Origin of the sequence: Bacillus sp. C28GYM-DRY-1 (assembly GCF_030519405.1) — a bacterium.
GTDB classification, from domain to species: Bacteria; Bacillota; Bacilli; order Bacillales; family Bacillaceae; genus Bacillus; species Bacillus spizizenii_A.
Map to the genome: position 1 here is coordinate 226,956 of NZ_JAUMKF010000003.1, position 56,473 is coordinate 283,428.

Annotated in this window: 61 protein-coding genes and 5 pseudogenes (2 of these 66 only partly in view); 47 read left to right on the forward strand and 19 right to left on the reverse strand. The window is 45.3% G+C overall.

The genetic code is table 11. From position 1 onward, the window contains the following. On the forward strand, positions 1-293 hold the final stretch of the coding sequence (locus Q3W56_RS05040; protein WP_302894713.1) for a uroporphyrinogen-III synthase. It extends 520 nt beyond the left edge of the window; 293 of the gene's 813 nt are visible here — the last part of the coding sequence; its start codon lies off the left edge, out of view; it ends in the stop codon at positions 291-293. A 45-nt stretch (positions 294-338) separates the two neighbouring features. Here Q3W56_RS05040 and Q3W56_RS05045 read toward each other — a convergent pair whose 3' ends face one another. The 3 genes from Q3W56_RS05045 to Q3W56_RS05055 all read right to left on the reverse strand — a co-directional run bounded on the left by Q3W56_RS05045 (position 339) and on the right by Q3W56_RS05055 (position 2,948). After that, complete coding sequence (locus Q3W56_RS05045) at positions 339-1,091, reverse strand: ABC transporter permease (RefSeq protein WP_302894714.1); 753 nt, start codon at positions 1,089-1,091, stop codon at positions 339-341. After that, complete coding sequence (locus tag Q3W56_RS05050) at positions 1,091-1,843, reverse strand: ABC transporter ATP-binding protein (RefSeq protein ID WP_302894715.1); 753 nt, start codon at positions 1,841-1,843, stop codon at positions 1,091-1,093. Before Q3W56_RS05050 ends, Q3W56_RS05045 begins: the two co-directional genes overlap by 1 nt. A gap of 130 nt (positions 1,844-1,973) precedes the next feature. Further along, positions 1,974-2,948 carry a DMT family transporter gene (locus Q3W56_RS05055; protein ID WP_302894716.1) on the reverse strand — a complete coding sequence of 325 codons (975 nt, stop codon included), beginning with the start codon at positions 2,946-2,948 and terminating at the stop codon, positions 1,974-1,976. A gap of 129 nt (positions 2,949-3,077) precedes the next feature. On the opposite strand from Q3W56_RS05055, the gene Q3W56_RS05060 reads away from it, so the two are divergent. The 13 genes from Q3W56_RS05060 (at position 3,078) to Q3W56_RS05120 (ending at position 18,183) form a co-directional block, all read left to right on the forward strand. After that, the gene (locus Q3W56_RS05060; protein WP_302894717.1) at positions 3,078-3,575 is read left to right on the forward strand and encodes a cupin domain-containing protein; all 498 of its coding nucleotides are present in this window, start codon (positions 3,078-3,080) and stop codon (positions 3,573-3,575) included. 392 nt (positions 3,576-3,967) lie between these two features. Beyond that, a complete protein-coding gene (locus Q3W56_RS05065; protein ID WP_268398100.1) occupies positions 3,968-4,384 on the forward strand; it encodes a helical membrane plugin domain-containing protein in 417 nt (138 codons plus the stop codon). A 39-nt stretch (positions 4,385-4,423) separates the two neighbouring features. Beyond that, positions 4,424-5,602 carry an NAD(P)/FAD-dependent oxidoreductase gene (locus tag Q3W56_RS05070; protein ID WP_003220513.1) on the forward strand — a complete coding sequence of 393 codons (1,179 nt, stop codon included), beginning with the start codon at positions 4,424-4,426 and terminating at the stop codon, positions 5,600-5,602. A gap of 199 nt (positions 5,603-5,801) precedes the next feature. Further along, positions 5,802-7,223: a glucuronate isomerase gene (gene uxaC, locus Q3W56_RS05075; protein ID WP_302894718.1), complete on the forward strand. Its 1,422-nt coding sequence runs from the start codon at positions 5,802-5,804 to the stop codon at positions 7,221-7,223. Between the two features lie 82 nt (positions 7,224-7,305). Further along, positions 7,306-8,685 carry an MFS transporter gene (locus tag Q3W56_RS05080; protein ID WP_302894719.1) on the forward strand — a complete coding sequence of 460 codons (1,380 nt, stop codon included), beginning with the start codon at positions 7,306-7,308 and terminating at the stop codon, positions 8,683-8,685. A gap of 104 nt (positions 8,686-8,789) precedes the next feature. Next, positions 8,790-9,803, forward strand: a complete 1,014-nt coding sequence (gene allD, locus Q3W56_RS05085; protein ID WP_302894720.1) for an ureidoglycolate dehydrogenase — start codon at positions 8,790-8,792, stop codon at positions 9,801-9,803. 5 nt (positions 9,804-9,808) lie between these two features. Next, entirely contained in the window at positions 9,809-10,828 is a 1,020-nt protein-coding gene (locus Q3W56_RS05090; protein WP_302894721.1) for a zinc-binding alcohol dehydrogenase family protein, read from the forward strand. 24 nt (positions 10,829-10,852) lie between these two features. Continuing rightward, positions 10,853-11,932 (forward strand): mannonate dehydratase, encoded by a 1,080-nt coding sequence (gene uxuA, locus Q3W56_RS05095; RefSeq protein ID WP_302894722.1) that lies wholly within the window; start codon positions 10,853-10,855, stop codon positions 11,930-11,932. Then, the gene (locus Q3W56_RS05100; RefSeq protein WP_302894723.1) at positions 11,929-12,765 is read left to right on the forward strand and encodes an SDR family oxidoreductase; all 837 of its coding nucleotides are present in this window, start codon (positions 11,929-11,931) and stop codon (positions 12,763-12,765) included. Before uxuA ends, Q3W56_RS05100 begins: the two co-directional genes overlap by 4 nt. Positions 12,766-12,815: 50 nt before the next feature. Beyond that, the gene (locus Q3W56_RS05105; protein WP_368045752.1) at positions 12,816-14,084 is read left to right on the forward strand and encodes an MFS transporter; all 1,269 of its coding nucleotides are present in this window, start codon (positions 12,816-12,818) and stop codon (positions 14,082-14,084) included. A gap of 87 nt (positions 14,085-14,171) precedes the next feature. After that, on the forward strand, positions 14,172-15,173 hold the full coding sequence (locus Q3W56_RS05110) for a LacI family DNA-binding transcriptional regulator (protein ID WP_019714064.1): 1,002 nt from the start codon (positions 14,172-14,174) through the stop codon (positions 15,171-15,173). 77 nt (positions 15,174-15,250) lie between these two features. Continuing rightward, positions 15,251-16,693 carry a tagaturonate reductase gene (locus Q3W56_RS05115; RefSeq protein ID WP_302894724.1) on the forward strand — a complete coding sequence of 481 codons (1,443 nt, stop codon included), beginning with the start codon at positions 15,251-15,253 and terminating at the stop codon, positions 16,691-16,693. After that, the gene (locus tag Q3W56_RS05120; RefSeq protein WP_302894725.1) at positions 16,690-18,183 is read left to right on the forward strand and encodes a UxaA family hydrolase; all 1,494 of its coding nucleotides are present in this window, start codon (positions 16,690-16,692) and stop codon (positions 18,181-18,183) included. The genes Q3W56_RS05115 and Q3W56_RS05120 overlap by 4 nt, the downstream gene beginning before the upstream one ends. A 36-nt stretch (positions 18,184-18,219) precedes the next feature. Here the strand turns inward: Q3W56_RS05120 and Q3W56_RS05125 are convergent, their stop codons facing one another. Together Q3W56_RS05125 and Q3W56_RS05130 are read right to left on the reverse strand one after the other, a co-directional pair. Further along, positions 18,220-18,984, reverse strand: a complete 765-nt coding sequence (locus Q3W56_RS05125) for a sulfite exporter TauE/SafE family protein (protein ID WP_003245643.1) — start codon at positions 18,982-18,984, stop codon at positions 18,220-18,222. Between the two features lie 226 nt (positions 18,985-19,210). Next, complete coding sequence (locus Q3W56_RS05130; protein WP_268398113.1) at positions 19,211-19,675, reverse strand: DinB family protein; 465 nt, start codon at positions 19,673-19,675, stop codon at positions 19,211-19,213. 190 nt (positions 19,676-19,865) lie between these two features. Between Q3W56_RS05130 and Q3W56_RS05135 the strand changes: the two are divergent. The 3 genes and pseudogenes from Q3W56_RS05135 to phrA form a co-directional block, all read left to right on the forward strand. Beyond that, a pseudogene (locus Q3W56_RS05135) lies at positions 19,866-20,073 on the forward strand (ATPase); the annotation flags it as partial. Positions 20,074-20,252: 179 nt separating this feature from the next. Continuing rightward, complete coding sequence (rapA, locus tag Q3W56_RS05140) at positions 20,253-21,389, forward strand: response regulator aspartate phosphatase RapA (RefSeq protein WP_302894726.1); 1,137 nt, start codon at positions 20,253-20,255, stop codon at positions 21,387-21,389. After that, the gene (gene phrA / locus Q3W56_RS05145; protein WP_019714072.1) at positions 21,379-21,513 is read left to right on the forward strand and encodes a phosphatase RapA inhibitor PhrA; all 135 of its coding nucleotides are present in this window, start codon (positions 21,379-21,381) and stop codon (positions 21,511-21,513) included. The genes rapA and phrA overlap by 11 nt, the downstream gene beginning before the upstream one ends. 31 nt (positions 21,514-21,544) lie before the next feature. Here the strand turns inward: phrA and Q3W56_RS05150 are convergent, their stop codons facing one another. Then, positions 21,545-21,799: a YciI family protein gene (locus tag Q3W56_RS05150; protein WP_302894727.1), complete on the reverse strand. Its 255-nt coding sequence runs from the start codon at positions 21,797-21,799 to the stop codon at positions 21,545-21,547. Positions 21,800-21,921: 122 nt separating this feature from the next. Between Q3W56_RS05150 and Q3W56_RS05155 the strand changes: the two genes are divergently transcribed. After that, positions 21,922-22,875 (forward strand): N-acetylmuramoyl-L-alanine amidase, encoded by a 954-nt coding sequence (locus Q3W56_RS05155; protein ID WP_302894728.1) that lies wholly within the window; start codon positions 21,922-21,924, stop codon positions 22,873-22,875. 36 nt (positions 22,876-22,911) lie between these two features. Here the strand turns inward: Q3W56_RS05155 and Q3W56_RS05160 are convergent, their stop codons facing one another. Then, complete coding sequence (locus tag Q3W56_RS05160) at positions 22,912-23,289, reverse strand: PH domain-containing protein (protein ID WP_302894729.1); 378 nt, start codon at positions 23,287-23,289, stop codon at positions 22,912-22,914. 106 nt (positions 23,290-23,395) lie between these two features. On the opposite strand from Q3W56_RS05160, the gene Q3W56_RS05165 reads away from it, so the two are divergent. Both Q3W56_RS05165 and Q3W56_RS05170 read left to right on the forward strand, forming a co-directional pair. Continuing rightward, the gene (locus tag Q3W56_RS05165) at positions 23,396-23,998 is read left to right on the forward strand and encodes a poly-gamma-glutamate hydrolase family protein (RefSeq protein ID WP_302894730.1); all 603 of its coding nucleotides are present in this window, start codon (positions 23,396-23,398) and stop codon (positions 23,996-23,998) included. Positions 23,999-24,072: 74 nt separating this feature from the next. Further along, entirely contained in the window at positions 24,073-24,909 is an 837-nt protein-coding gene (locus tag Q3W56_RS05170; RefSeq protein WP_019714077.1) for a manganese catalase, read from the forward strand. A gap of 43 nt (positions 24,910-24,952) precedes the next feature. Here the strand turns inward: Q3W56_RS05170 and Q3W56_RS05175 are convergent, their stop codons facing one another. Together Q3W56_RS05175 and xre are read right to left on the reverse strand one after the other, a co-directional pair. Continuing rightward, on the reverse strand, positions 24,953-25,549 hold the full coding sequence (locus Q3W56_RS05175; RefSeq protein WP_019714078.1) for an ImmA/IrrE family metallo-endopeptidase: 597 nt from the start codon (positions 25,547-25,549) through the stop codon (positions 24,953-24,955). Between the two features lie 161 nt (positions 25,550-25,710). Then, positions 25,711-26,052, reverse strand: a complete 342-nt coding sequence (gene xre / locus Q3W56_RS05180) for an HTH-type transcriptional regulator Xre (RefSeq protein WP_019714079.1) — start codon at positions 26,050-26,052, stop codon at positions 25,711-25,713. Positions 26,053-26,232: 180 nt separating this feature from the next. On the opposite strand from xre, the gene Q3W56_RS05185 reads away from it, so the two are divergent. The 9 genes and pseudogenes from Q3W56_RS05185 to Q3W56_RS05225 all read left to right on the forward strand — a co-directional run. Then, a complete protein-coding gene (locus Q3W56_RS05185; RefSeq protein WP_268398135.1) occupies positions 26,233-26,412 on the forward strand; it encodes a hypothetical protein in 180 nt (59 codons plus the stop codon). Beyond that, the gene (locus Q3W56_RS05190) at positions 26,399-27,235 is read left to right on the forward strand and encodes a DeoR family transcriptional regulator (protein ID WP_302894731.1); all 837 of its coding nucleotides are present in this window, start codon (positions 26,399-26,401) and stop codon (positions 27,233-27,235) included. Before Q3W56_RS05185 ends, Q3W56_RS05190 begins: the two co-directional genes overlap by 14 nt. Then, positions 27,135-27,935, forward strand: a complete 801-nt coding sequence (locus Q3W56_RS05195) for an ATP-binding protein (protein ID WP_302894732.1) — start codon at positions 27,135-27,137, stop codon at positions 27,933-27,935. Before Q3W56_RS05190 ends, Q3W56_RS05195 begins: the two co-directional genes overlap by 101 nt. Beyond that, the gene (locus tag Q3W56_RS05200; protein ID WP_019714083.1) at positions 27,935-28,102 is read left to right on the forward strand and encodes a hypothetical protein; all 168 of its coding nucleotides are present in this window, start codon (positions 27,935-27,937) and stop codon (positions 28,100-28,102) included. The genes Q3W56_RS05195 and Q3W56_RS05200 overlap by 1 nt, the downstream gene beginning before the upstream one ends. Before the next feature lie 84 nt (positions 28,103-28,186). Then, positions 28,187-28,546, forward strand: coding sequence for a phage portal protein (locus tag Q3W56_RS05205; protein ID WP_302894733.1), 360 nt, complete (start codon positions 28,187-28,189; stop codon positions 28,544-28,546). Beyond that, the gene (gene xtrA / locus Q3W56_RS05210; protein WP_019714085.1) at positions 28,533-28,739 is read left to right on the forward strand and encodes a phage-like element PBSX protein XtrA; all 207 of its coding nucleotides are present in this window, start codon (positions 28,533-28,535) and stop codon (positions 28,737-28,739) included. Before Q3W56_RS05205 ends, xtrA begins: the two co-directional genes overlap by 14 nt. 114 nt (positions 28,740-28,853) lie before the next feature. Beyond that, positions 28,854-29,363 carry a sigma-70 family RNA polymerase sigma factor gene (locus Q3W56_RS05215; protein WP_268398139.1) on the forward strand — a complete coding sequence of 170 codons (510 nt, stop codon included), beginning with the start codon at positions 28,854-28,856 and terminating at the stop codon, positions 29,361-29,363. A gap of 117 nt (positions 29,364-29,480) precedes the next feature. Then, the gene (gene xtmA / locus Q3W56_RS05220; RefSeq protein WP_302894734.1) at positions 29,481-30,278 is read left to right on the forward strand and encodes a phage terminase small subunit; all 798 of its coding nucleotides are present in this window, start codon (positions 29,481-29,483) and stop codon (positions 30,276-30,278) included. Further along, a pseudogene (locus tag Q3W56_RS05225) lies at positions 30,275-30,674 on the forward strand (PBSX family phage terminase large subunit); the annotation flags it as partial. The gene xtmA and the pseudogene Q3W56_RS05225, both read left to right, overlap by 4 nt. Here the strand turns inward: Q3W56_RS05225 and Q3W56_RS05230 are convergent. Beyond that, a pseudogene (locus tag Q3W56_RS05230) lies at positions 30,675-30,836 on the reverse strand (PBSX family phage terminase large subunit); the annotation flags it as partial. Position 30,837: 1 nt separating this feature from the next. Between Q3W56_RS05230 and Q3W56_RS05235 the strand changes: the two are divergent. The 4 genes and pseudogenes from Q3W56_RS05235 to Q3W56_RS05250 all read left to right on the forward strand — a co-directional run. Further along, positions 30,838-31,467: pseudogene (locus Q3W56_RS05235) on the forward strand (phage portal protein); the annotation flags it as partial. A gap of 52 nt (positions 31,468-31,519) precedes the next feature. Beyond that, positions 31,520-31,789: a hemolysin XhlA family protein gene (locus Q3W56_RS05240; RefSeq protein WP_019714106.1), complete on the forward strand. Its 270-nt coding sequence runs from the start codon at positions 31,520-31,522 to the stop codon at positions 31,787-31,789. 12 nt (positions 31,790-31,801) lie between these two features. Further along, a complete protein-coding gene (locus Q3W56_RS05245; protein WP_302894735.1) occupies positions 31,802-32,065 on the forward strand; it encodes a phage holin in 264 nt (87 codons plus the stop codon). A gap of 12 nt (positions 32,066-32,077) precedes the next feature. Next, positions 32,078-32,971 carry an N-acetylmuramoyl-L-alanine amidase gene (locus Q3W56_RS05250; protein ID WP_302894736.1) on the forward strand — a complete coding sequence of 298 codons (894 nt, stop codon included), beginning with the start codon at positions 32,078-32,080 and terminating at the stop codon, positions 32,969-32,971. 38 nt (positions 32,972-33,009) lie between these two features. Here Q3W56_RS05250 and spoIISC read toward each other — a convergent pair whose 3' ends face one another. The 6 genes from spoIISC to steT form a co-directional block, all read right to left on the reverse strand. Beyond that, the gene (gene spoIISC / locus Q3W56_RS05255) at positions 33,010-33,147 is read right to left on the reverse strand and encodes a three component toxin-antitoxin-antitoxin system antitoxin SpoIISC (RefSeq protein WP_019714109.1); all 138 of its coding nucleotides are present in this window, start codon (positions 33,145-33,147) and stop codon (positions 33,010-33,012) included. An 85-nt stretch (positions 33,148-33,232) separates the two neighbouring features. Beyond that, positions 33,233-33,403 (reverse strand): three component toxin-antitoxin-antitoxin system antitoxin SpoIISB, encoded by a 171-nt coding sequence (gene spoIISB / locus Q3W56_RS05260; RefSeq protein ID WP_268398169.1) that lies wholly within the window; start codon positions 33,401-33,403, stop codon positions 33,233-33,235. Continuing rightward, on the reverse strand, positions 33,403-34,149 hold the full coding sequence (gene spoIISA / locus Q3W56_RS05265; protein ID WP_302894737.1) for a toxin-antitoxin-antitoxin system toxin SpoIISA: 747 nt from the start codon (positions 34,147-34,149) through the stop codon (positions 33,403-33,405). Before spoIISA ends, spoIISB begins: the two co-directional genes overlap by 1 nt. 109 nt (positions 34,150-34,258) lie before the next feature. After that, positions 34,259-35,260: an inorganic phosphate transporter gene (locus tag Q3W56_RS05270; RefSeq protein ID WP_302894738.1), complete on the reverse strand. Its 1,002-nt coding sequence runs from the start codon at positions 35,258-35,260 to the stop codon at positions 34,259-34,261. 12 nt (positions 35,261-35,272) lie between these two features. Continuing rightward, a complete protein-coding gene (locus Q3W56_RS05275) occupies positions 35,273-35,890 on the reverse strand; it encodes a DUF47 domain-containing protein (protein WP_003218470.1) in 618 nt (205 codons plus the stop codon). 280 nt (positions 35,891-36,170) lie between these two features. Further along, positions 36,171-37,481: a serine/threonine exchanger gene (gene steT, locus Q3W56_RS05280; protein ID WP_302894739.1), complete on the reverse strand. Its 1,311-nt coding sequence runs from the start codon at positions 37,479-37,481 to the stop codon at positions 36,171-36,173. Between the two features lie 383 nt (positions 37,482-37,864). On the opposite strand from steT, the gene Q3W56_RS05285 reads away from it, so the two are divergent. From Q3W56_RS05285 to Q3W56_RS05300, 4 genes and pseudogenes are all read left to right on the forward strand, one after another. Further along, positions 37,865-38,815 (forward strand): ring-cleaving dioxygenase, encoded by a 951-nt coding sequence (locus Q3W56_RS05285; protein ID WP_302894740.1) that lies wholly within the window; start codon positions 37,865-37,867, stop codon positions 38,813-38,815. 140 nt (positions 38,816-38,955) lie between these two features. Next, a pseudogene (locus Q3W56_RS05290) lies at positions 38,956-39,057 on the forward strand (hypothetical protein); the annotation flags it as partial. Between the two features lie 7 nt (positions 39,058-39,064). Next, positions 39,065-41,251 (forward strand): glycosyltransferase family 39 protein, encoded by a 2,187-nt coding sequence (locus tag Q3W56_RS05295; RefSeq protein WP_302894741.1) that lies wholly within the window; start codon positions 39,065-39,067, stop codon positions 41,249-41,251. 11 nt (positions 41,252-41,262) lie between these two features. Then, positions 41,263-42,234 carry a glycosyltransferase family 2 protein gene (locus tag Q3W56_RS05300; RefSeq protein ID WP_302894742.1) on the forward strand — a complete coding sequence of 324 codons (972 nt, stop codon included), beginning with the start codon at positions 41,263-41,265 and terminating at the stop codon, positions 42,232-42,234. Positions 42,235-42,706: 472 nt separating this feature from the next. On the opposite strand, the gene htrA is transcribed toward Q3W56_RS05300, so the two are convergent. Continuing rightward, positions 42,707-44,062, reverse strand: a complete 1,356-nt coding sequence (gene htrA, locus Q3W56_RS05305; RefSeq protein WP_302894743.1) for a serine protease HtrA — start codon at positions 44,060-44,062, stop codon at positions 42,707-42,709. 170 nt (positions 44,063-44,232) lie between these two features. Between htrA and proG the strand changes: the two genes are divergently transcribed. From proG to Q3W56_RS05355, 10 genes are all read left to right on the forward strand, one after another. Next, positions 44,233-45,051, forward strand: coding sequence for a pyrroline-5-carboxylate reductase ProG (proG, locus tag Q3W56_RS05310; protein WP_302894744.1), 819 nt, complete (start codon positions 44,233-44,235; stop codon positions 45,049-45,051). Positions 45,052-45,177: 126 nt separating this feature from the next. Continuing rightward, a complete protein-coding gene (dppA, locus tag Q3W56_RS05315) occupies positions 45,178-46,002 on the forward strand; it encodes a D-aminopeptidase DppA (protein ID WP_019714120.1) in 825 nt (274 codons plus the stop codon). A 16-nt stretch (positions 46,003-46,018) separates the two neighbouring features. After that, entirely contained in the window at positions 46,019-46,945 is a 927-nt protein-coding gene (gene dppB / locus Q3W56_RS05320) for a dipeptide ABC transporter permease DppB (protein ID WP_014663677.1), read from the forward strand. Positions 46,946-46,950: 5 nt separating this feature from the next. Continuing rightward, the gene (dppC, locus tag Q3W56_RS05325) at positions 46,951-47,913 is read left to right on the forward strand and encodes a dipeptide ABC transporter permease DppC (RefSeq protein ID WP_019714121.1); all 963 of its coding nucleotides are present in this window, start codon (positions 46,951-46,953) and stop codon (positions 47,911-47,913) included. Between the two features lie 4 nt (positions 47,914-47,917). Then, entirely contained in the window at positions 47,918-48,925 is a 1,008-nt protein-coding gene (dppD, locus tag Q3W56_RS05330; protein ID WP_019714122.1) for a dipeptide ABC transporter ATP-binding subunit DppD, read from the forward strand. 18 nt (positions 48,926-48,943) lie between these two features. Further along, on the forward strand, positions 48,944-50,575 hold the full coding sequence (gene dppE / locus Q3W56_RS05335) for a dipeptide ABC transporter substrate-binding protein DppE (protein WP_302894745.1): 1,632 nt from the start codon (positions 48,944-48,946) through the stop codon (positions 50,573-50,575). Positions 50,576-50,663: 88 nt separating this feature from the next. Next, the gene (locus Q3W56_RS05340; protein ID WP_302894746.1) at positions 50,664-51,623 is read left to right on the forward strand and encodes a S66 peptidase family protein; all 960 of its coding nucleotides are present in this window, start codon (positions 50,664-50,666) and stop codon (positions 51,621-51,623) included. Beyond that, entirely contained in the window at positions 51,620-52,720 is a 1,101-nt protein-coding gene (gene ykfB, locus Q3W56_RS05345; RefSeq protein ID WP_302894747.1) for an L-Ala-D/L-Glu epimerase, read from the forward strand. The genes Q3W56_RS05340 and ykfB overlap by 4 nt, the downstream gene beginning before the upstream one ends. Then, positions 52,717-53,607: a gamma-D-glutamyl-L-lysine dipeptidyl-peptidase gene (gene eepC, locus Q3W56_RS05350; RefSeq protein ID WP_302894748.1), complete on the forward strand. Its 891-nt coding sequence runs from the start codon at positions 52,717-52,719 to the stop codon at positions 53,605-53,607. Before ykfB ends, eepC begins: the two co-directional genes overlap by 4 nt. Positions 53,608-53,619: 12 nt before the next feature. After that, complete coding sequence (locus Q3W56_RS05355) at positions 53,620-54,609, forward strand: ABC transporter ATP-binding protein (RefSeq protein ID WP_268398190.1); 990 nt, start codon at positions 53,620-53,622, stop codon at positions 54,607-54,609. A gap of 36 nt (positions 54,610-54,645) precedes the next feature. On the opposite strand, the gene pgl is transcribed toward Q3W56_RS05355, so the two are convergent. Beyond that, positions 54,646-55,695 carry a 6-phosphogluconolactonase gene (pgl, locus tag Q3W56_RS05360; protein WP_302894749.1) on the reverse strand — a complete coding sequence of 350 codons (1,050 nt, stop codon included), beginning with the start codon at positions 55,693-55,695 and terminating at the stop codon, positions 54,646-54,648. Positions 55,696-55,782: 87 nt separating this feature from the next. Further along, positions 55,783-56,473: the 3' portion of a dimethylarginine dimethylaminohydrolase family protein gene (locus Q3W56_RS05365; RefSeq protein WP_302894750.1), read on the reverse strand. The gene runs 170 nt beyond the window's last position; only the last 691 of its 861 coding nucleotides appear in the window; its start codon lies off the right edge, out of view — the gene reads right to left on this strand; its stop codon occupies positions 55,783-55,785.

A 56,473-nucleotide genomic window follows, 5' to 3' on the forward strand; every position in this document is an offset into this window, starting at 1 on the left:
CAGAGGAGGAAACGGTGGAGCGGTTATGCCGAGAACTGATGAACGGTGAGGTCGACGCCGTATGTTTTACAACGGCAATTCAGGTCCGTTCCCTATTTGATTTTGCCAGGGAGCGCGGCTATATCAATGAGGTGAAGGCGGTATTCGAAGAGCGCGCCATCGCTGCGGCTGTCGGAAAAGTGACTGCTGAAGCGCTGCGGGAAGAAGGAATCACGAGACTGCTTGCGCCGGAGATTGAGCGGATGGGCGCGATGATTGTTGAACTGTCCAAGTATTATGAAGAAACGGTATAACGAGTACAAAAAGCCGCTTTTCTCTTGGAAAGCGGCTTTTGTCTGTCAGCCATTCTGCTCCAGCTGCTGATGCGAGGTGAATAATGACGGGTATGTCAGCACGCTTAAAATCACACATGTCAGCGCCGCTGACGCCATCGTTGTAAACACGATTAAGAGCTGAAAACGGACCGCCTGAATCGGATCCGCGCCCGCTAAAATCTGGCCTGTCATCATGCCTGGAAGCTGAACAAGCCCCAGTGTTTTCTGGCTTTCCAGCGTCGGGATCATACTCATTTTCATCGCAGAAGTAAGAATACGCTGTATGGATTGCTTCGGTGTGCCTCCAAGAGACAATATTAATTGGATTTCTTCTTTGCGAACTTCGACTTCTGAGCTGAGCCGGTTTAAAAATAGACTGGAAAGCACCATCGAATTTCCGATGACCATTCCGCTGATCGGAATGACATAACGGGCCGTAAGCGGGATGATATGAAGAGACAAGAGAATTCCCTGCGTCACAATTTCTACAATTGCTAACGCCGCAAACACTCTCCAAAACGAACCGATTGTATTTTTCTTTCGTTTGATCACATTTTGCGCTGCCACTGCCAGCATTAACAGCACCATCAGAAGGATAAAAACAGGATGGTCTCCGCGGAAAATCAGCGACAGTACATAACCGATGATAAGCAGCTGTACAGCCGCCCGGATGGTGGCAATGATCATGTCTTTTTCTACGCCGGCTTTAAAGGAATTTGATAAAAACAAGGCGATCAAAACAAAGATCATCGTTAAAGAGAGAGAAAGGTAATCCATTAGCGGGTTCCTCCCTTCAAGAAATCTTTAGCTGCTTTATGCTGTGGATTGGAGAAAAATGTATCCGTTTCTGCAATTTCCAGCAGACGGCCATCCGCCATAAACCAAATGGTATCGGCAACTCGTTTTGCTTGCTCCATATTATGAGTGACCCACATGACTGTCCATTTTTTCTCTTGATGCTGACGTTTGATCAGTTCTTCAATCTCAAGAGCAGACACAGGGTCCAAGGCCGACGTGATCTCGTCCAGCAATAAAATAGAGGAAGGATTTGCGAGTGTTCTGGCCAGTGACAGTCTTTGCCGCTGTCCGCCCGATAAGTCCTTGGCGCTTCTATCTAACAGCTCTGGGGGCAGCCCTATAAGAGAAGCGAGCTTTTCAGGGGAGTACAGCTGGGATTGATGCAGCCTTTGTACGAGACTAAGGTTGTCACGTACTGTTCCGTCAAGAACGGGAGCCGATTGAAACGCGAGAGCTGCCGTTCGCCTCAGCTCATTGACATTCCAATCCCTGATTTCCTTTCCGTATATGTTCACTTCGCCGTGATCCGGCGTGTTCATTAAATTGCACATGGACAGAAGGGTGCTTTTACCTGAACCGGAAGGGCCTAAAACAGCAACGATTGCGCCCTGTTGAATGTCTCCGGTGACATCCTGCAGTACATCATAAGCTTGTCCATCTTGTTCATAGCTTTTTCTGACTGATCTGAAGGAGATGGCTGGTATGTTTTGTGTTTGATCATTTGCTTCCATTACAATAATCACCTTTCAGTATAAGTAGGCTGATACTCTATTTAATATAACGTGAAACCAATGCCTTGTGGTAGTAAAAATAAAGGAGAACAGGCTTAGAACAGGCTTTCACCCATTCTCCGGCAGATGCCTACGCGGTCAGATTTGACTGTGTTTTCTTTTTCCTTTTTCTCGGCTGTGAAGCAAAGGTATGTAATACCATCCCCGCAATAATGATGAACAAACCGGCAAATGATAAAAGGGATGGAAAAACGCCTGACAGCAGAACAATTTCACCAAGCAGCGCGAAAATCACTTCACCGGATTGAGTGGCTTCAACGGCTGCGAGTTTTTGCGGATTGTCTCTTACCATATCAGTGGCCCAGAAAAATAAAACGGTCGCAATGATGCCTGAGCTGACGGCCACGATAAAGGATTGAACAGTTTGTCCTGCTGTCGGAAGGCCATCTGACCACCAGCCGTAAGCTGCTACGATAAGCCAGAATGGAAGGCTTGCCAAGGTCATCCCCAGCACACGCTGAAATGTATCAAGCTGGCCCCCATATTCTTCGAGCATTCTCCGGTTTCCTAGCGGATAGGCAAAAGCCGCAATGACAACCGGCAGCACACTTAAAAGCAGCATCTTCCCAGAAAGCGATTCTGCATGCTGAAGCTGTATCAGTGCCGCTCCGATCAGGATGATTACGGAAGTGCCAAGTGAAACAAGGGGAATCTTTTGCCGAACGAGCTGCGGCCCACCCGGCATGTCTTTTTTGACATAGAAAAATGGAGATAACAGAACGCCGGCTACAATTGTGATTTGCCAGGTCCCGGCTACGAGCCAACCTGGACCGTATGCAGCTGCAAATGTGATCGGGGCGTAAAAAAGCACAAAGCCGACAAAGCTCCATTTGATCCAAAAGAACGGCTTTTTCCGCATCTCTTGTAAGAGAGGGGTGAATGTCCCTTTCATGATGACGATCAAACATAAAAACGGAACCATAAAAATAAAGCGCAGCGAAGAGCTCCAAAGCCAGCTGCCTCCGGATAACTCCATCGCTCTGTTTAAAATAAAGGTAACGGCGAAAAAGAGTGAAGCCAATATTCCGATAACGATTGCTTTCATGATATCCCTCATTCTGGCATGTTTTTTTTACTATACTATTCGGTACCGCACAGATCAATGGAGTCGTCAGAAAATAAACATGTTTTGCGAACCGATTTATGTGGAAGACAAAAAATGGAGGTGACATTGATGGTACCAAGGACACAGACTTACTTTTTTCAGGATGATGGCAGGATTCCGAATCACCCTGATTTTCCGCTCGTTGTGTATCAAAACGCACTCAAGGACACCGGTCAGGCAGAGCGGATCGTCAATCGGCATGGCTGGTCTAACAGCTGGTCAGGGAGTGTTTTTCCATACCATCATTATCACAGCAATACGCATGAAGTCCTGATTGCAGTCTGGGGAGAGGCTGTGATTCAATTTGGGGGAGAAAAAGGGGCCGCTATTCCTTTCAAATCCGGTGACGCAGTCGTGATTCCAGCTGGAGTCGGCCATAAAAAGCTAAGCGCGAGTTCCAATTTTACCGTCATTGGCGCTTATCCGGGAGGCGTTCATTATGATATGAAGACGGGAGAGCCGAGTGAACGGAAGGAAGCGAGGGAACAGATCAAGAGGGTGTCATTGCCAGCGAAAGATCCGATTACAGGAAAAAGAGAACCTCTATTGGAGATATGGGTAAAGTGAAGGGGAGAAAATTGGTAGATTGTCAATAACTGGTGCCGGAGAAATGTTATGACATGAGCTCCATATAAATTAATTTCATAATCGAAGCAATTCACGTTCAAATTTTGTTCAAAAAGTGTTATCATATAGAAGGTAATCGAATTGGAGTTTTTTGTGTTTGCTATTTTCAGAGAGAGTAAAAGATTTTTGACTTATTCAATTGTTTATTTTTGAGATAAAAATAATACTGAATATGGCAAGATGAAAAACTGGGTAGTAAACATTTATTTTTGTAAATGATTGTGCATGAATTCACAATCCTTATTCTTATGCTTTCAAGCATGAGACCAGGGAGAGGCACTACCCTTTCCACAAAAAATCTGCAAACTGCTTATAGTAAAGGAGAATTGGATATGCCAGAAACAATCGATCAAACAAATGCGTCTGTCAGCCAAAGCCAGCAAGATCTAATCGATCAGCTGTTAAAGCCGGAAGTTCAAGAATCACTGACCGTTTTAGTTGACCAGCTTCCAAAGCTGACTGAGTTAGTGAATATTTTAACGAAGTCTTATGATTTCGCTCAGTCTGTAGCAACTGACGAAGTGCTAAAAAGCGACACTGTCGGTGCGATCACTGAAATGCTTGAGCCTGTAAAAGAAACAGCGAAAGAAGTAGCTGCGACTGCAATCGAAGCGAAAGACCGCGCGGATGCAAGCAACGAAACGATTGGTCTTTTCGGCCTGTTGCGCATGCTGAAAGATCCTCAAGCTCAAAAGCTGTTCCGTTTTGCTAACAGCTACCTTGAAATCATGAACGAAAAACAAAAATAATCTCAGATTCAAATTGATATAAAGGACGGAGGATATACGATGTCAAAACATATTGTCATTCTAGGCGCTGGTTATGGCGGAGTTCTTTCTGCTCTAACAGTTCGCAAACATTACACAAAAGAACAAGCACGCGTGACTGTGGTAAACAAATACCCAACTCACCAAATCATTACGGAGTTACACCGTCTTGCAGCAGGCAACGTGTCTGAAAAAGCGGTTGCAATGCCATTAGAAAAACTTTTCAAAGGCAAAGACATTGATCTTAAAATCGCGGAAGTAAGCTCTTTCTCTGTTGATAAAAAAGAAGTTGCGCTTGCTGACGGTTCTACATTAACTTATGATGCGCTTGTTGTAGGTCTTGGTTCTGTAACAGCTTACTTCGGCATCCCAGGTCTTGAAGAAAACAGCATGGTATTGAAATCTGCTGCTGATGCGAACAAAGTCTTCCAACATGTTGAAGATCGTGTGCGCGAGTACTCTCAAACGAAAAACGAAGCTGATGCAACAATCCTTATCGGCGGAGGCGGCTTAACAGGTGTTGAGCTTGTCGGTGAGCTTGCTGATATCATGCCGAACCTTGCGAAAAAATACGGCGTAGACCATAAAGAAATCAAATTAAAGCTGGTTGAAGCAGGTCCGAAAATCCTTCCTGTCCTTCCGGATGATCTAATCGAGCGTGCGACTGCAAGCCTTGAAAAACGCGGCGTTGAGTTCTTAACAGGTCTTCCTGTTACAAATGTAGAAGGAAACGTGATTGATCTGAAAGACGGATCTAAAGTTGTTGCCAACACATTTGTTTGGACTGGCGGCGTACAAGGTAACCCATTAGTCGGTGAATCAGGTCTTGAAGTGAATCGCGGACGCGCGACAGTAAATGACTTCCTGCAATCTACATCTCATGAAGATGTATTCGTTGCTGGAGACAGCGCAGTTTACTTTGCTCCAGACGGCCGTCCATACCCGCCGACTGCACAAATCGCATGGCAAATGGGTGAGCTGATCGGTTACAACCTATTTGCTTACTTAGAAGGCAAAACGCTTGAAACATTCAAACCAGTAAACTCTGGTACACTTGCAAGCCTCGGACGCAAAGACGCGGTTGCCATCATTGGTGCAAATTCTACACCGCTTAAAGGTCTTCCTGCTTCCTTGATGAAAGAAGCAAGTAACGTACGCTACTTAACTCACATTAAAGGACTTTTCAGCCTGGCTTACTAATCCTTTTTTGTGAACTAGGACATTGCCAAAAGTGTTCCTTTCGGGATGCTTTCCGGCAATGTCTTTTTTTGTTTTGATTGCTAACGTTAACATTTTATTTTCAAAAAAGAGATTGATCCCAGAGTTATATAACGGTAAAATAAAGTAAATCAAAATGTTAACGTTAACATTTTGAAATAGAATGAAAGACGGTGAGGACATGGAACCCTTTATGGGCGAAAATTTTTTATTGAAAAATGAAACCGCTGTCAGCCTCTATCACCAGTATGCAAAAGACATGCCGATTATTGATTACCACTGCCATTTAAGCCCGAAAGAAATCTATGAAAATAAGACCTTTCAAAACATCACAGAAGCCTGGCTGTATGGAGACCATTACAAATGGCGCATCATGAGAGCCAATGGGATTGAAGAGACATACATTACCGGCGATGCGCCTGATGAGGGGAAATTCATGGCTTGGGCGAAAACCGTACCGATGGCGATCGGCAATCCGCTCTACAATTGGACTCACTTAGAACTGCAGCGTTTTTTTGGCATTTATGAGATATTAAATGAGCAATCCGCGCCGGCTATATGGAAACGGACGAATGAACTGCTTCAAGGAGAAGGCTTTGGGGCAAGGGATCTAATCGTAAAATCAAATGTAAAGGTCGTTTGCACAACTGATGATCCTGTCGATTCTCTTGAATACCATCTATTATTAAAAGAAGACAAAGATTTTCCTGTCAGCGTGCTGCCTGGATTTCGGCCGGATAAGGGACTTGAGATCAATCGTGAAGGCTTCCCAGATTGGGTGCAGGCACTTGAAGATGCCGCAGCGATTTCAATTACAACCTACGATGAGTTTCTAAAGGCGTTAGAAAAACGGGTGCGATTCTTCCATTCAGCCGGCGGCAGAGTGTCAGATCACGCCATAGATTCGATGGTATTTGCTGAGACGACAAAAGAGGAAGCGGGACGGATTTTTTCTGATAGATTACAAGGAACAGAGGTTTCCTATGAAGATGAGAAGAAATTTAAGACGTATACGCTTCAGTTTCTTTGCGGTTTGTATGCGGAGCTCGATTGGGCGATGCAGTTTCATATCAACGCTTTAAGAAACACGAATACAAAAATGATGAAGAGACTTGGGCCTGATACAGGCTATGATTCTATGAATGATGAAGAAATTGCTAAGCCTTTATACAAGCTGTTGAACTCAGTTGAGATGGAGAACAAGCTGCCAAAAACAATTTTATATTCACTTAATCCAAACGATAACTATGTCATCGCCAGCATGATCAACAGTTTTCAGGACGGTGTTACCCCGGGAAAAATACAATTCGGCACAGCCTGGTGGTTTAACGATACAAAAGACGGGATGCTTGATCAAATGAAAGCGTTGTCAAACGTCGGGCTACTCAGCCGCTTTATCGGTATGCTCACAGATTCCAGAAGTTTTCTTTCCTATACGCGCCACGAGTATTTCAGGCGGATCGTCTGCAATTTGATCGGGGAATGGGTGGAAAACGGCGAAGTGCCGCGAGATATGGAGCTTCTGGGAAGCATTGTGCAGGGGATTTGCTATGACAATGCGAAACACTACTTTCAATTTCAAGAAGAGAAAGCAAACGTGTAACCAAATGTCCGCTCAGTATCGCGATTATGCGTCAGCCTGAGCGGATCACTACCCGAAAATTCTTAAGACACAGAGGTGTAAGATGCGAACTGAACTGGCAAATAAGGTTGTGTCGATCGAACCGGAGAAGAAGCTTTCATTGAAAGAGAAAATTTCGTATGGATTTGGTGATTTTGGCAACGGTTTTATGTTTGATCTCGGCCAGATTTATTTATTAAAGTATTTTACTGATGTAGCGGGAATCCCGGCTGCGATGGCCGGCGGGATTTTTTTAGTCAGCAAGCTGTTCGCGGCGATAACAGATCCAATTGTGGGCTCATCTATTGATTATCGCAAACATATCGGCAAACGGGGGAAATTCAGGCCTTATCTATTAATCGGCAGCATCGTGCTTGCGGTGCTTACTGTTCTTATTTTTCTGTCTCCAAATGTATCAACAACTGGAAAACTTATTTATGCATATGCTTCCTATATGATTTGGGGCATCGGCTATTCATTTGTGAATATTCCGTATGGCTCATTAGGGGCAGCGATGACTCAAAATTCTGAGGATCGGACCTCTATTTCGACTTTCCGCCAAATCGGGTCACTTGGGGCTTTGTTTATCACAAGTGTGGCCGTAATGCCGCTGCTCGTCAAGTTTGATAATCCGAAGGTCGGCTACCCGGTGGTCATGGGCCTGTTTGCCGCACTCGGCGTAATTTGGTTTTATATTTGCTACCGCAACTGCAAAGAGCGCATTGTCATATCGGAAGCGCCAAAAGAAAAATTAACATTCTCATCTGTCATCAAAACATTTATTACGAATAAACCGCTGTTAACCCTAGTCCTGATGACGATTTTTTCAATTTCCGCATACAACATTAAATCCGCCATGCTAGTCTATTTCGCACAATATAACCTGGGCAATGTTGAATTAATGGCTTATATGAACTTTATTATTATCGGTTCTTCCTTTTTGGGCGTCGTATTTCTGCCAAAGCTTGTCAAGGTGTTTGGAAAGAAACAAACGGCAATGATCGGCTTCGGCATCAGTGTAGCAGCGGATCTAATCAACTTTATGCTGCCATCTAACGTTTATGTGTTTACGATTCTAGCCAGTATCGCCTTTATTGGTATCAGTATCCCAAATGGTATTACGTGGGCGCTTGTCTCCGATATTATTGACTATGGCGAATGGAAATCCGGTGAACGGAAAGAAGCAACGACATATTCACTTTTCAATTTCTCCAGAAAGCTTGCTCAGTCATTGTCCGGTTTTCTCTCGGGAATCGGTTTGGGGATTATCGGCTATGTGCCGAATGCAGTCCAGACAGCACAGGCGCTAATCGGAATCAAAGCGCTTCTGCTTCTGTATCCGGCCATTGCTTTGGCATTAGCGATGATCATTATCGGCTTTCTTTATAAACTCACAGACCAGCAGCATGCACAGATTGTTCAGGATCTTCATCAAAAGAGCTGACAATTCTATATAGAGAATATTTAAAATAGTTTGTAAATACAATGTGTTTGTAAGGGTTTTCGCTCAGGTGTGCCTGAAGAACAGACAAGAAAGGAGGCACTTGATTGAAAACGGTAACGATACCGGCTGAAGAAGCCAAGGAACTCGTTCGGGTCAAGCTGATCGGTGCTCATTTGAATGAACGAGACGCTGAAAAAATAGCCGATGTCCTCGTGCACGCCGATTTGCGCAGTGTACATTCGCATGGTGTGTTGCGAACAGAACATTATGTGAACAGGCTAAGGGCGGGAGGGGTCAATCCCAAAGCACATCCTGTTTTTAAAGAAACGGGGCCTGTGACCGGTGTGCTTGACGGAGACGATGGTTTCGGCCATGTCATTTGTGATATGGCGATAGACCGTGCAATTGACATGGCGAAGAAAAACGGAGTCGGCATGGTGACGGCTGTAAACAGCAGTCATTGCGGAGCGCTAAGCTATTTTGTGCAAAAAGCAGCTGAAGAAAAGCTGATCGGAATGGCAATGACGCATACGGACAGTATCGTTGTTCCATTTGGGGGGAGGTCTCCTTTTTTAGGGACAAATCCGATTGCTTACGGTGTCCCGGCTAAGCATAAAAAACCATTTATCCTAGATATGGCGACATCCAAAGTGGCCTTTGGGAAGATTTTGCAGGCCCGTGAAGAGGGCAAAGACATTCCTGAGGGATGGGGAGTCGATGAAAACGGAGAAGCAGTAACCGATCCTTACAAGGTCGTCTCCCTTTCAACCTTCGGCGGCCCAAAAGGCTATGGCCTATCTATTATGGTGGATGTGTTTTCCGGATTGCTGGCGGGCGCGGCTTTTGGCCCTCATGTCGCCAAAATGTACAGCGGCCTTGATCAAAAAAGAAAGCTGGGACATTACGTTTGCGCGATTAACCCTTCCTTTTTTACCGATCGGGATACGTTTTTAGTGCAGATGGATGCCATGCTCAATGAATTGCAGCAGTCACCGCCGGCTGCTGGAGTCGAGAGAGTGTATGTGCCCGGCGAGATCGAGCAGCTGCATGAAGAAAGAAATAAGGTACACGGAATATCAATTGCTCGGAGCGTGTATGAATTCTTAAAAAGCAGGTGAGATAAATGAAAGCGGTTCAAGTGCGAAAAGCGTATGATTTGCTGACTGCGGAGATGAAGAAGCCGGTTCTTTCAAAGGATGATGAAGTGCGCGTGAAAGTCAAGCGAGTCGGGATTTGCGGCTCAGACATGCACATTTATCATGGCACGAATCCGCTTGCGACCCTCCCGAGAGTTATCGGCCACGAGGTAACGGGGCAAGTGGAGGAAGTTGGTGCCAATGTGCAGAGCCTAAAAGCCGGTGACCACGTTGTGATTGAGCCGATTTCTTATTGCGGAACGTGTTACGCCTGCCGCAAAGGGCGCCCGAATGTTTGCGCCAAGCTCTCTGTGTTTGGCGTACATGAGGATGGCGGCATGCGGGAATATATTGTGCTTCCGGAAAGGCAGCTTCACGTTGTCTCAAAAGACTTGCCTTGGGAGGAAGCGGTCATGGCCGAGCCTTACACGATAGGCGCCCAGGCAGTGTGGAGAGGCCAGGTGGAAAAAGGTGATACCGTTCTGATCCAGGGAGCGGGGCCCATTGGGATCTGTGTGTTAAAAATGGCTAAGCTGGCGGGAGCTGCCGTCATGATGACGGACTTGAACAACGAGCGGCTGGCATTTGCGAAAGAAAACGGCGCTGACGCTGTCGTGAATGCCCAAACTGAAGATGTTGCTGAGCGAATCCGCGAATGGACTGGGAATGAAGGAGCCAATGTAGTCATTGATGCTGTTTGTCTGCCGGCGACTTTTGAGCTTTCAGTTGAGGTCGTTTCTCCCGCGGGACATGTAGTTGTGCTTGGATTTGATGAAAGAGCGGCACAGATTTCTCAGCTGCCGATTACAAAAAAAGAAGTCACGATAACCGGATCGAGATTGCAGACCAATCAGTTTCCCAAGGTGGTAGAGCTTTTGAATAAAGGACGGTTAGCGCATAACGGGCTGGTGACCCATACATTTTCAGTAGATGACGTCCATCACGCATTTCAGTTTATCAAGGAGCATCCAGATCAGGTGCGGAAAGCCGTTATTACATTTGATTAATCGACACAATCCGGAGGTGTACACATGAATATGACATTTCGATGGTATGGCCGAGGCAACGATACAGTCACACTTGAACACGTGAAGCAGATTCCCGGAGTCAAAGGCATCGTTTGGGCTCTCCATCAAAAACCTGTCGGCGACGTGTGGGAAAAAGAAGAAATCAGAGCCGAGACCGAATATATTCAATCCTATGGTTTTCACGCTGAAGTTGTAGAAAGCGTGAATGTTCATGAAGCGATTAAACTCGGTAACGGAGAACGCGGCCGGTATATTGAAAACTACAAACAAACGATCCGTAACCTTGCCGAATTTGGTGTGAAAGTGATCTGTTATAATTTTATGCCGGTTTTTGATTGGACACGCACGGACATGTTCCATTCACTGGAAGATGGATCAACCGCTCTGTTTTTTGAAAAGGCCAAGGTGGAGAGCCTTGAGCCTCAAGAGCTGATTCGGACGGTGGAGCAAGCATCTGACATGACACTGCCCGGGTGGGAGCCCGAAAAATTAGCCCGGATCAAAGAGCTGTTTGCAGCCTACAGAATGGTTGATGAAGAACAGCTATGGGACAATTTATCATTCTTTTTGGAGAAAATTCTTCCGGTTGCAGAAAGTCACGGTGTTCAAATGGCTATACATCCCGATGACCCGCCATGGCCGATTTTCGGACTGCCGCGCATTATCACAGGGGAGGAAAGCTATAAAAAACTGCGGGCGATTTCAGATTCACCGTCTAATGGCATCACCCTTTGTACAGGTTCAATGGGAGCCAGTCCGGCTAACGACATGGTGGAAATCGCTAAGGCGTATGCCGACATCGCTCCGTTTTCACATATTCGCAATGTGAAAATTTTTGAAAATGGCGATTTTATTGAAACATCTCATCTGACGAACGACGGTTCGATCAACATTAAAGGCGTGATGGAAGAACTGCATAAGCAGGGTTACAAAGGATATGTCAGACCGGATCATGGTCGCCATCTTTGGGGTGAGCAATGCCGCCCTGGATATGGCTTATACGATCGGGCCCTAGGCATCATGTATTTGAACGGGCTGTGGGACGCCTATGAAGCAATGGCAAAAAAAGGGGTGGAAGTATGATCCCCCTGCATGAGAACCTGGCTGGTAAAACGGCTGTCATTACTGGCGGCAGCGGGGTGCTTTGTTCAGCGATGGCCCGGGAGCTTGCCCGCCATGGCATGAAGGTGGCGATATTGAATCGGACGGCTGAAAAAGGCCAAGCGGTCGTGAAGCAGATTACGGCGGCTGGCGGGACAGCATGCTCTGTTTCTGCGGATGTGCTGGACAGGGGGTCACTTGTGCAGGCAAAGGAGGACATCCTCGGCCGACTTGGCTCTGTTGATCTGTTAATTAACGGGGCTGGCGGCAATCATCCTGACGCGATAACCGATGTGGAGACATATGAAGAAGCGGGAGAAGGCCAATCCTTTTTTGATATGGATGAGGGGGGCTTTTCAACTGTATTCTCCACCAACTTCACCGGTGCCTTTCTGGCCTCTCAAGTGTTTGGAAAAGAGCTGCTGAAGGCTGATTCACCGGCGATTATTAATCTTTCTTCCATGAGTGCTTATTCACCCATGACGAAGGTTCCTGCATACAGTGCCGCCAAAGCATCGATCAATAATTTTACCATGTGGATGGCCGTTCATTTTGCCGAAACCGGACTGCGGGTCAATGCGATTGCCCCAGGCTTTTTTCTGACAAAGCAAAATCATGATCTGCTGATCAATCGAGACGGAAGCTTAACCGGACGTTCTAACAAAATTATTGCGGGAACACCGATGAAGCGCTTTGGTAAACCGGAGGACCTGCTCGGCACACTTCTTTGGCTGGCGGATGAGTCCTATTCCGGTTTTGTCACCGGGATCACCGTTCCTGTCGATGGAGGATTTATGGCTTATTCAGGCGTGTAACGAAAGCAGCGCAACAGAAGAAACTGAACCAACATAGGGGTGAGGTTGAGATGTTCTCAAAAGATAAGCTTCCCGTTATCCTTTTTTTGTTCCTGGCAGGAGTGATTAATTATCTGGATCGCTCGGCGCTTTCCATTGCGGCTCCTTTTATTCAGGATGATCTCACATTATCTGCCACGCAAATGGGCTTGATTTTCAGCAGTTTTTCAATTGGTTATGCCATTTTTAACTTTCTTGGGGGCGTGGCATCTGACCGCTACGGGGCAAAGCTGACCTTGTTTGTCGCCATGGTCGTTTGGTCGCTGTTCAGCGGAGCAGTCGCCCTTGCCTTTGGTTTTGTCAGCCTGCTGATAATACGCATCCTCTTCGGTATGGGAGAAGGCCCGCTGTCTGCGACCATCAATAAAATGGTGAATAACTGGTTCCCGCCGACCCAGCGGGCATCCGTTGTCGGTGTGACCAACAGCGGAACGCCACTCGGGGGAGCCATTTCCGGTCCGATCGTCGGCATGATCGCAGTCGCGTTCAGCTGGAAGGTATCCTTCGTTCTCATTATGATTATTGGATTAATATGGGCAGTGCTCTGGTTCAAGTTTGTCAAAGAGAAGCCGCCAGTAGCGATGGGGGATGCACCGGCAATCAAGGCAGAAACGTCTCCTAGAGAAAAAATTCCGCTCACCTTTTACCTGAAGCAAAAAACAGTCCTGTTTACGGCATTTGCTTTTTTCGCTTACAACTACATCCTCTTCTTCTTTTTGACGTGGTTTCCGAGCTACCTTGTTGAAGAGCGGGGACTAAGTGTTGAATCGATGAGTGTCATCACAGTCATTCCATGGATTTTAGGCTTTATCGGCCTTGCAGCGGGGGGATTTGTTTCTGACTATGTGTACAAAAAAACAGCCCGAAAAGGTGTGCTGTTTTCTCGCAAGGTGGTGCTTGTCTCATGTTTGTTTTCATCAGCGGTTCTGATTGGTTTCGCCGGGCTTGTGACAACTACTGCGAGCGCTGTCACACTTGTCGCTTTATCAGTGTTCTTTCTCTATTTGACAGGGGCTATCTATTGGGCTGTCATTCAAGATGTGGTTGATCAAAACAATGTTGGTTCTGTAGGCGGCTTTATGCATTTCCTTGCCAACACGGCCGGAATTATCGGCCCGGCTTTAACCGGCTTTATTGTTGACCGAACGGGCACGTTTTCTGGCGCATTTTTGCTTGCCGGAGGGTTAGCTGTCTTTGCTTCACTAGCTGTTATTCGTTTTGTTCGTCCGATTATCGGCAAACAAGCAGGAACAGAATCGGAGAATCCGTTGTCTTATTAATCTGGAAATATAGTGAGAGAGGCGGTATGTTTGATGATACAATATACAGTAAATAATCGCAGCCGGTATGATAAGGAAGGGAATTAGATGGTAACCATAAAAGATATCGCAAAACTCGCAAACGTATCCCACACAACCGTTTCCAGAGCACTCAACAACAGTCCTTACATCAAAGAACATACGAAGAAAAAAATACTGGAGCTCGCAGCACAGCTCAATTACACACCAAATGTAAACGCGAAAAGCCTGGCGATGCAAAAGTCTCATACGATCGGGCTATTCTTTACAAGCATTACAAACGGAACTTCACACAGCTTCTTTGCTGATACAATCAAAGGCGTAAACCAAGCCATAAGTGAGGATTACAATCTCTATGTGCGCGGGATCGATGATCTGAAGAACTATGACTCCGTTACGCCAATGAGATATGACGGCATCATTTTAATGAGCCAAAGTGACATTGACAATTCTTTTATTTATCATATTCGAGAAAAAAACATCCCGCTTGTGGTACTGAATCGCGATATTGATGACCGAAGCATCACCAATATTTTGTCCAATGACAAAGAAGGCTCTCAGGAAGCTGTAGAATACTTCATTAAGAACGGACATCAAGATATCGCCATCATTGAGGGAATCGAAGGCTTTAAATCTTCCCAGCAGCGTAAGGAAGGCTACTTAGCAGCACTAATTCATCATCATATTCCGATCAAACATGAATACAGTGTCAAAGGGCAATACGATATGGAAAGCGGCTTTCAAGCGATGGAGCGGCTGCTGTCACTGCCGAATCCTCCAACTGCTGTCTTTTGTTCGAATGATGACATGGCAATCGGAGCGATGAATGCGATATTCGCAAAGGGCCTGCGCGTCCCTGATGATATTTCAGTGATCGGTTTTGATGATATTGGATTTTCGCAATACATTACGCCAAGGCTTTCAACGGTGAAGCGTCCAGTAGAGAAAATCAGCGTGCTTGGCGCGCAAAAACTATTGTCGCTGATCAGCGAGCCGGAAACAAAAGCGGAAAAAATCTTGGAAAATACAGCGTTCATGGTGCGTGATTCAGTTAGACAATTGACCACGTGATGCCCCGTTTTTCAGCGGGCATTCTTTATACAGAAATTTGTTAACGTGTGCATAAGTGAGAGAGGGAGGCAATGAAGGTGCAGAAGCTAAATAAAAATGTGTACGATCACTATACTCAGTATCCTGAAAAAATTCTCCAATTCGGTGAAGGAAACTTTCTGCGGGGGTTTGTCGATTGGCAAATTGATCAATTGAATCAACACACTGATTTTAATGGAAGCGTCGCAGTTGTACAGCCAAGAGGGTCAGAGAAAATCAAAAGGTTAAATCAGCAAGATGGTTTGTACACGCTTTTTTTACAGGGAATGAAAGACGGGGAAGCGGTAAACGAACATATGATTATCAACTCAATCAGCCGTGGAATTGATCTATTTTCAGATTATGAAGCGTTTAAAGAATTGGCTTCAAGCGAAGAGCTGCGGTTTATCATTTCTAACACCACTGAGGCCGGTATCGTATGTGATGAAAAAGATCGTTTAGAGGATCGGCCGCAAAAAACATTCCCTGGGAAATTAACGGCATTTCTCTACTTTCGCTATCAAGCCTTTAAAGGAGATCAGACAAAAGGTTGTGTCTTAATCCCATGTGAGCTGATCGAGAATAATGGAGAAAAGTTGAAGGAAACAATCCTTCATTATGCAGAACTATGGAAGCTGGAAGAAGGGTTCACACAGTGGATATATGATGCCAACACGTTTTGTAATAGTTTAGTAGACCGCATTGTCCCGGGCTTTCCTGTCGACAGCATTGATGAGATTACTGTAGATTTGGGCTATCAAGATGAACTGATAGTTGTGGGAGAGCAGTATTATTTATGGGTAATCGAGGGGCCGGATTGGATTGGGGAAGAACTGCCTTTTGCAGCTGCCGGGCTTCATACAAAGATTGTCAGCGACCTGACCCCTTACCGAATTAAAAAAGTGAGAATTTTAAATGGTGCTCATACGGCAATGACGCCAGTTGCTTTATTATACGGCTTGAAAACTGTGCGGGATGCTGTCGAGCATCCGGAAGTGGGGCAGTTTATTAGAGAGATGATCGCTGACGACATTCTTCCTGTTTTAAAAATGGAAGGGCTTTCTCAATATGCTGATGATGTGCTGAATCGCTTCAAAAACCCGTATATTAAGCATTACCTAGAAAGCATTGCATTGAACTCCGTTTCCAAATTCAAAACAAGAAACCTGCCGACCATTCAGGAATATGCTACACAGAAGGGACAGCTTCCTGAACGCTTGGTGTTTTCTTTCAGCGCTCTTCTGTATTTTTATCAGGGAAACCAGAAATTGCAGGATGATCCAGCTGTTTTTCAATTTTTCAAAGAGGTGTGGCATCAGGAGAATGGAGACATGCTTCGTATTGCCTCAAGGGTGTTAGGTGAAGAGCGGCTGTGGGGGGCAGATCTGAACGAGATACCGGGGCTGACTGACAGAGTCGCTGATGGCTTGAATCATATTCATGAGCTGGGCATGCAGCGGGCTCTTGAACGATGCTGTACACAAAGGGGAGAGGTACGATGAAGTCATGTATAAAGATTCATAAACAAGACAATGTTCTTCTTGCTCTGCGGGATATCACGAAGGGAGAGCGGCTGAATGCGGATGGCATGTCGATTGAAGTCAAGGATGATATAAAAAGAGGCCACAAGATTGCGCTTCAGCCTATCAAAGAAAACGACAGCATCATCAAATACGGGTTTCCAATCGGGCATGCATCACAAGATATATCGATCGGAGAGCATATTCATGTCCATAATACAAAAACAAACCTGTCTGATATCCAAACATACAGCTATACACCGAGATTTGATGAAAATCCGTACTCAAATGAGAACCGAACGTTTAAAGGATTTAGAAGAGAAAACGGAGATGCCGGTGTACGCAATGAATTATGGATTGTGCCAACTGTCGGCTGTGTCAATGGGATAGCTGAAAAAATGCTCCAGCGTTTTGTCAGAGAAATGGGGGATATTGCTCCATTCGATAACGTGCTCGTGTTAAAACATCAATACGGTTGCTCGCAGCTTGGCGACGACCACGAAAACACGAAGCAAATTCTGCTGAATGCCATTCGCCATCCAAATGCCGGCGGTGTCTTGGTGTTAGGGCTTGGCTGTGAAAACAATGAGCTGGCAGGAATGAAGCAAGCACTGCAGGACGTGAACCTGAATCGGGTGAAGTTTCTCGAATCCCAGTCGGTGACAAACGAAATGGAGGCAGGCATTGCTTTACTGAAGGAGATTCATGAAGCCGCTAAAGGAGATAGACGAGAAGATATTCCGTTGTCTGAACTGAAAATCGGACTGAAATGCGGTGGTTCGGACGGTTTTTCCGGCATAACGGCAAACCCGCTGCTTGGCCGTTTTTCAGATTATATCATCGCACAGGGAGGGAGCACGGTGCTGACGGAAGTCCCGGAAATGTTCGGAGCGGAAACCATCCTGATGCAGCGGGCTGTCAATGAAGAGGTGTTTCATAAAATTGTCCATTTAATCAATGATTTTAAACAATATTTTATAAAACATGATCAGCCGGTGTATGAAAATCCTTCACCAGGCAATAAAGCAGGCGGTATTTCTACGCTTGAGGATAAATCGCTGGGCTGCACGCAAAAAGCGGGAATTTCTCCTGTTGCGGATGTCTTGAAATACGGCGAAGTGCTCAAGACAAAAGGGCTGACGCTTTTGAGCGCGCCTGGAAATGATTTGATCGCTTCCTCCGCATTAGCAGCGGCGGGCTGCCAAATTGTCCTCTTTACAACGGGGAGAGGCACGCCGTTCGGCACCTTTGTCCCGACAGTGAAGGTAGCGACAAACACCGAGCTGTACGAGGCGAAGCCGCATTGGATTGATTTTAACGCAGGTCTTTTAGCAGAGGATGATGTGCATGAGGAATTTGTGCTGCGGGAGTTTATCCACTATATGATTGAAGTGGCCAGCGGTCAACTTGTGAACCATGAAAAAAATGATTTCAGGGAACTTGCCATTTTTAAATCGGGTGTGACGTTATAATGAAAAAGGCTATCCTCCGGAGGATAGCCTTTTTCATTAGATCAATTTTAAGCCGCTGACCAAAATGATGGACGCCATAATAAATTGCAGCGGGCGCGGAGAGAATCGAGGCGAGAGATGGCTTCCGATCAGCACGCCTGGAATTGAGCCAAGAAGCAGATTAGCTGCCAGCATATAATCTACGCTTCCGAAGCTTGCATTCAAAATGCCTGCTGCCGTAACGAGAAGAAAAGCATGCGCGATATCGGTTCCGACAATCTGTGACGCTTTCATATTAAATAAGTAAATCATGGCGATTGCAAATAATGACCCCGAACCGATTGAAGTTAATCCGACGATAAACCCGAACACGACACCAATAAGAATCGTCAGCGCCCGCTTATTTTCAAGCGGCATCAGCTGCCAGCGGTTCGGGCGAAGTTTTCTATCCAAAAACAAACGAACGATGATTGAAATGGCAACTAGTGTTAACACATAGCCAAGAGCGTGCTTAATAATTTCTTCCTGATGCTGATGAAAGGCGGGGAACAAATGCAGTATGCCAATGGCTAGCGACGCACTCGGAATACTGCCGATGGCTAAGTATTTTACCAATTTAAAGTTAATTGTTTTCTGCCGCCAATGGGAGGCAACGCCAAACAGCTTTGTGATCGAGTTATATACAAGATCCGTACCGACCGCGATGGAAGGATTAATGCCAAGCACAATTAAAAGAGGAGTTAATAAGGCCGCTCCGCCCACTCCCGTCAATCCGACTAAGGCTCCGACAAACAAACCCATCAATATGATGCTTACACTCATGATAAAGGCCTCCTGAAAACCCGACTATTTTTATCAGATTATATATGATTAGGTCGTGTTAATCAATTAAATGTTTTGAATTTTCGCGCGTTAGTTCCTTGAAATTTTGGTTTGCTCAATATCTTTATTCATTTGACCTATAATGAGTGTCTGGACGAAATCTGGAAGTGAGGCGCAGGCATAAAAAAAAGATACCTCAAATCAGGTATCTTTTTTCTCGTTTGCATTACATACGCTGCTGATAGAAAGGAAGCTCCGTGTGGCCCATTTCCCGCACATAAACGAATAGGTTGCCTTTATGATGAATTTCATGTTCCATTGCAAGCTGAAGCAGGGCGCTGCCTGTGACTTTTCTGCCGAAAGTGGCTGTCAGATCAATTTCTCTATCCAGTTGCTCTTCAGTCAGCTGTTCAAGGATAGCGACCGTTTTTTCTGTATATGTTTTTGCCAGAACATTGAGATCTGTTTCTGTTTCTTCCTGCTTGTTTTGAAAGGGTGAAGCATTGCCTTCTTTAATGACATTTGCAAACAAGTGGAAAGACGTAAGAATGTGTTTGACAAGCTCTTCCGCTGACATAGACGTTTCAGCCGGTTTGTAGCCGTAATGGTCTTTGCTGATTTTTTCAGCAAGCTCATTGGTCACGTTCCGATGGGATAAAAAATGGTTGACAATTTGATTGGATTGGCTCAATAGGATCTCCTCCATATGTGAAAATTATGGTGCAATGACATCCTATATCAACGGTTATCAATTCACAAGCAATATGCTGTAGGATGAAACAAAATGCTATGTCTGTATATTTAACGTTCACAATAGATGAAATGGGGTATAAACATGACACACATACCTTCCATTTGTCAGTAAGAAGAAAAAGAGAATGAAAGAGCTGCAGCTGGAATTTATGAAAATGAGAGTCTTTGACATCTTTTTAAGTGAAGGAGAGGAGAAATATTAAACGCCGCAAAGCTTACAGAAGGAATTTCCATTGCACAGCTGGGAGAATTATATGACAGCCCTTCAGGTGGCACCAAGAAGGAAATCATCATATTGAAACCATGGTGAAAGACATGACGGAGGCAAAGAAAAAGCCGGCAGAGGAGCTGAATGGAAAGGTTTTCGTTAAAAGAAAGCACGGGTTGTTGAAAAAACCGCGCTTTTTTGTTGCGGTTAGCCGAAATTCGACAATTGCGGTCTTTTTGCGTTCTTCTTTTTCTTGTAAATATGATAAAATATGACATATCTCGGGTAACTCAAAAGGGGGGATTAATTGAGGATGAAGCAGACGATTCCGTCCTCTTATGTCGGGCTTAAAATTAATGAATGGTATACCCATATCCGGCAGTTCCACGTTGCTGAAGCCGAACGGGTTAAGCTCGAAGTAGAAAGAGAAATCGAGGATATGGAAGAAGATCAAGATTTGCTGCTGTATTATTCTTTAATGGAGTTCAGACATCGTGTCATGCTGGATTACATTAAGCCTTTAGGAGAGGACACGTCGCAGCTGGAGTTTTCAGAATTATTAGAAGACATCGAAGGGAATCAGTACAAGCTGACAGGGCTTCTCGATTACTACTTTAATTTTTTTCGAGGAATGTATGAATTTAAGCAGAAAATGTTTGTCAGTGCCATGAAGTATTATAAACGGGCAGAAAAGAATCTTGCCCTTGTCTCGGATGATATTGAGAAGGCCGAGTTTGCTTTTAAAATGGCCGAGATTTTTTACAATTTAAAACAAACCTATGTTTCGATGAGCTATGCCGTTCAGGCATTAGAAACCTACCAAATGTATGAAACCTACACCGTCCGCAGAATCCAATGTGAATTCGTTATTGCTGGAAATTATGATGATATGCAGTATCCAGAAAGAGCATTGCCCCACTTAGAACTGGCTTTAGATCTTGCAAAGAAAGAAGGCAACCCCCGCCTGATCAGTTCAGCCCTGTACAATCTCGGCAACTGCTATGAGAAAATGGGTGAACTGCAAAAGGCAGCCGAATACTTTGAGAAATCTGTTTCTATTTGCAAGTCGGAAAAGTTCGATAATCTTCCGCATTCTATCTACTCTTTAACACAGGTTCTGTATAAACAAAAAAATGATGCCGAAGCGCAAAAACAGTATCGCGAAGGATTGGAAATCGCTCGTCAATACAGTGATGAATTATTTGTGGAGCTTTTTCAATTTCTACATGCGTTATACGCGAAAAACATTGACACAGAATCAGTCTCACACACCTTTCAATTCCTTGAAGCACATATGCTGTATCCTTATATTGAAGAGCTGGCGCATGATGCTGCCCAATTCTATATAGAAAATGGACAGCCCGAAAAAGCACTTTCATTTTATGAGAAAATGGTGCATGCACAAAAACAAATCCAGAGAGGAGATTGTTTATATGAAATTTAAATGGATGTCAGGTTTGTTGCTCGTTGCGATTGGGTTTAGCTTTACTCAGGTGATGGTCCATGCAGGAGAAACAGCAGACACAGAGGGGAATACATTCCACATTGCGGCACGCAATCAAACATGATGATGACAAAAAAGACCCTCAGGGGTCTTTTTTATTTCAGCTTCCATTCTTTTATGGTTAGCTCAGAAGATCCGCTTGTCACCAGAGGGTCTGCATGTCCGATTTCCTCCGCTTCTTCCAGCGAACCTGCTTCGATGACGTAGGCGCCGCCTGTGCCGTCGCTGAATGGCCCGAACATTTTTAAGCGCTTCTCTGCCTGTAAGCGATCCAAAAATTCATAATGGCCGGCTACATGCTCCTGATTGAATTGATCTGTTCTCGTGGTCAGCATTAAGTACGTATTCATCTCATACCCCTCCTATTGAACTTTATTTTAACATAACTATCCATATAACGTTGACGGTTGATATGAGCTTTTCGTCCTACGAATGCCACCTCTTGATGAAAAAGAAAAAGGAGAGATGATAGGTGAGCATTCAAGTGAAGAAAAATTTGGTTTCTGAAGCAAAATATGCGTTGAAGTGCCCCAATGCGATGTCCGCTGAATACATTACCATTCACAACACGGCAAACGATGCGTCAGCGGCTAATGAAATCAGCTATATGCTTGGGAACACCAGCTCAACAAGCTTTCACTTTGCGGTGGATGATAAAGAGGTGATTCAGGGTCTGCCGCTAAACCGAAACGCCTGGCACACGGGTGACGGCACAAACGGTACAGGAAACCGCAAATCAATCGGCGTTGAGATTTGCTACAGCAAATCGGGAGGCCCAAAATATGAGGCCGCCGAAGCCTTGGCGATTTCTTTCGTGGCTCAGCTTTTGAAAGAGCGCGGCTGGGGAATAGACCGGGTGAGAAAGCATCAGGACTGGAGCGGAAAGTACTGCCCACACCGTATTTTATCAGAGGGGCGCTGGGATCAAGTGAAGGCGGCGATTGAAAAGGAATTAAACGGAGTTGTGTCAGCGAAAAAGGCTTCAGTCTCTTCTTTGGCGTCTGAATACCATGTGAAAAAAGGCGACACACTGTCCGGTATTGCCGCATCGCATGGTGTCAGTGTGAAAACGCTGCAAAACATAAATCATATCACTGACCCACATCATATCAAAGTCGGACAGGTGATTAAGCTGCCTCAATCGGCATCTTCTTCAAAAAGCCATGCCGCGTCTTCCTATCCGCTCCCAGCCGGAGTGATTAAAGTGACAAGCCCGCTAACGAAAGGGACAAATGTAAAGCAGGTGCAGAAAGCTTTAGCTGCTCTTTATTTTTACCCTGATAAAGGAGCGAAAAATCATGGCGTTGATGGCGTTTATGGCCCGAAAACAGCAAATGCCGTGAAACGTTTTCAGTCTGTCAGCGGATTAACGGCAGATGGCATTTACGGTCCGAAAACGAAAACAAAAATAGAGGAAAAGCTGTAATTAATAAATGGAAGCTGCTAAGCTTCCGTTTTCTTCTTATACACAAACTGAGGCAAGAACCTTTTGAATATCATAAATGCTTTCGTCTTTTTTAAATTGCTTTGAGACAGCGGGAAGTTCTGCGCCGGAGATCCAAAATTTCAACTCCGAATCAAGGTCAAAGCGGCCGGCAGTCTCCACGCTGAATCTAGAAATGTTTTTGTACGGAATCGATTGAAATTCCGTTTTCTTTCCTGTGAGTCCCTGCTTATCTACAAGAATAAGCCGCTTGTCAGTAAAGACGATTAAATCGCGAACTAATTTAAACGCGGCGTCGACATTCTCACCATCGAGTAAAATATGAGCCAACTCTTCTTTCACCGCAGCCGTTGACAGTGTTGACGCATTGCCAAGTAATCCATCAATAAATCCCATGATATACCTCCTCATACGTATTCTATCAAATCATACTATAAAAAAGGTTTTCATACATAAGTGGTTAGAGTAAACTGGTGCTGACTGGTAAAGGAGAGCATTCAAAATGAAAGATATGTACGACAGCTTTGCAGCCCTTTCTGCTTCTGAATCGGAGTACCGGATTATCTATGAGGAGAAAAACGAAAGTGAGCTTATCGTCCTCGGCCCCCACGGCGGGAGAATTGAGCCTGGTGTCAGTGAGCTGGTGCGGGCATTTTCCGATCAATGTTCCATTTATTTGTTTGAAGGGGTGAAGCAGCGAAACAACCGTTCCTTGCACCTGACAAGCACTCGTTTTGACGAGCCGCTGGCTTTAGAAAAAGTGAATGCCCACCATTTTGCATTGGCATTTCATGGGTATCATGATCCAAAAACTCCGCATACATTGGTCGGAGGCGCGGACCGTAAAAAAGCCAAGCTCATTTGTGAGCAGCTGAATAAAGCGGGCTTTAGCGCTGAGCTCACGAGTGAGAAAAACCGGCTGGCAGGTGTCCATCCGAAAAATATTGTCAATCGTACGAAGAGGAAAATGGGACTGCAATTGGAAGTAAGCACGGCACAGCGAAAGGCGTTATTTCGCAATTTTGGCTGCCGTGATGAAAGTTACACACAAGACGATCTGTTTTATCGATATGTAGAAGCCATAAAGCTTGGTTTTTATGAATAAATATAACAGGACCTGCACAATCGGCCTATTCCTTCATACACTGGAGTTGTGCGAAAGTGTAGGGAGGAATGAATATGTTTTATCATATTAAAGAGCTTCAATATCAAGCAAAGCCAGCACGTCCCGATCCGGTTTATGCAAAAAAGCTTCAAGAAATACTAGGCGGCCAATTCGGTGAGATCAGTGTCATGATGCAATATTTGTTCCAAGGCTTTAACTGCAGGGCGGACGCCAAATATAAAGATTTGTTATGTGACGTTGGCACTGAAGAGATTGCACACGTAGAGATGTTGGCGACGATGATTTCCAGGCTTCTGGATAATGCCCCGGCCGATGTCCAGGAGGATGCTTATAAAAGCAATCCCGCCATTGCAGCAGTAATGTCAGGAATGAATCCTCAGCATGCGATTGTGTCCGGTTTGGGTGCAATGCCAGCAGATAGTGAGGGCTATCCGTGGAATGCAAAATACATTATTGCAAGCGGAAATTTGCTCGCGGATTTTCGCGCAAATTTAAATGCTGAATCTCAAGGGCGCCTTCAGGTGACTCGGCTGTATGCGATGACCGATGATCCAGGGGTAAGGGATATGCTGTCATTTTTGATTGCAAGGGATACTTATCATCAAAATATGTGGTATGCGGCTATTAAAGAGCTGGAAGAAAGAGAACGGGATATTGTCGTTCCAACAACATTCCCGCGTGAGCTCGAAAAACGGGAAGTGGCCTATGACCTATTTAACTTTTCCAGAGGGGATGAAAGCTCACAGGGGAGATGGGCTCATGGCGAAGCCTTAGACGGCCGGGGAGAATTTCGATATATTCCAGCCCCGATTGCATTCGGGCCTGCGCCTCATCTTAAACCGGCGCCAATGTGGGTGCATAATACGATTCCTCCAATGTCAAAATGCTAGTTATTCTGCCGGGCTGAGGATATATATTCCCAGCCCATTTTGATCAGCTGTATTTGCCGATATGATATAACGCTTTTTCTTCAGCGACCTGCAAGTGCTGCTGATCGCCTTCCTCGTACACATTTGGCCGCTTGTGTGATAATACGTATGCGAGCCGCTTCTGAAATTGAATACCTGCTTTACGCCGTTCAAACATTTCAAGCCTTTTTTCAGCGAATTCCTTTGTTACCCGGAATACCCCCGCGATTGTGGCAAGCGCCTGGCTTCTCCATTGCGGCAGTTCCATCTGCAACAGCATAAAGGTTGGCACACAGAAGTGGTACATAAATTGATTCGCCTGAAATTCCTGCAGTTCCCTGAAGAGCTTGTTCATCTGAAAATGATTGCCTGCATGCTTTAACACGTGGCACAGTTCATGGCCAAAATCCTCCCATTGCTCTTCCCGTGATTTTCTCTGATTTAATACAATACTGTACATGCCGTCGTATTTGACCATCATGCTCCCCATATCCTCAAAATGAACCCATATATCCAGATCCTTTGCGATTTTCAGCATGTCAATGTGATGGGGGGAGGTGATGCCCAGCCGGCTGTATAGATTTTTTACGTATTCCTCCAGATGTGATAAGTAATCGCCCAATTGAATACTCCCTTTCGAACGTGTGTTCTGTTTTTAGCGAGAAAGAAAAGCCCTAATAGGACTGAAAAGTGTGTTGAAATATTTCCCTTTTCTTAAAGAAATAAACACTTTTTTCTTTTTATCGGTTTATTTTTCATATGTTTTAGAGAACAGAGAAATATTTATTTATTTTTCGGCTTCCGGTTTTTCTCTTTTTCTTTTAAATAGTTGATAAATTCAATGGCTTGCTGTTTGCTTTCTGGGGAAAAATCCTGCATATCACGGTATGCTATCTGCAAGTCCGGATCTGAGAACATATCGTCATCGGACTTTTTGTCTTTCCCTGTTAATAAGTAATCAGTCGTTACTTGAAAGTAATCAGCCAGCTTTTGGAGTGTGTCATAATCAGGTTCGCTTCGCCCGTTTTCATAGTGGGAATAGCGTGCCCGTGACACACCGATGTGAGATGCGATTTCTTCCTGTGTCCTTTTCCCTCTGAGACTCTTCAATCTGCTGCCTATCATACTATGACCTCTCTTTTTTAAACTCCCTAAGTTACCTATGATTATAGATACAATCTGTATCAAAATAAAGTTATGATAAAAAAAGTATCAAAAATAACTTGATGATACAGTTTGTATCGTTTATACTGGGTAACAGTTGATACGAAATGTATCGAAAACAGATCAGGAGAGTGATATCACATGTATCCAATCCAAATTGTTTTTAGTGAAAATCCTATAGATCAGCGCCATCTGGGACAATCTGGCGGCACTATTTCGTTTACCCCATGCGGCCTTCCGGTGTTCCACTTTGAAACGCAAGAACAGTTTCAAACATACATGATGTTAAAAGGAGAAGCGGCGTACAATGAAAACCGATAAAAGCTATCCTTTTCCTACTTATTCAGGGTTACTGAATTCAGAACATTATGAAAAAATCGGCCCGGCGCTATGGCTGTTTCTCTGGTTCATCAGCGCAACAACAAAAGAAATTGAAAAAGACGGCGTAAGCTGGGGAATCGTACTTGGCCATAAGCCGTTAAAAGCGAGAGAAATGGCGGCTGTTTTCGGGGTGAGTGAGAAAACCGTCAGAAGGTGGCTGGAGATCCTCGAAAACCATGAGTACATAAAGGCTGTCCGCGCGCCATACGGATTGGTGATTTCTGTAAAGCATTCTAAAAAATTCAGCTCCAGATCGGACAAAATGGCACAACGGAGCATAAAGGAACGGCCATTTTCGCCGCAGGCACCGGACACAGACGTCCGCTCAGATAAAGATAATACAAATGTAAATACTGCTGCTGATGATGCAGTGGATCACATTGCGAAGCGGTTTACACAATTACGTTCGGCTCAAGAAGGGCGCACCGTGTATCCTTCGTCAAGAGATTATCAAGCCATCGCCCGTATTGTCGCCATCGGCGTTCCTGTCACGCAAACAATCAAATGGCTTGAGGAATGCTTTCAAGCCTTTGAAAACCGGCGGACCGCCGCTTCAGAAACAATCAAGGCCTTTCGCTACTGCTCCAAATTCATTGAAGACCGATTTTTCGCGCAGCAGGCCAAAAACAATGCTGCAATTCAACATGAGAGGATGGAAAGACATGACAAAACGAACAATCGAGCAAATTTTAGAGGAACTGCGAGAAGGGAGACGTCCATTACCGGCGGACAAACCGGCCGAATCAGACGCAAGCCGGTATGATTGCCCGCGATGCAAGGATCAGGGAGGCTATCTCATCAGGCAGAACGGTATGGAAGTCTGGACGATGTGCAGCTGCATGGCAGAACGGAAAGTGAAGCGGCTGCTTGGTGCCAGTGAGATTACTTACGCCTTTAGACAGCTGGGCTTCAGAGAATTCCGCACGGAGGCAAAGCCGCAGGCCATAAAAGACGCGTTTGAATGCACAAAAGAGTATGTGGCCGATTATGAACAAATCAAGGACAGCCGGAAAAACAGCATCGCCCTTTTAGGACAGCCGGGATCAGGAAAAACGCACCTTTTGACCGCTGCTGCCAATGAATTGATGAGAACGCGCCACGTACCGGTCATTTATTTTCCGTTCGTGGAAGGCTTTACTAATCTAAAAAATGACTTTGATCTTTTGGAAGCAAAGCTGAGCCGAATGAAGCAGGCAGATGTACTGTTCATAGATGACCTGTTCAAACCGGTTAACGGCAAACCCCGTGCTACAGATTGGCAGCTAGAGCAAATGTATTCGGTACTTAACTACCGCTATTTAAATCATAAACCGATTTTGCTTTCGAGCGAGCTGACGATTGAAACACTTGTACGGGTCGATGAAGCGCTCGGCACAAGAATCTACGAAATGTGCAGCGACTATTTAGTGATTATCAAAGGGGCAGCGTACGAGCTGAATCATAGATTGGAGGGTGTCAGATAATGTGCAAGCTTTGTCAAACAAAGAAAGTCATTGTGGAGCATACAGAAATTGGAGCCGTTTTTCACCCATGTCCGAACTGCCGGTCCGGCACTGATTTAACGCCGGTCATTCGAAAGCTGGAGCGAATGTTGACAGCGGAAAAAGCGAGGCTGAATGTCCATGATTAAACAGCTGACTGCTCTAATTGCTTTGCTGTTTCGGGCGAAGCGAACAGAAAAAAACATTGAACAATGGTATAAGGATGACGGGAAGTGAACGTGTTGGCAAATACAAAACAAGCAGAGAAAAGCCCTGCACCATGGCGTGCGGTACCGTGCGGGGATACGAAACCGATCTATATTTACTCAGCATACAGTGAAGAAGAAAAAGAAAGATTCCCATATTCAAACGGCCGGCTGATCGCCGCTGTATTTGACCTCAGCTCATATTCGCAAAAAAGCAATGCCGCCTTGATGGCGGCTGCGCCTGAACTGATGGAAGCGTCTATAGCAGCTCTTGATTTTCTGAAAGGGAAATCTGTTCATTCAAAGGAGCGCATTATTCAGCTATTAGAAAAAGCCAAAACAAGCGCTGCACCGGAAAGGGAGGAAAAGAAACATGATCAATCCTAAAAAACTGCTGCATATTGATTCTATCACGCTGGAGAGCCAGCTGGAGGATGGAAAAATCCGAGTGATCATTGTGGATGGTATCAAGCAAGAAGCATGGGTCACCGAAGCACCGGAGCATGGAAAAACGCTTGTCGAAACGAGAAAGGGTGACCTTGCCCGCGTGGAATTTGAAATCGGCTACAAATTAAATTAAAGCGAAAACAGAATACGTCCAAGACGGAAAGCCTGCGGACACTGATCAACTGCACAGCATTTGTGCGTTGATTGGTGTCCGTTTTTTAATGCTAAAAATAAGGAGGATCATAGAATGCAAGACTTACTTTTTGAATATAAACGCACGCTAAAACAAACAAGGACACAATATAAATCGCTTGCTGAAGCAGATGAATCCGTGCTTTCAGCTGAGGAGCTGAGAGATAAAAAAATCATTAGAAATATCATCACGGATCTTGAATATGTAACAGAATGGCTTGAAAAAGGAAGACAGCCAGGCATCAGACGGGCGATTGACCGGCGTGATGCCTACCAGCGGCTGATGATCAAGGATCCGAGAATCATCGAATCATTTTCCAGCACGATGATGGTTGAGCCGGACGGACAGGTATCAGAAGAAGACAGAGAGAGGATCCAAGAAGCGTTATCCCTGTTAACGGACAGAGAAAAAGAAATGTTTTTGCTGCATAAGGTAGAATGCTTTTCTTATGAACGAATCGCTGATCTTCTCGGTGTGAAAAAATCGACTGTGCAAACGACTATCAAACGGGCGATTGTAAAGATGCAAAGACAGCAGGAGGAAATGAATCGATCGCTTGCCTGAAGGCTTGTCATACCTTTGCCACCTATAAGTGAATAAAGCATGACACATAAGCGGCTGGCAAGATCAGCCGCTTTTATGAATAGACATCCATGCTGGAGGTGGCGGTGATGCCGTAGCATGAAAACACAACAGCGCGAAAAAGCATTAGCAATCTATCAACAACATCAAGGAAAGATCACAAATCGGGCGATCGCCGACAAAATCGGCGTTTCCGCGAAAACAATCGGCATCTGGAAAAAACAAGACAAATGGAAAGAAGCCTTGTTTTCTGAAACCAGAAACGAACAAAAACAGCGCAGGATAGACAATGAGGAATTAAATGAACGCCAGCGGCTGTTTTGCCTGTATTACGTCAAAAGCTTCAATGCCACACAGTCAGCAATCAAAGCGGGCTATTCTCCGGACAGCGCCCATGTGACGGGCAGCCGGCTGTTAAAGAATGAAAAGGTCGCTGCTGAAATCAGACGCATTAAAAAAGAAATGGTCAATGAAATGTTTATTGAAGCGATGGACGTGCTTCAGGTTTATATCAAGATCGCTTTTGCAGATATTACGGACTATGTGACTTTCGGAAAAAAAGAGGTCCAGGCTGTCGGGAAATCGGGACCGCTGTTTGATGAAGATGATAACCCGATTATGAAGGAAATCAGCTTTGTCGATGTCAAAGATTCCGGGCTCGTTGACGGCACCATTGTGACGGAAGCGAAGCTTGGCAAAGAAGGCATCGCCATCAAGCTCGCCGATAAAATGAAGGCGCTCGAGAAGCTGTCCTTATATTTTGATTTGTTTCCGGATCAATTGAAACAAAAAATTGAAAATGAAAAATTAAAGCTTGCCAAGCAAAAAGCGGAGAAAACAGATGACAGCCAGGAGCCGATTGAAATCATGATCAAACGAAAAGAGGCCAAGCCATGATTGTAAAAGAAATCAACCCTCATTTCGAAGATTATGTGTTCAATTGGGAGCAGACGTACCAATTTCTCGTCGGCGGCTACGGCTCATCCAAAAGCTATCATACCGCATTGAAAATTGTCTTAAAGCTGCTGAAGGAAAAACGCACGGCCCTTGTCATTCGCGAGGTGTTCGATACCCATCGGGATTCGACCTTTGCCTTGTTTCAAGAGGTGATCGAAGAGCTCGGCCTCACAAAAGCTGCGGTTTCAAAACGGCATCCGGATCATGTTCAAAGGAATGGACAATCCGGCGAAATTAAAATCAGTTCATAACATTTCATTAATATGGATTGAAGAATGCTCAGAGGTGAAGTATGAAGGCTTTAAGGAATTAATCGGACGTCTTCGCCACCCTGAAGCTGATGGCTGCGATACGTTCTTTTAGCTGGCTATGCGGAAGCACCTCGAACTGCGGCAGCACCCTGATCCCATTGACGCCGAATCGGCCTTTGCGGGCAATCCGGTACAGGTCAGGATCATACTCCTTCAGTCCGTCAAGCTGTTTCACATAGCTTTCTGGGAAGGGATGGGCGTATGCAGATCGTGAAGGTACGCTCTTTATAGAAGAAAGCGATAATAACAGTGCTTGGACAACGACAGCAGTAATTAATGTCGAAGCGGGTGTCCTGACGGCGACGGACTGGGTGTACCTTTCTAAACGCTATTACCGCTTCCGTTATGTGAACGGGAATCTTCAGCAATCAGAATTTGTATTATACCAATCAGTCGGTGCGGGAGAAATGGACGTGCGTTTAAATAGAAAAGCGCCTTTGCAGATTGACTTTTCGGAGAATCAAACAGACGATGGACGGCTGAAAGTGGAAGCTGGCAAGACGTTTGACTTTGTCTTTCATGAAGATGCCGATACTGCGGGCGAGGGTGCCGCTTTACCCGTGGAGGGAGCTGCATATTTACTCGTTGAAGTATACGGCACAGCGGAAACGAGTGAGGTGAAATTTTGGGGGAAATCAGTGTCAGGACAGAATTTTCCGATCAGAGGCGTGAAATCTGATGATGCGTCCTCCGCCTCGAGTACATTAGGGAAAGCTGAGGCGTGGGCCTTTAATATTAAAGGTTTCAAGGAGATCATCATGGAGATCGCCAGTATCACCGGGGGGACTCTTTCGATAAAAGGAACGGCGGTTTCATAACCATTTCGGACCTCGGAAGGGAGGTGATCCGCATGTAAAGGAGGAGTGAGTAATGCAGCAAGAGATAGATGTGAATGTGTTTCAGCAGGAATTTGCAGACATGAAAGGTGAGCAAAAAGCGCTGGAGCAAAGAGTTTCCGTATTAGAACGAGTGTCTGACCGGCAAGATCAGCAAATCATGACGCTGAACGAAAAATTAAACAAAATTGATGAAAATACAACGTGGATTAAACGCACCATCACAGGTGCCATCATTACAGCAGTATGCACAGGGGTCATTGGCGGAGCCATCGCCATTATGTACAACCTGCTGCAGCATTAAAGGGGGATTATTATGAGAATGTGTGACAAAGGCACGGTCATCAGGACGGTGCTTCTTTTGGTTGCATTAATCAACCAGACCTTGCTGATGTTTGGCAAATCCCCATTGAATATTCAGGAGGAGCAGGTTAATCAGCTTGCTGACGCTCTTTATTCTGCCGGATCTGTCATTTTCACAATCGGAACGACACTTGCTGCTTGGTTTAAAAACAATTATGTAACAGCAAAAGGGAAAAAACAGCGTGACTTGTTACTTAAAAACAACCTGACCAAATAAGGAGAGATGAAAATGGTTAACATTATCCAAGACTTTATTCCAGTCGGTGCAAATAACCGTCCAGGCTATGCAATGACCCCGCTTTACATTACAGTGCACAATACTGCGAACACTGCAGCAGGAGCGGATGCTGAGGCGCATGCCCGCTATTTAAAAAATCCTGATACGGCGACAAGCTGGCATTTTACAGTTGATGATACAGAAATTTATCAGCATCTGCCTTTAAATGAAAACGGCTGGCATGCAGGAGATGGAAACGGCAGCGGCAACAGGGCTTCTATCGGAATTGAAATTTGTGAAAATGAGGATGGAGATTTTGCGCAAGCAACAGCAAATGCCCAGTGGCTTATCAAAACATTAATGGCTGAACACAATATCAGTCTCGCCAATATCGTCCCTCATAAGTATTGGTCTGGGAAGGAATGTCCGCGCAGACTGCTGGATACGTGGGATTCATTTAAAGCTGGAATTGGGGGAGGCGGCAGCCAAACTTACGTTGTGAAACAAGGTGACACGCTTACATCTATAGCGAGAGCGTTCGGTGTTACTGTTGCTCAACTGCAAGAGTGGAACAATATCGAAGATCCGAATGTCATTCAGGTCGGTCAAGTGCTAATTGTAAGTGCACCATCGTACGCTGAAGAACCAGAACTCTATCCGCTTCCTGACGGCATTATCAAACTAACAACGCCTTACACCTCAGGAGAACATGTCTTTCAGGTGCAAAGAGCACTGGCCGCCCTCTATTTTTACCCTGATAAAGGAGCTGTCAACAACGGAATTGACGGCATTTACGGACCGAAAACAGCTGATGCAGTTGCGCGCTTTCAGTCTGTTAACGGTCTAACCGCCGACGGTATTTACGGACCGGCGACTAAAGCAAAAATCGCAGCCCAATTAAGCTGACTCACAGTGCACGAAAAATCCCGGCGTTTCTCCGGGATTTATTTTTTCTTCTTTAATTTTTTTAAAATTCCTGCACTCCGCTCCTTCACCCGAAGCGAATACCCGGAAAGGCCAAACTTTCCGTAATCAACAAACTTCACACGCCTCACCAATTTTTTCACTGTATCACCTGACAATTTCCTCTGTTTGTTTTATTATATGTACCCCTTATAAGAAAAGGAATAAGGACAAGAGCTGTTTTCCCTTGTCCTTTTATTGTGATCATGCTTTTTTTTGTTTATACTCGTCAATCAGCCGTTCGTTTTCTTTGAAGATTCTCGCTGTATGCGGGCTGACTTGATAGCCTGCAACACTGGTGGTTGAACGTTTTTTCAGGATTTTAAACGGCTTCGCCGCGCGGGGCTCGCATCCGTTTTGAAATGCGCGTTCCATTATCCTTCACCTTCCTCTTCAATTGGCAGCACCAAATCATATATGCTCGTTAATGATGTGAAAAGCAAATAATCAAATTCCGTGACAATGCTGTCAGACGTCAGCTTAATGACGTAACCCTGTGTCTCGATGGTAAAAGGGATGAGAACCACTTTTCCGTATTGGTCGTAATAAACATCCTTTCGATCAAGCCGAGTTTGCACGTCTGCCGGATCGTCCATATGCTCGGTTAACCGGTCTTTATCAGCCTGTGTCGAATAGTGACAAAGGGAGGCCGTTACATTCATTTTATCGGCATAGGTTTTCAGCAGTTTATCAATACCTTCAGCATATGCTTCTATACTTCCATAATAAACGTGGATCGGTTCGTTTTTCAATAGGTATTGGTATGTTTTCAGCCGATTGAGATATATGTGAAGCATTTCGTTGTTTTCTTCGAGGATTTCTCTTGTATCTGTTTCCAGTTCGCTGCCGGCCAGTTTTTTGACGTATGCGCTTAAGAAAATGAAAGCGTCAATTAAAGCAAAACTGACGGCGACAATGAGATATCGTTCCCAGTGAGTAAACAGGGAAGAGGAATCATATGTCCAGTATACCATAGCGCCCAGAACAAACAGCAAATACCATGTTTTTCGGATGGCGGACGTTTTTTCTTTGACCTTCGCTTCGAAACGCCACGTGGCATACACGTATAAGGCCAATCCGGCCATGATGCACCAGACCATGATCTGAAAGAATAAAAGCATACATCAATCCCTCACATCTGAAATAGGTTCTGCTTATTGTATTCGGGAGATACGGCCGGTTTTCCTGTTCCATCAAAAAAACCGCTCCTTTGACAGAAGCGGCGTAACATTAAAAAATCATATTTAAAATAAAGTAGGCAATGGCACCAAGTGTCGCTGAAATCGGAAGCGTGATGACCCATGTGATGAGCATCCGCTTGGCCGTACCCCAGTTTACGCCTTTCACCCGGTGTGACGCACCGACGCCAAGGATTGATGAAGAAATGACGTGGGTTGTACTGACCGGCAAATGAATAAATGTGGCGCCGAAAATAATAGCTGCACCGGTTAAGTCAGCAGAAACACCGTTTACCGGACGAATTTTCATGATTTTTCCGCCAACGGTTTTGATGATTTTCCAGCCGCCGATTGATGTTCCGAGACCCATGGCTGTCGCGCAGGCGAATTGCACCCAGGTTGGAATATCATTAGAAGAAGTATGTAAATTCGCTGTAATAAGTGCCATTGTGATAATTCCCATTGCTTTTTGCGCATCGTTTGTTCCGTGTGTATACGATTGCAGGGCAGCTGTTACAATCTGCACTCTGCGGAATTGCTTGTTCGTTTTCGCCAAATTGCTGTCTTTGAAGATCACCTTGACGATGCTGTAAAGAATAAACCCAAGGACAAAGGCAATAATCGGTGAAAAAATAAGTGCTTCAATGATTTTAATGAATCCCTTATAATTTAACGCAGCAAATCCGGCTGACGCAATGGCGGCACCGGCAATAGCTCCGATGATGGCATGGGATGAGCTGCTTGGGATGCCGTAGTACCATGTGATCAGGTTCCAGGCAATCGCAGCGATTAATGCAGCCAAAATGACGACAGATCCATTTTCTAATGTATAAGGGTCTACAATGTCTTTTGTAATGGTTTTGGCAACACCTGTAAATGTCATTGCTCCGATAAAGTTCATCACAGCCGCCATTATAATGGCATGGCGCGGTTTCAGCGCTTTTGTCGATACTGAAGTCGCAATTGCGTTCGCCGTATCATGAAACCCATTGATGAAGTCAAACGCCAGAGCACAAATGACTATTAGTATCGTTAAAATTAATAAAATATCCATTTTAACCCCTCGTTACGCGTTTTTCATAATGATGGTTTCAAGATTATTGGCAACACTTTGGCAAGAGTCAGCAATTTCTTCAAGCGTTTCATAAATTTCACGATATTGAATCACTTTGATCGGATCTGTTTCATTTCCGAAAAGATTCTTTAATGATTTTCTGTGCAGGTTGTCACAGCTGTGCTCATATTCTTTAATTTTGATTGCGTGAGGCTGAATATCCTTTAAGCGGTTTTCTGCCAGCAGCTCAATTGTAATTAAAATTTCTTTGGCACATTCTCTGATGTATCCGCTGAATTTATCGATATGCTCGTCTGATGAAGTAATCGAGAAAATCTCCATCATGGCAGAGAAATGTTCGATTCCGTCAAGCACATCATCCAGGCTGTTTGTCAGCTGAAGGATATCTTCGCGTTCAATAGGAGTGATGAACGCTTTGTTAAGCTCTTTAATCATGACATGAACATGATTGTCACCTTTTGTTTCATATTCTTTTAACGTATCTGCGAATTCTTTAAGCGTCGTTTGGTTTGTGACCTTAAAGTTCACAAAATATTCGGCAGTTTCGTCTATATTTTTTGCGATTTCTGTTAAAAGGAGTGAGAACTTATCTTTTTTTCTTCTTATCATTAAAAACCCTCCATAGTTTGAATGAGACAATGCACACATCAAATTATTATATAGCCTTTTGTCGAAAAAAAACAGGTAAAGTCGAAAAAAACACGGCTTGACTTTTTCAGCAAAACATGTCCACTTATTTTGCCCTGCTTCGGTTTAAAAACGACCATAGTTTGCACAAGCTTTCTGTTTAACGTTAAAAGTATATCAAAAGTTGTATTTTTCTTGTCAACTTTTATCTTCTGTTTCACCAAAAAACGGTTCCCTAAACAAGGGAACCGTTTAATCAGCTTTATTTTCGTTTTTTCATCCCGTAATAAACAGGAAGTCCTGCAAGGCCGATGAGGATGGATAAACCGCAGCTCAGTGTATCTGTAATAAGTGTGCTTCCTAACACAAAGAATGAGCCTGCGATGGCCAAAATCGGCATGAATGGGTATAGCGGAACACTGTAGGCGCGCTTTTCTCCCTTCGTTCGCTTGCGGAGGATAAACACCGCAAAAAAGGCCATCACATAAAAAATGTAGATCATGAAAATAGAGATTTCTGATAGTTTATCAGGGTTGCTGATCAGCATCAAAATCAAAGACACGGCAATTTGAAAGGAAATCGCAATCCATGGTGTGCGGAACGTCGGGTGTACTTGTGACAGTTTTTCAGCAAATGGAAGCTGTTTGCGTTCTGCCATTGCAAATGATACACGCGGGAAAGAAAGGACTTTTCCGTTTAGGCAGCCGAAGATGCTGACAATAATCCCGACACTGATCAGTTTTCCGCCAATTGACCCGAACAGCATGGTGGCAGCAGTGCTTGTCGCATTTTCACCAAGTGTGACAATTTCGTTCGCAGACAGGATGTGAAGCAATGCAAAATTAATGAAAATGTAGATGGCTGTTACGATTAATAATCCGCCCGTCATTGCGCGCGGCAGCAGCTTTTCGGGATTTTTCATTTCTCCGCCGAGAGCGGCCAGTAGAATCCATCCGTCGTAAGCAAACAATGTAGCCAAAATCGCTGCTCCGAAATTCATATCGGCAATGCTTTCGTTTACTGCTGTGAAGATGTGCTGATCGCCTTTCCAAAGGCCAAAGATGATGATGCATGCAATCGGAATCAGCTTTCCGATTGTTGTCAGTGTTTGGACAAAACCGCCGTATTTTGTACCGATAATATTAATGACGCATAAAAAGAGAACTGCTATAATTCCGATTACTTTTGATAGTCCAGAGCCCCAGCCGAAAAGATTGGCCATTAAAGATCCAAAATATAAACCTAGTGCACCGATAATGGCCGGACCGTAAATGATAATCTGCACCCAGCCGCACAAAAATCCCCAAAACTCGCCGTACACTTCTTCAAGATACGTATAAAGCCCGCCGGTTTTTGGGATTTGCGTCCCGATTTCTGCGATTGTCAAACCGCCCGCCAATGTTAAAATACCGCCTAACAGCCAGGCGAAAAGCGCTGTCTTTGAATCACCCGAATAAGCGAGCACTGCGCCAGGCTTCATAAAAACACCTGAACCGATAATGGTTCCGATGACAAGAGTAAGGGCAAACAAGAGGCCTATCTCTTTTTTCAAACCGTTGTCTTCAGTATGCATGTCCTTAACCTCCTATGATGTTGAAGCTTCATGAGAAGAATCTTTTTTTCATATTGTAAACCCTATTTTAGAAAAGTGAAATAAAATAAATTTTCTGATTTTCACTATTTGCTTTTTGGGTGGCTGATAAACCTGTTAAAACACCTGCTTTAACAAGAAATAAACGAATAATACATCGTTATATAGTTTGAAAGTTCGTATTTTGCCTATGGGTTTTAACCGAAACAGAGGATGTGATGAGAACCCAGCAAAATAACGAACCTTCGCGAAGCTGATATGTTGACTTTCCTATGCGAATAAAATACCTTCTAATTAGAACAATAAATATATAACTATGATATAATATCTCGAAATCGAGATAAAATGACCTGGAGGGACAGTATATGAAAGTCAACGGCATTCACCACGTGTCGGCATTAACGGCCGATGCACAAAAAAACTTAGATTTTTATAAGAAGGTATTAGGATTAAAACTTGTCAAAAAATCCGTCAATCAGGATGAGCCGACAATGTACCACCTGTTTTACGGAGATGAAGTGGCAAATCCGGGAACTGAGCTGACGTTTTTTGAGATCCCCCGCATTGCGCCGTTTCATGCGGGAACAAACAGTATTTCTTCTATTGGTTTGCGCGTTCCAAGCACAGAAGCCCTGCATTACTGGAAAGAACGTTTTGAAGAGCATCAGGTGGGGCATAGCGGCATTGCCCAAAGAGCGGGACGTGACATATTGGCATTCCAAGATCATGAAGGACAGCGCCTTGTGCTGACTGCTGATGAGAAAGGAAAAGGATATGGTCTGCCTGTTAAACAAAGCGGCATTCCAGAAGAATTTTCGTTTCGCGGGTTAGGTCCGATTGAATTGACTGTGCCATACGCTGAACCAACCTTACACGTATTGACGGATATTCTTGGGTTTACAGAAATCAATCGTGAAACAGTCGACGGACAAGCAACTGCCGTTATTTTGGAATCTGGTGAAGGCGGTGCGGCAACGGAAATCCATTTAATAGAAAGAAACGATCTTCCCCGCGAGCGGCAAGGAAAAGGAAGTGTTCACCATGTTGCATTTCGGGTAAGGGATGAAGAAGAACTTGCCGGGTGGCACCAGATCATCAGCCGGGAAGGCTATAGCAATTCCGGCATTGTTGAACGCTACTACTTCAAGGCACTGTATTTCAGAGAGCCGAACGGCATTTTGTTCGAGTTATCAACTGACGGACCGGGCTTTATGGTTGATGAAAACCTTGATGAGCTTGGCCAAACGATCGCACTTCCGCCATATCTTGAGCATCGAAGAGCTGAAATTGAAGCAAAACTAAAACCGATACAATAAGTTGTAATTGATTTGCCTTCCGGTGCTGCCGGAAGGCTTTTTTTATGATCAGCATACATTTTGACATAAACAGGATGGCTTTTCGGGCAGAAAATATCAGATGCCGATTAGGATAAACAAAATCTGTTGGGTATATGGACGATTGTCATGTAATGGCCTCGGCAAAAATATTGTCTTTGTTTATTAATAGTTTATTCATATTTGCTTGTTACACTATTTCAAAGTTAGACAAAAAGGAGTGAAAAACAAGTGGAAAAGAAAAAACGCGAGCTGGATCTCGTCCTCATCCTCATTTTGCTCGCATCTGCATTCTTAAATATCTATAACATTTGGAAGGACGACACGGTGAATCCTTATTACACCGCGGCAGTTACAAGTATGATGCAAAGTTTTCATCATTTCTTTTATGCTTCGTTCGATGCTGCCGGCTTTATAACAGTTGATAAACCGCCTATTACATATCAAATCCAAACGATCAGTGCATTGATATTTGGTATGCATGGATGGAGTGTCATTCTGCCACAGGCATTAGCGGGTGTAGGTTCAGTCCTTCTTATGTACTTGCTGATTAAGCCGACATTCGGAAAAACAGCGGCGCGCATTGCCTCGTTTGTTATGGCATGTACACCGATTGCTGTAGCTGTAGCACGTACAAACAATGTTGATGCATTATTGGTATTTTTCTTATTGTTGGCCACATGGCTACTCTTTAAAGCGATCAGAAAAGGAAAGATGATCTGGCTGTTAGCAGCATTTTTCGTTGTTGGTGCAGGCTTTAATACAAAAATGCTTCAAGCTTATATGATTTTGCCGGCCTTCTTATTGTTCTATCTGATTGCGGCAAACGCCACAATTAAGAAAAAAATCATTTCCTTAGTAAGTGCTTTAGCCGTATTAGCAGCCGTTTCCTTATCATGGCCGCTCATTGTTGACAATATCCCTGCAAGCAAGCGGCCTTATATCGGAAGCAGCCAGACCAACTCCGTTTTGGAATTGGCTTTCGGATATAACGGGATTCAGCGGCTGACAGGCCAAAATTCCGGCGGCGGACAGGGTGGACCAAACGGAGACGCTTCAAAAGAAATGCCTTCTTCTGATAACAGTTCAACACAAAATCAAGCACCGTCTAATCAGTCATCAAGCAGCAGCTCATCAAGTGATGATAAATCTGCAAATGGCAATATGACGGTACCTCCATCCAATGGTGAAATGCCAAGCGGCGGTCAAGGAGGCCCTCCAAGCGGCGGAGATGGCGGCCAAGGCGGTTTTGGCGGAGACGGAGGGAAAGGCGGTACAGGAACCGGATCGAAAATGCAATCAGGTTCAGGAATGTTCGGAACGGGAACACCTGGTCCGCTGCGGCTTTTCCAACAAGAATTATCTGATCAAATCAGCTGGCTTCTGCCATTTGCGATTTTTGGAATCGCAGGCTTACTGATTGCAGGAGCGAGAGAAAGAAGAAGGCTATCTGTAGAGCAGAAGGAAACGGCATTCTGGGTCGCATGGCTTGTGCCGATTGCTGGGTTCTTCAGTGTTGCCGAATTTTTCCATCACTATTATCTCATTATGCTGGCACCGCCGATTGCGGCTCTTGTCGGTGCAGGCTGGGTTGCTCTTGTTCACCTGTACCGCAATCAGACTGGCTGGAAATCATGGCTTCTGCCGGCAGCAATTATTGCCACAACTGGTTTTGAGTTGTTTATTCTCAGAAACTACAACGATCAAATCGGTGCAGGCTGGAGCATTAGCGTAGGTGTGATCGGCGTGATGTTAGCGATTGCGCTGCTGTTGTTCAAACAGCGCCAAAAACCGATCAGTTATTATGTATCTCTTGCAGCTCTACTCGCATTGCTGGTGATGCCGATTTATTGGGCAAGCACACCGCTTCTGTACGGGGGCAACAGCTCACAGCCTGAAACAGGTCCTCAGCTTGCATCCATGAGCGGAAAAGGCATGGGAATGTCTGATGCATCTGTAAATGAAAAACTGATTAAATATTTAGAGGAGAATAACTCCGGAGCTGAATACTTATTCGCCACAACCGACTCGAACACAGCGGCGCCATATATTATTAAAACGACAAAAGCTGTCATGGCTATTGGCGGATTCAGCGGTTCTGATCCGGCTATCACGCTGACTCAATTCAAAAAGCTTGTAAAAGAGGGAAAAGTGAAATACTTCTTAGCTTCTGGAAGAGGAAGAGGCGGAAACAATGACATTGTTGAATGGGTTGAGAAAAACGGGAAAGAAGTGTCTTCAGATAAATGGCAATCAAATTCTGATCAACAATCATCATCTGATCAGAAAACAGAAAATAATGATTCAGCTGATACATCAAACAACAGCAAGTCTTCAGGCGAAAAGAGCCAAATGGGCGGCGGACCTGGCGGAATGAATCAGTCAGCGACATTATACGAACTACATGCTGATGAATAGGAGGAAAAACCATGAGCAGACATATTCAATATTCAATTGTTGTACCTGTGTATAACGAAGAGCTTGTCATTCATGAAACCTATCAGCGCTTAAAAGAGGTCATGGATCAAACAAAGGAAAACTACGAGCTGCTTTTTGTCAACGATGGAAGCAAAGATCGCAGTATTGAGATTTTAAGAGAACACAGCCTGATCGATCCGAGAGTGAAGATCATTGATTTTTCAAGGAACTTTGGACACCAGATCGCCATTACAGCAGGGATGGATTATGCACAGGGGAATGCAATCGTCGTCATTGACGCCGATTTGCAGGATCCTCCTGAATTGATTTTAGATATGATTGAAAAATGGAAGGAAGGCTATGAGGTCGTGTACGCCGTGCGGACAAAACGAAAAGGGGAGACCTTTTTCAAAAAACAAACTGCGGCTATGTTTTACCGGCTTCTCAGCAGCATGACGGATATTGATATCCCGATTGATACAGGGGATTTCCGCCTCATGGACAGAAAAGTCTGTGATGAAATGAAGAGATTGAAAGAGAAAAATCCTTTTGTCAGAGGGCTCGTCAGCTGGGTGGGCTTCAAACAGACAGCGGTCGAGTATGTACGTGATGAAAGGCTTGCCGGAGAAACAAAGTACCCGCTGAAGAAAATGCTGAAGCTGTCAATGGACGGCATCACGACGTTTTCGCACAAACCGCTGAAGCTGGCGAGCTATGCGGGAATTCTCATGTCAGGTGCAGGATTTCTGTATATGTTTATCGTGCTGTATATGAAGCTATTTACAGACAGCACGATTACCGGCTGGTCATCACTTATTGTGATCCAGCTCCTGTTCAGCGGCATCGTACTTCTGATTCTGGGAATGATCGGCGAATATATCGGCAGAATCTATGATGAGGCTAAAGACAGGCCGCTTTACATCGTTCAGAGATCGTATGGAATTGAAAATAAAAGATTCTACAGAGACCAGCATATGTCATAACCTGAACCCCTGTCCGTAACGGACAGGGGTTTTTATTCTGTCAATGGAAAAGATACTGATAGAAATATGGGAATAAGGGTTTGTAAACTTGCACTGGGGTTCAGGCATGCTGAAATAAAAAACAGCAAAGCCTAAGTTATCAACATTAGGCTTTGCTGCATGTCAGCTGTTATATTGAGGACCTTTAAGAAACGCATGAATAGAGCCGTACCAGTTATGTGTAATAGAATCTGGCATCCGGTGTAATTCCCTATGCCAATGTCGAAAGCTTAGTACAGAGAGCTACTCTTGCCTAGATCATGCTCAATTCCACGGTTCTCATGTTCATACCTCTTTCTCAAACATGCATCAATTTACAGTGATGTTAGCCTGATTGATATACAGATTATCTCGTTAGTAAGTTTTGAAGAGAGATAGGTCTTTTGTTCAATAAAAATCCCCAGACCGCTTTTGCGGCCTGAGGTGTTATGTTTTACGAAGTTGTTTCTTCTTTTTGGTCGAGTTTGATTTTCTTCGTCATTTCTTTGCCGTTTCTGAGAATTTTCACTTCAACAGTGTCACCAATGTTTGCGTCCTTATATAAGATATTGCGCAATTCACTGCCTGTATTGATTTCTTTGCCTTTGAGGCTGATGATAATATCCTCCGCTTTCAATCCAGCCTTTTCTGCAGGAGAGCCGGAAGCGACCTCTCGAATGTATACGCCCTTATTGAGCTGATTGCCGAACAGGCCGAGTGTGCCTTCTTGGTAGTTTTGCGGCACTTGTTCTAAATCCAACATGCTGACACCGATATACGGACGTTCAATTTGTCCTTTAGAGAGCAATTCTTCTGCAATCGGTTTTACGTCATTGCTTGGAATTGAAAATCCAATGCCTTCTACATCATCTTCACTGATTTTCATGCTGTTAATGCCGACAATTTTACCGGAAGTATTTAATAACGGACCGCCGCTGTTTCCTGGGTTAATCGCCGCGTCGGTCTGAATTACATTAATGCTTGTTTGACCGGCTGATGTTGACATTGAAACCGTTCTGTCCACACCGCTTACAATTCCTTGTGTTACTGTGCGGGACAAGTCTTTTCCGAGCGGATCTCCAATCGCAATGACGGTCTCGCCTGTTCTGAGATCCGATGAATCACCGAAGCTTGCCACTTTTGTTACGTGGTCATCACTGATTTGGAGGACTGCTAAATCTGTTAAGGAGTCACTGCCTACCAGCTTTGCTGTTACCTCAGTGCCATCATATAAAGAGACCTTCAGGGAAGATGCTCCTTCTACGACATGGTTATTCGTAATAATATAAGCCTTGCCGTTCTCTTTTTTGAAAATGACACCAGACCCTGTACCGCTTTCTGTACCTTCACTGGAACCAGATGAACTAGAGCCAAACAAAGAGCTGTTTGACTGAGCAAGATTTGTAATACCGACAATCGCCGGTGAAATGTCTTCCACCATATCTGAGATTTTAGAGGAATCCTCGCTCTTAAATGCTGATGAGCTGCTTGAGCTTGACGAGCTTTTGCTAGATTCAGTGGACGTGCTTTTAGCTGTCACCGATTGTGTTTGCTGCTGGCTGGACGATTGATTTGCAGTGTCCTGAGAATCATGGTCGCCAAGCGGTGTAAACGTGTATATGCCAAGGGCGAGACTGCCGCCGATCACTCCACCAAGCAGCGGTCTGAACCATCCGAACCCACGTTTTTTCTTCTCCTGATCATGAATGACATTGCGGGCTGAGTAGGGGGTGCTCTGATCGTTCTCTTTCGCTAGCAAGACTTCACTCTCATTGCCTTCTGTTCTGTTTTCGTCACGATAGTTATCCATCATGTTCACTCCGTTTCTCTATTTTCACTGATTTTAATTGATTATGATAGGTTTATGACTTGAGTTTATCATAAACAAAAACTGTGGGATAAAAATGAAAAGATTATGGGAAATTGTGAAAAAGTGCGGAAAACGGTACACTTCATATTGTATATGAAAGGACTGATTTAATGGAACAAATTGGATTGATTGGATATGGCAGCATGGCCGATATGATCGCCAGGCAGCTGTTAAAGCATGAACAAATCAAGGAGCACGAGCTCTTTATTGAAACAAGAACGAAGGGGGAGCGGCTGCAGGCGCTGATGTCAGATGATCCACATGTATCGGCTGTTCCGCTAGAAAACTGGGCGAAAACATGCCGTCTTATTTTTATTTGTGTGCCGCCGCTAAATGTTATTGAAACGCTCCGCCGTCTACACCCGCATGTGAACAGGGATACGCATATCGTTTCTATTGCCGCCGGTGTGCCGTTGCGTCTTTTGGAGGCTGAAACGGAAGCCGGTATATCACGTTTCATTCCTGCAATTACATCTGAAGCAGGAGCGGGCATCTCGCTTGTCGTTCATAGTAAAGCACTGACAGCGGATAAAAAAGAACGCCTGAATGAATTGTTATCTGTTTTCAGCCGTGTGCGAGAAATCAAAGAATCGAATTTGGATGCCGCCAGCAATCTGACGAGCTCGGCACCAGGGTTTATAGCTGCCGTCTTCGAAGAACTAGCGCTGTCTGCAGTCAGAAACAGCAGTCTGTCCAAAGAAGAAGCTTATGACTTTCTAATTCATTCACTATACGGAACTGGCAAGCTGCTGATCGAAAAGAAGATGTCTTTCGGGGAAACGCTGGAACGTGTCGCAACGAAAGGCGGAATTACAGGAGAGGGAGCTGAAGTGATACATACTTCTGTGCCGGACGTTTTTGACGAGGTGTTTGAAAGAACCTTGAATAAATATAAACTGCTTACAGAACAGGTGGAGAAACAGACATGAACCCTTGAAAGAGGGTTCTTTTTATCATTGAATCGTTGTGATTTTCCTCAGTTATATTGCATTTTTCCTCTTTTTTTAATATAATCTGTTAGAATATTCATAATTTAGTAAAAAAGGAGGAGCGTTATGAAACTGTACATGTCAGTAGATATGGAAGGTATTTCGGGTCTTCCGGACGATACCTTTGTGGATTCCGGCAAGCGCAATTATGAACGCGGGCGGCTTATCATGACTGAAGAAGCAAACTACTGTATTGCCGAAGCGTTTAACAGCGGGTGTACCGAAGTGCTTGTCAATGACAGCCATTCGAAGATGAATAATCTGATGGTTGAAAGGCTTCATCCTGAAGCACACTTGATATCCGGTGACGTCAAACCATTTTCAATGGTAGAGGGACTGGATGATACGTATACAGGCGCTTTGTTTCTCGGGTACCATGCGAGAGCTTCAACTCCAGGCGTGATGTCACACAGCATGATTTTCGGCGTCCGTCATTTTTACATAAACGATCGGCCTGTCGGTGAGCTCGGGTTAAATGCATACGTTGCCGGTTATTATGATGTCCCGGTATTAATGGTAGCCGGAGATGACCGGGCGGCAAAGGAAGCGGAAGAGCTCATTCCGAATGTTACGACAGCCGCTGTCAAACAAACCATTTCAAGATCTGCAGTGAAGTGCTTGTCCCCTGTGAAAGCCGGACGTCTGCTGACAGAAAAAACCGCATTTGCCCTGCAAAACAAGGACAAAGTCAAACCGCTCACACCGCCTGACAGACCGGTTCTAAGCATTGAGTTCGGCAATTACGGACAGGCTGAATGGGCCAACCTGATGCCGGGAACTGAAATCAAACCGGGAACCACAACCGTTCAATTTCAGGCGAAGGACATGCTTGAAGCCTATCAGGCGATGCTTGTCATGACTGAGCTTGCGATGCGGACATCATTCTGCTAAAGGGGTGTTTTAGGCTTTGGCGCGATACATGATAAAGCGTTTTTGGGCAATGGCAGCCACGATTTTGGTGATTACCACCCTGACTTTTGTTCTCATGAAGGTCATTCCCGGATCTCCTTTTAACGAGGAGAGAGGCACTAATGAAGCCGTGCAAAAAAATCTCGAAGCCTACTATCACTTAGACGATCCTCTCATTTTCCAATACATCATCTACCTAAAATCCATCATTACATTCGATTTCGGACCTTCAATTAAAAAACCGTCAGACAGCGTAAATGATATGCTGGAACGCGGATTTCCCGTTTCCTTTGAGCTTGGAATGACAGCCATTGTCATTGCCGTGATCTCTGGGCTGGTACTGGGCGTAATCGCTGCGCTCCGCCGCAATGGTTTTTTGGATTATGCCGCAATGAGTCTCGCGGTACTCGGCATCTCCATCCCGAATTTTATTCTGGCAACATTGCTCATTCAGCAATTTGCTGTCAATCTCAAACTATTTCCCGCTGCCACATGGACGAGCCCGATTCATATGGTGCTTCCGACCGCAGCGCTTGCTGTAGGGCCAATGGCGATCATTGCCAGGCTGACACGGTCAAGCATGGTTGAAGTTCTGACACAGGATTATATCCGCACAGCAAAAGCAAAAGGGCTTTCTCCGTTCAAAATTATCGTAAAACACGCACTCAGAAATGCACTCATGCCCGTCATTACCGTTCTGGGCACACTCGTCGCAAGCATCTTAACAGGAAGCTTTGTTATTGAAAAAATCTTTGCCATTCCGGGAATGGGAAAATATTTTGTTGAAAGTATTAATCAGCGGGACTATCCCGTGATTATGGGAACGACCGTTTTTTACAGCGTTATTCTGATCATCATGCTGTTTTTGGTCGATTTGGCCTACGGTCTGCTGGACCCGCGCATTAAACTGCATAAGAAAGGGTGAAGCGTGTGAATCTCCCTGTACAAACGGATGAACGCCAGCCAAAGCAGCACATTCATGTGCCGGATGAGTGGTTTGTCTCGAATCATGAAAAAAATCGAGAAGCCGATTCGGTCAAGCGGCCGAGTTTGTCATACACGCAGGATGCTTGGAGGAGGCTGAAGAAAAATAAATTAGCGATGGCGGGACTCTTTATTCTTTTATTTCTATTTGTCATGGCAGTAATCGGGCCCCTTTTATCACCCCATAGTGTCGCGCGCCAATCGCTGACCGAGCAAAATCTCCCGCCATCAGCCGATCATTGGTTCGGCACCGATGAGCTTGGCCGGGATGTGTTTACACGAACATGGTACGGAGCGAGGATTTCGTTATTTGTCGGAGTCATGGCAGCGCTGATTGATTTTGTGATTGGGGTCATTTATGGAGGTGTTGCGGGCTATAAAGGCGGCAGGACTGACAGCATTATGATGCGAATTATCGAAGTGCTGTACGGCCTACCGTATCTCCTTGTTGTCATTTTGCTGATGGTGCTGATGGGGCCGGGACTGGGCACCATTATTGTGGCGCTGACTGTGACCGGATGGGTCGGCATGGCGAGAATTGTAAGAGGACAGGTGCTACAGATTAAAAATAATGAATACGTACTCGCATCGAAAACCTTTGGTGCGAGAACCTTTCGCATCATCCGGAAGAATCTGCTGCCGAATACAATGGGAGCGATCATCGTACAAATGACATTAACCGTACCTGCCGCTATATTCGCAGAATCATTTTTAAGCTTTCTCGGCCTCGGCATACAGGCTCCGTTTGCAAGCTGGGGTGTGATGGCGAATGACGGTCTGCCTACGATTTTGTCTGGGCATTGGTGGCGCTTATTTTTTCCGGCCTTTTTCATCTCCTTGACGATGTATGCGTTTAATGTACTTGGGGACGGATTACAGGATGCGCTCGACCCTAAGCTGAGGAGGTAGCTGTATGGAAAAAGTTCTGTCAGTCAAAAATCTGCACGTTTCTTTTACGACTTACGGCGGGACGGTTCAGGCAGTCAGAGGGGTGAGCTTTGATTTGTATCAAGGTGAGACCTTTGCGATTGTCGGCGAATCCGGCTGCGGCAAAAGCGTTACTTCCCAAAGCATCATGGGCTTGCTTCCGCCCTATTCAGCCAAAGTGACGGACGGCAGTATTCTATATAAAAACAAAGACCTTTGCCGTCTCTCTGACAAAGAAATGAGAAGCATTAGGGGAGCCGACATTTCTATGATTTTTCAAGACCCGATGACAGCGTTAAACCCGACGCTGACTGTCGGAGATCAGCTGGGGGAAGCGCTCCTGCGCCATAAGAACATGAGCAAAAAGGCGGCGAGGGAAGAAGTGCTTTCCATGCTGTCATTGGTCGGCATTCCAGATCCCGAAGAGCGGCTCAAACAGTATCCCCACCAATTCAGCGGCGGCATGAGACAGCGGATTGTCATTGCGATGGCGCTGATTTGCGAGCCTGATATATTAATCGCAGACGAACCGACCACCGCTCTTGACGTGACCATTCAGGCACAGATTTTGGAGCTGTTTAAAGAGATTCAGAGAAAAACGAATGTGTCTGTCATTCTGATTACACACGATTTAGGGGTCGTTGCCCAGGTTGCTGACAGAGTTGCAGTTATGTATGCCGGTAAAATGGCGGAGATCGGCACGAGAAAAGATATTTTTTATCAGCCGCAGCACCCTTATACCAAAGGGCTGCTGAACTCTGTCCCGCGGTTGGATATGGAGGGCGCGGAGCTGATTCCGATTGACGGAACGCCGCCGGATTTATTTTCACCTCCACCAGGCTGCCCATTTGCTGCCCGATGTCCGAACAGGATGATCGTGTGTGACAGGGTATACCCGGGCCAGACCATCAGATCTGACACGCACACCGTCAACTGTTGGCTGCAGGATCAACGGGCTGAACATGCCATGCTGTCCGGAGGTGCGAAGGATTGATCATGAAGGGGGAAGAGGATGAAAAGAGTGAAAAAGCTATGGGGAATGGGCCTTGCATTAGGACTTTCGTTTGCGCTGATGGGATGTACAGCGAACGAACAGGCCGGAAAGGAAAACGGTCATGATAAGGCAAAAACCAGCGGGGAAAAGGTGCTATATGTAAATAACGAAAATGAACCGACTTCGTTCGATCCGCCGATCGGTTTTAATAATGTGTCGTGGCAGCCGTTAAATAACATCATGGAGGGGCTGACGCGTCTCGGCAAGGAGAATGAGCCTGAACCGGCAATGGCGGAAAAGTGGTCTGTATCAAAAGATAAAAAAACCTACACATTTACGATTCGGGAAAATGCGAAATGGACAAACGGAGATCCGGTAACGGCCGGAGACTTTGAATACGCGTGGAAACGGATGCTTGATCCGAAAAAAGGCGCTTCATCTGCGTTTCTCGGCTACTTTATTGAAGGCGGCGAAGCATATAACAGCGGGAAAGGGAAAAAAGACGATGTGAAGGTGACGGCAAAGGATGATCGAACCCTGGAAGTAACCCTTGAAGCGCCGCAAAAATATTTTCTCAGCGTCGTATCCAATCCGGCGTATTTTCCGGTAAATGAAAAGGTCGATAAAGAAAATCCGAAGTGGTTTGCTGAGGCGGATACATTTGTCGGGAATGGTCCGTTTAAGCTGACGGAATGGAAGCATGATGACAGCATCACCATGGAGAAAAGCGACACGTATTGGGATAAAGACACCGTGAAGCTTGATAAGGTGAAATGGGCGATGGTCAGTGACAGAAATACAGATTACCAGATGTTTCAGTCTGGGGAACTGGATACCGCTTACGTCCCTGCTGAGTTAAGCGATCAGCTGCTTGACCAGGACAACGTCAGTATTGTTGACCAGGCGGGCCTCTATTTCTACCGGTTTAATGTGAACATGGAGCCATTCCAAAATGAAAACATCAGAAAAGCCTTTGCGATGGCTGTCGATCAGGAGGAAATTGTAAAATACGTCACGAAAAATAACGAAAAACCTGCGCACGCCTTTGTATCGCCTGGATTTACGCAGCCTGACGGCAAGGATTTCCGTGAAGCGGGCGGAGACCTGGTCACGCCAAATGAAAGCAAAGCGAAGCTGCTGCTGGAAAAGGGCATGAAGGAAGAAAACTATGATAGGCTTCCTGCGATTACTCTTACTTACAGCACAAAGCCGGAGCATAAAAAGATTGCCGAGGCGATCCAGCAAAAATTGAAAAATACTCTAGGAGTCGATGTGAAGCTGGCCAATATGGAATGGAACGTATTTTTAGAGGATCAAAAAGCGCTCAAATTCCAATTCTCTCAAAGCTCATTTTTGCCTGACTACGCGGACCCTATCAGTTTTCTGGAAGCCTTCCAAACAGGGAATTCGATGAACCGCACAGGCTGGGCCAATAAAGAATACGATCAGCTGATCAAGCGGGCGAAACATGAAGCTGATGAAAAAACGCGTTTCTCCCTAATGCATCAAGCGGAAAAGCTGCTGGTCAATGAAGCGCCGATTATTCCGGTTTATTTCTATAACCAGGTCAACCTGCAAAACGAAAATGTAAAGGGGATCGTCCGGCATCCTGTCGGCTATATCGATTTAAAATGGGCAGATAAAAACTGACGCCGGCGATTGAGAAAATACTGCTTCTTTATGTGAAGGGAGCGGTATTTTTTCTCTTTCTTCCACGTATACGTAGGGTGCAGAGCAAATGAAAGGAGGGATTCAGTTGAATCACAAGCCGAAAGCGCTGAAAAAGGGTGATACAGTCGGAGTAATCGCGCCTGCAAGCCCGCCGGATTCAAAAAAGCTTGACACCGCGCTTTTATTTTTAAAAGAGCTCGGACTGCAGGTGAAATTGGGCAAGGCACTGAAAAACCAGCACGGCTACTTAGCGGGACAGGATGATGAGCGGCTGGCTGATCTTCATGAGATGTTCAGAGACGAGGAGGTAAAAGCAGTGCTGTGCGCATGCGGGGGTTTTGGGACAGGACGTATCGCCGCTGGCATTGATTACAGCTTAATCCGCAAACATCCTAAAATCTTTTGGGGATACAGCGATATTACATTTTTACATACTGCCATCCATCAAAACACAGGTCTTGTCACCTTCCATGGCCCGATGCTCAGCTCAGATATTGGCCTCGACGACGTTCATCCGCTGACAAAAGCGTCGTATGAGCAGCTCTTCCAAGAGACGGAATTTACCTATACAGAAGAGCTTTCTCCGCTGACCGTGCTTGTTCCCGGAAAAGCGGAAGGCGAGCTTGTCGGAGGAAATCTCTCTTTACTGACATCTACGCTGGGCACGCCGTTTGAAATTGATACGAGAGGCAAGCTTCTGTTTTTTGAAGATATTGACGAGGAGCCATACCAAATTGACCGGATGCTGAATCAGCTGAAAATGGCAGGAAAGCTGACGGATGCAGCCGGAATTCTTGTTTGTGATTTTCACAACTGTGTCCCGGTGAAGAGGGAGAAATCATTGTCGCTTGAGCAGGTGTTTGATGACTATATTGTATCGGCCGGCAAGCCTGCTCTGAGAGGATTTAAAATCGGCCACTGCTCACCGAGTTTTGCCGTTCCGATCGGTGTCCGAGCTACTATGAGTACTGCACAAAAAACAGTCGTCATCGAGGCGGGCGTCTCAGAAGGGGCGCTGAAGCCATGAAAATCACGCGAATAGAAACAAACCGAATCGCCGTACCGCTGACAAAGCCGTTTAGAACCGCGCTTCGCACTGTGCATACAGCTGAATCGGTCATCGTCAGGATCACTTATGACAGCGGCGCAATCGGATGGGGAGAAGCACCCCCGACGATTGTAATTACAGGAGACAGCATGGACAGCATTGAAAGTGCAATTCACGATGTCTTGAAGCCGGCACTGCTTGGGAAAAGCTTGTCCGGCTATGAGGCTATTCTGCATGACATACAGCATCTTCTTACAGGAAACCAGAGCGCTAAGTCAGCTGTGGAAATGGCGGTATACGACGGTTGGGCGCAGATGTGCGGACTGCCGCTTTATCAAATGCTCGGCGGATACCAAGATACGCTGGAAACAGATTATACCGTCAGTGTCAACTCACCTGTAGAGATGGCAGCGGATGCCGAGAATTATCTCAAAAAAGGCTTTCAGACGCTGAAAATAAAGGTCGGGAAAGATGATATCGCAACAGATATCGCGCGTATCCAAGAAATCAGAAAACGTGTCGGGTCAGCCGTGAAACTTCGACTAGACGCCAATCAGGGGTGGACGCCGAAGGAAGCGGTAACTGCTATTCGGAAAATGGAGGATGCCGGCCTTGGCATAGAGCTTGTCGAACAGCCTGTCCATAAAGATGATCTTGCTGGGCTTAAAAAGGTGACGGATGCGACAGACACACCGATTATGGCTGATGAAAGTGTTTTTACGCCGCGGCAGGCGTTCGAAATTCTTCAAACCCGGAGCGCTGACTTGATTAATATTAAGTTGATGAAAGCGGGCGGCATTAGCGGAGCAGAGAAAATCAATGCCATGGCTGAAGCGTGCGGAGTAGAGTGCATGGTCGGCAGCATGATCGAAACGAAGCTGGGCATTACGGCCGCGGCGCATTTTGCGGCAAGCAAAAGAAACATCACACGCTTTGATTTTGATGCGCCGCTGATGCTGAAAACAGATGTCATCAAAGGTGGCATAACATACAGCGGCAGCAAGATTGCGATGCCTGACAGACCAGGACTCGGAATCACTGGAGCTGCGCTTTTGAAAGGGGAAATAGAGCAATGATGCACACTGTCATATCAGCAGTAGCCAATATCTGGACAGCGCCTGATTCACCTCGTCCATCTGATCAAGCGATGCTTCGTCCTGCCGTATTGATCAGAGACTGGCTGGAGGGCATGACGTATGAGGAGCGGCTTGGATTATGTACAGATAATGTGATCCAAACTCAGGTTCTCTTTGGCGAAAAGGTACTGGTGACGGCGGAACAGGGTGAATGGGTTTCTGTAATCGTGCCGAGCCAGCCATCCCGAAAAGATCCACGCGGATATCCGGGCTGGATGAAAAAGAACCAGCTGAAAAAAACAAGTCCCATCCATACGCAAAAAGATGTCATGATCAGCAAACCTGCTGCTTTTTTGTACAAAAGAAATGGAGAAAAGGAGATCGAACTGAGCTTTTTGACAGTTCTTCCCCTCATTGCAGAAGAAAACGGATATTTTAAGGTTTCGACCGTTTTAGGGGAAAGGTTTGTGAAGCAAACTGATGCAGTGCCTGTTCGCGAACAGAAAGGGACTGCTGAAGACATTATTCAAACGGGGGCATTTTTTCTCGGGCTTCCCTACCTGTGGGGAGGGATCAGCGGGTTTGGGTTTGATTGCTCCGGGTTTATGTACAGTATATTTAAGGCCAATGGATACAGCATCCCCCGTGATGCAGAAGATCAGGCAAAGGCGGGGGAGGAAATCCCGCTTGATGATATGAAAGCCGGTGACCTGCTGTTTTTCGCTTATGAGGAAGGAAAAGGTGCGATTCACCACGTCGGTCTGTCCGTCGGCGACGGAAAAATGCTTCATTCTCCAAAGACGGGAAAATCAATTGAAATCCTTACATTAAAAGAGACAATCTATGAAAAAGAACGATGTGCGGTGCGCCGCTGTTTTTCAGAATAAGGAGGGAGACAAATGACGCCACTGCCTTTGTTAGAAGTCAGCCAGCTGAAAATGCATTTTGACGCAGGAAAAAAGCGGACAGTCAAAGCCGTCGACGGGGTCACCTTTCAGATTCATGAAGGAGAAACGTTTGGGTTAGTCGGTGAATCAGGGTGCGGGAAATCAACCTTGGGGAGAGTGCTGATGCGCCTTTATCAGCCAACAGAAGGAAGTGTGAAATACCGCGGCACCAACCTCCACTCACTGAGTGAGAAAGAGCAGTTTGCCTTTAACCGCAAACTGCAAATGATTTTTCAGGATCCTTATGCTTCACTGAACCCGCGCATGACCGTTCGAGAAATCATTTTGGAGCCGATGGAAATTCACAACCTTTACAATACCCACAAAGCGCGGCTTCTCGTCGTGGACGAGCTGCTTGATGCAGTGGGTCTTCACCCTGATTTTGGCAGCCGTTACCCCCATGAATTCAGCGGCGGACAGAGACAAAGAATCGGGATTGCCAGAGCACTGTCGCTGAATCCTGAATGTATCGTGGCAGACGAACCGATTTCTGCACTTGATGTCTCGGTTCAAGCGCAGGTGGTGAATCTGCTGAAGCGGCTTCAAAAAGAGAAAGGGCTCACGTTTTTATTTATTGCGCATGACCTTTCGATGGTGAAGCATATCAGTGACAGGATCGGTGTTATGTACTTAGGGCACATGATGGAAATTACAGAGAGCGGCACCTTGTATCGCGAACCGCTGCATCCCTATACAAAGGCGCTTTTGTCCTCGATTCCGATTCCTGACCCTGAATTGGAGGACAAGCGTGAGCGGATCCTCTTAAAAGGGGAGCTGCCGAGCCCGGTTAATCCGCCGAGCGGCTGCGTGTTTCGGACCCGCTGTCCGGAGGCGATGCCTGAATGCGGGGAATCCCGTCCCCACCTTCAGGAAATTGAAGCAGGCCGATTTGTCGCCTGCCATTTGTATCGAAATGCTGAGACGACAGAAAAGGTGAGATAATTAAAGAAAGACTGGCTCCGGCGCCAGTCTTTGCTTCTATAATTGATGTAAAAATTTCACACAAACGGGATAAGGGACAGAGACAGTTGATGGAAGCACTGTCAATCGGCCGGTTTCTTTGTCTCTTTCAAACAGGACAAGGTTGCCTGTTTCTTCATTTGAAGCGATAAGGAATCCTTCCGTTGGATCAAAGACAAAGTCCCGAGGCCAGTTTCCTTCTGTCGAAACTCTTTCCACGAAAGACAGCTCGCCTGAATATTGATTCACTTCGAATACAGCGATACTGTCATGGCCGCGGTTTGCAACGTAAACAAAACGGCCGTCCTGTGTGACATGAATGGCGCTTCCCTGGCTGTTATCTGTAAAATCATCAGGGATGGCAGAGACGGCTTGGATTTCTGTAAATTCGCCGGCTGTCGGATTGTATTCAAGCGCAATCACTTCATTGCTTAATTCTGTCATCACATAAGCGTATTTTTCTTTTGGATGAAAAGCGATATGGCGAGGTCCTGCGCCGGGAGCGAAGGAATGGCTTCCTGATTCAGCTAATACGCCGTTTTTCAGCTTATAGGTGTACAGCTTATCTGTACCTAAATCAACCGCTACCACATAATTGTGTTCAGGTGTGAACCCCGCATAGTGTGTATGCGGTTTTTCTTGTCTTTCGTGCGGTCCTTTTCCTGTGTGAGCGGCTTCTGAAGCAGGTGATACCAAGCTTCCATCTTCCTGAACCGGAAAAGCGTGCACCTTCCCACTGTGATAATTGGCAGTCAGTACGAACTGATTTTGATCATCGATGCTTACGTGGCATGGCGATGGCCCATCAATTAACTGATGATTCAGAAATGTTAATTCACCGCTGTGTTTATCGATTTGATAGGCAGCAACTCCGCCTTGGCCGTCTGCTTTTTCAATTGAATAAAGAATGGTGTTGTCTTTATTCGGCGTTACATATGTCGGGTTGCCCAGCTTAGCGGCAAGCTTTGGCTGGCTGAGCGTTTTATTCTCAGTATCAAGCTCAAATGAATAAATCCCTTCGCTTCCGCCTTTTGTATAAGTTCCGACATATCCTATGTACTTTGTCATGCGATTTCCCCCTTAAAATGATGTCATCTCTATATTAACGTATCTTGATAAAATAAGCTGTTCAAAACATGAAATAGGGGAATTTCTTCACTCGCCGCGGATCAACGGCAGCGTACAGCATCTGAAGGAGCCGCCTGATTTAATAATTTCTGATAGGTCAATTTCGATGATATGATAGCCTCTTTTCGATAGCTGTTGATTGACATGGCGGTTGCAAGGGAGGCTGATAATCGTTTTTCTCCCGATTGAAAGCACATTGGTGCCAAGCGTAAATTGTTCGTCCTCGGGCACTTCAATGAGATCATAACGTTTTTCAAGCATATGAACTGCCTCTGGCTGAAGGGCATTAGGATAAATTAACGCTTCGGTTTCAGATACGATGTTAAATACGCAGTCCAAATGCAGAAATTTTTCATGCAGCTGCACTGGAACGACTGTATATTCAGGCAGCTCCTCTTTTAGCTGGCCGATGGCTGACATGTCGGTGCGCTGGCTGATACCGACGTAGACGATATCCTTATCAATAATGACGTCACCGCCTTCGATGCTCGTATTAAGCATACGGGTATAAGAAATGCCTTGCCTGTGAAATAGATCTTTTATGATGGCTTCTTCCCCTTGGCGAATCGGTTCAGTCATGCTTGAGAGGAAGGCTTTTTTTCCTATGACAAACCCTATGTCCCTAGTGAAGACCTGCTCAGGGAGCCCGTCACGAGCTGGCAAAAGAATGACTTCAATGTTGTGTGACCTGAGTGCTTGAACAAAGCGCCTGTGCTGA

Excerpts from the sequence above, each read along its gene's own strand:
- Q3W56_RS05045 (WP_302894714.1), bottom strand. The coding sequence starts at position 1,091 with ATGGATTACCTTTCTCTCTCTTTAACGATGATCTTTGTTTTGATCGCC.
- Q3W56_RS05050 (WP_302894715.1), bottom strand. The coding sequence starts at position 1,843 with ATGGAAGCAAATGATCAAACACAAAACATACCAGCCATCTCCTTCAGA.
- Q3W56_RS05055 (WP_302894716.1), bottom strand. The coding sequence starts at position 2,948 with ATGAAAGCAATCGTTATCGGAATATTGGCTTCACTCTTTTTCGCCGTT.
- Q3W56_RS05060 (WP_302894717.1), top strand. The coding sequence starts at position 3,078 with ATGGTACCAAGGACACAGACTTACTTTTTTCAGGATGATGGCAGGATT.
- Q3W56_RS05065 (WP_268398100.1), top strand. The coding sequence starts at position 3,968 with ATGCCAGAAACAATCGATCAAACAAATGCGTCTGTCAGCCAAAGCCAG.
- Q3W56_RS05070 (WP_003220513.1), top strand. The coding sequence starts at position 4,424 with ATGTCAAAACATATTGTCATTCTAGGCGCTGGTTATGGCGGAGTTCTT.
- uxaC (WP_302894718.1), top strand. The coding sequence starts at position 5,802 with ATGGAACCCTTTATGGGCGAAAATTTTTTATTGAAAAATGAAACCGCT.
- Q3W56_RS05080 (WP_302894719.1), top strand. The coding sequence starts at position 7,306 with ATGCGAACTGAACTGGCAAATAAGGTTGTGTCGATCGAACCGGAGAAG.
- Q3W56_RS05090 (WP_302894721.1), top strand. The coding sequence starts at position 9,809 with ATGAAAGCGGTTCAAGTGCGAAAAGCGTATGATTTGCTGACTGCGGAG.
- uxuA (WP_302894722.1), top strand. The coding sequence starts at position 10,853 with ATGAATATGACATTTCGATGGTATGGCCGAGGCAACGATACAGTCACA.
- Q3W56_RS05100 (WP_302894723.1), top strand. The coding sequence starts at position 11,929 with ATGATCCCCCTGCATGAGAACCTGGCTGGTAAAACGGCTGTCATTACT.
- Q3W56_RS05105 (WP_368045752.1), top strand. The coding sequence starts at position 12,816 with ATGTTCTCAAAAGATAAGCTTCCCGTTATCCTTTTTTTGTTCCTGGCA.
- Q3W56_RS05110 (WP_019714064.1), top strand. The coding sequence starts at position 14,172 with ATGGTAACCATAAAAGATATCGCAAAACTCGCAAACGTATCCCACACA.
- Q3W56_RS05120 (WP_302894725.1), top strand. The coding sequence starts at position 16,690 with ATGAAGTCATGTATAAAGATTCATAAACAAGACAATGTTCTTCTTGCT.
- Q3W56_RS05125 (WP_003245643.1), bottom strand. The coding sequence starts at position 18,984 with ATGAGTGTAAGCATCATATTGATGGGTTTGTTTGTCGGAGCCTTAGTC.
- phrA (WP_019714072.1), top strand. The coding sequence starts at position 21,379 with ATGAAATTTAAATGGATGTCAGGTTTGTTGCTCGTTGCGATTGGGTTT.
- Q3W56_RS05150 (WP_302894727.1), bottom strand. The coding sequence starts at position 21,799 with ATGAATACGTACTTAATGCTGACCACGAGAACAGATCAATTCAATCAG.
- Q3W56_RS05160 (WP_302894729.1), bottom strand. The coding sequence starts at position 23,289 with ATGGGATTTATTGATGGATTACTTGGCAATGCGTCAACACTGTCAACG.
- Q3W56_RS05165 (WP_302894730.1), top strand. The coding sequence starts at position 23,396 with ATGAAAGATATGTACGACAGCTTTGCAGCCCTTTCTGCTTCTGAATCG.
- Q3W56_RS05170 (WP_019714077.1), top strand. The coding sequence starts at position 24,073 with ATGTTTTATCATATTAAAGAGCTTCAATATCAAGCAAAGCCAGCACGT.
- xre (WP_019714079.1), bottom strand. The coding sequence starts at position 26,052 with ATGATAGGCAGCAGATTGAAGAGTCTCAGAGGGAAAAGGACACAGGAA.
- Q3W56_RS05185 (WP_268398135.1), top strand. The coding sequence starts at position 26,233 with ATGTATCCAATCCAAATTGTTTTTAGTGAAAATCCTATAGATCAGCGC.
- Q3W56_RS05190 (WP_302894731.1), top strand. The coding sequence starts at position 26,399 with ATGAAAACCGATAAAAGCTATCCTTTTCCTACTTATTCAGGGTTACTG.
- Q3W56_RS05195 (WP_302894732.1), top strand. The coding sequence starts at position 27,135 with ATGACAAAACGAACAATCGAGCAAATTTTAGAGGAACTGCGAGAAGGG.
- Q3W56_RS05200 (WP_019714083.1), top strand. The coding sequence starts at position 27,935 with ATGTGCAAGCTTTGTCAAACAAAGAAAGTCATTGTGGAGCATACAGAA.
- xtrA (WP_019714085.1), top strand. The coding sequence starts at position 28,533 with ATGATCAATCCTAAAAAACTGCTGCATATTGATTCTATCACGCTGGAG.
- Q3W56_RS05215 (WP_268398139.1), top strand. The coding sequence starts at position 28,854 with ATGCAAGACTTACTTTTTGAATATAAACGCACGCTAAAACAAACAAGG.
- xtmA (WP_302894734.1), top strand. The coding sequence starts at position 29,481 with ATGAAAACACAACAGCGCGAAAAAGCATTAGCAATCTATCAACAACAT.
- Q3W56_RS05240 (WP_019714106.1), top strand. The coding sequence starts at position 31,520 with ATGCAGCAAGAGATAGATGTGAATGTGTTTCAGCAGGAATTTGCAGAC.
- Q3W56_RS05245 (WP_302894735.1), top strand. The coding sequence starts at position 31,802 with ATGAGAATGTGTGACAAAGGCACGGTCATCAGGACGGTGCTTCTTTTG.
- Q3W56_RS05250 (WP_302894736.1), top strand. The coding sequence starts at position 32,078 with ATGGTTAACATTATCCAAGACTTTATTCCAGTCGGTGCAAATAACCGT.
- spoIISB (WP_268398169.1), bottom strand. The coding sequence starts at position 33,403 with ATGGAACGCGCATTTCAAAACGGATGCGAGCCCCGCGCGGCGAAGCCG.
- spoIISA (WP_302894737.1), bottom strand. The coding sequence starts at position 34,149 with ATGCTTTTATTCTTTCAGATCATGGTCTGGTGCATCATGGCCGGATTG.
- Q3W56_RS05270 (WP_302894738.1), bottom strand. The coding sequence starts at position 35,260 with ATGGATATTTTATTAATTTTAACGATACTAATAGTCATTTGTGCTCTG.
- Q3W56_RS05275 (WP_003218470.1), bottom strand. The coding sequence starts at position 35,890 with ATGATAAGAAGAAAAAAAGATAAGTTCTCACTCCTTTTAACAGAAATC.
- steT (WP_302894739.1), bottom strand. The coding sequence starts at position 37,481 with ATGCATACTGAAGACAACGGTTTGAAAAAAGAGATAGGCCTCTTGTTT.
- Q3W56_RS05285 (WP_302894740.1), top strand. The coding sequence starts at position 37,865 with ATGAAAGTCAACGGCATTCACCACGTGTCGGCATTAACGGCCGATGCA.
- Q3W56_RS05300 (WP_302894742.1), top strand. The coding sequence starts at position 41,263 with ATGAGCAGACATATTCAATATTCAATTGTTGTACCTGTGTATAACGAA.
- htrA (WP_302894743.1), bottom strand. The coding sequence starts at position 44,062 with ATGGATAACTATCGTGACGAAAACAGAACAGAAGGCAATGAGAGTGAA.
- proG (WP_302894744.1), top strand. The coding sequence starts at position 44,233 with ATGGAACAAATTGGATTGATTGGATATGGCAGCATGGCCGATATGATC.
- dppA (WP_019714120.1), top strand. The coding sequence starts at position 45,178 with ATGAAACTGTACATGTCAGTAGATATGGAAGGTATTTCGGGTCTTCCG.
- dppD (WP_019714122.1), top strand. The coding sequence starts at position 47,918 with ATGGAAAAAGTTCTGTCAGTCAAAAATCTGCACGTTTCTTTTACGACT.
- dppE (WP_302894745.1), top strand. The coding sequence starts at position 48,944 with ATGAAAAGAGTGAAAAAGCTATGGGGAATGGGCCTTGCATTAGGACTT.
- Q3W56_RS05340 (WP_302894746.1), top strand. The coding sequence starts at position 50,664 with ATGAAAGGAGGGATTCAGTTGAATCACAAGCCGAAAGCGCTGAAAAAG.
- ykfB (WP_302894747.1), top strand. The coding sequence starts at position 51,620 with ATGAAAATCACGCGAATAGAAACAAACCGAATCGCCGTACCGCTGACA.
- eepC (WP_302894748.1), top strand. The coding sequence starts at position 52,717 with ATGATGCACACTGTCATATCAGCAGTAGCCAATATCTGGACAGCGCCT.
- Q3W56_RS05355 (WP_268398190.1), top strand. The coding sequence starts at position 53,620 with ATGACGCCACTGCCTTTGTTAGAAGTCAGCCAGCTGAAAATGCATTTT.
- pgl (WP_302894749.1), bottom strand. The coding sequence starts at position 55,695 with ATGACAAAGTACATAGGATATGTCGGAACTTATACAAAAGGCGGAAGC.